The sequence below is a fragment of the Sphingorhabdus sp. Alg231-15 genome (assembly GCF_900149705.1).
Lineage (GTDB): Bacteria > Pseudomonadota > Alphaproteobacteria > Sphingomonadales > Sphingomonadaceae > Parasphingorhabdus.
Genome location: NZ_LT703001.1, coordinates 805131 through 861095, shown reverse-complemented (window position 1 = coordinate 861095; position 55965 = coordinate 805131). Strand labels below are relative to the sequence as shown.

At 52.6% G+C, this 55965-nt stretch carries 60 protein-coding genes (2 of these 60 running past the window's edge); 35 read left to right on the top strand and 25 right to left on the bottom strand.

Annotation, left to right across the window (positions count from 1 at the left end; translation table 11 throughout):
* On the top strand, positions 1-177 hold the 3' portion of the coding sequence (gene moaD / locus DG177_RS04130) for a molybdopterin converting factor subunit 1 (RefSeq protein WP_108810341.1). 87 nt of this gene lie to the left of the window's left edge; only the last 177 of its 264 coding nucleotides appear in the window; its start codon lies beyond the left edge, outside the window; its stop codon occupies positions 175-177.
* A complete protein-coding gene (locus tag DG177_RS04125; RefSeq protein WP_108810340.1) occupies positions 174-617 on the top strand; it encodes a molybdenum cofactor biosynthesis protein MoaE in 444 nt (147 codons plus the stop codon). The genes moaD and DG177_RS04125 overlap by 4 nt, the downstream gene beginning before the upstream one ends.
* Here the strand turns inward: DG177_RS04125 and DG177_RS04120 are convergent.
* Entirely contained in the window at positions 614-1537 is a 924-nt protein-coding gene (locus DG177_RS04120; protein WP_108812758.1) for a LysR substrate-binding domain-containing protein, read from the bottom strand. The genes DG177_RS04125 and DG177_RS04120 overlap by 4 nt on opposite strands.
* A gap of 152 nt (positions 1538-1689) precedes the next feature.
* Between DG177_RS04120 and epsC the strand changes: the two genes are divergently transcribed.
* The 3 genes from epsC to DG177_RS04105 all read left to right on the top strand — a co-directional run bounded on the left by epsC (position 1690) and on the right by DG177_RS04105 (position 4239).
* Entirely contained in the window at positions 1690-2394 is a 705-nt protein-coding gene (gene epsC, locus DG177_RS04115) for a serine O-acetyltransferase EpsC (protein WP_108810339.1), read from the top strand.
* A complete protein-coding gene (locus tag DG177_RS04110; RefSeq protein ID WP_108810338.1) occupies positions 2394-2750 on the top strand; it encodes a DUF2794 domain-containing protein in 357 nt (118 codons plus the stop codon). Before epsC ends, DG177_RS04110 begins: the two co-directional genes overlap by 1 nt.
* Before the next feature lie 133 nt (positions 2751-2883).
* Complete coding sequence (locus tag DG177_RS04105; RefSeq protein ID WP_108810337.1) at positions 2884-4239, top strand: porin; 1356 nt, start codon at positions 2884-2886, stop codon at positions 4237-4239.
* 68 nt (positions 4240-4307) lie between these two features.
* On the opposite strand, the gene phoB is transcribed toward DG177_RS04105, so the two are convergent.
* The 7 genes from phoB to DG177_RS04070 all read right to left on the bottom strand — a co-directional run bounded on the left by phoB (position 4308) and on the right by DG177_RS04070 (position 11768).
* Positions 4308-5003, bottom strand: a complete 696-nt coding sequence (gene phoB / locus DG177_RS04100; protein ID WP_108810336.1) for a phosphate regulon transcriptional regulator PhoB — start codon at positions 5001-5003, stop codon at positions 4308-4310.
* Positions 5003-5731 carry a phosphate signaling complex protein PhoU gene (gene phoU, locus DG177_RS04095; RefSeq protein ID WP_108810335.1) on the bottom strand — a complete coding sequence of 243 codons (729 nt, stop codon included), beginning with the start codon at positions 5729-5731 and terminating at the stop codon, positions 5003-5005. The genes phoB and phoU overlap by 1 nt, the downstream gene beginning before the upstream one ends.
* Before the next feature lie 29 nt (positions 5732-5760).
* Positions 5761-6558, bottom strand: a complete 798-nt coding sequence (pstB, locus tag DG177_RS04090) for a phosphate ABC transporter ATP-binding protein PstB (protein WP_108810334.1) — start codon at positions 6556-6558, stop codon at positions 5761-5763.
* 53 nt (positions 6559-6611) lie between these two features.
* On the bottom strand, positions 6612-7880 hold the full coding sequence (gene pstA / locus DG177_RS04085; RefSeq protein ID WP_337658491.1) for a phosphate ABC transporter permease PstA: 1269 nt from the start codon (positions 7878-7880) through the stop codon (positions 6612-6614).
* Positions 7873-9255: a phosphate ABC transporter permease subunit PstC gene (gene pstC, locus DG177_RS04080; RefSeq protein ID WP_108810333.1), complete on the bottom strand. Its 1383-nt coding sequence runs from the start codon at positions 9253-9255 to the stop codon at positions 7873-7875. Before pstC ends, pstA begins: the two co-directional genes overlap by 8 nt.
* Positions 9256-9337: 82 nt before the next feature.
* The gene (locus tag DG177_RS04075) at positions 9338-10381 is read right to left on the bottom strand and encodes a substrate-binding domain-containing protein (RefSeq protein WP_108810332.1); all 1044 of its coding nucleotides are present in this window, start codon (positions 10379-10381) and stop codon (positions 9338-9340) included.
* Positions 10382-10493: 112 nt separating this feature from the next.
* The gene (locus DG177_RS04070) at positions 10494-11768 is read right to left on the bottom strand and encodes an ATP-binding protein (RefSeq protein ID WP_108810331.1); all 1275 of its coding nucleotides are present in this window, start codon (positions 11766-11768) and stop codon (positions 10494-10496) included.
* 326 nt (positions 11769-12094) lie between these two features.
* On the opposite strand from DG177_RS04070, the gene DG177_RS04065 reads away from it, so the two are divergent.
* The 4 genes from DG177_RS04065 (at position 12095) to DG177_RS04050 (ending at position 14704) form a co-directional block, all read left to right on the top strand.
* The gene (locus tag DG177_RS04065; RefSeq protein WP_254054454.1) at positions 12095-12433 is read left to right on the top strand and encodes a hypothetical protein; all 339 of its coding nucleotides are present in this window, start codon (positions 12095-12097) and stop codon (positions 12431-12433) included.
* Between the two features lie 101 nt (positions 12434-12534).
* A complete protein-coding gene (locus DG177_RS04060) occupies positions 12535-12813 on the top strand; it encodes an HPr-rel-A system PqqD family peptide chaperone (RefSeq protein WP_108810329.1) in 279 nt (92 codons plus the stop codon).
* Positions 12814-12827: 14 nt separating this feature from the next.
* A complete protein-coding gene (locus DG177_RS04055) occupies positions 12828-13688 on the top strand; it encodes an HprK-related kinase A (protein ID WP_108810328.1) in 861 nt (286 codons plus the stop codon).
* Positions 13688-14704, top strand: coding sequence for a nucleotidyltransferase family protein (locus tag DG177_RS04050; RefSeq protein ID WP_108812756.1), 1017 nt, complete (start codon positions 13688-13690; stop codon positions 14702-14704). The genes DG177_RS04055 and DG177_RS04050 overlap by 1 nt, the downstream gene beginning before the upstream one ends.
* Before the next feature lie 3 nt (positions 14705-14707).
* Here DG177_RS04050 and DG177_RS04045 read toward each other — a convergent pair whose 3' ends face one another.
* Positions 14708-15394 carry an HAD hydrolase-like protein gene (locus tag DG177_RS04045; RefSeq protein WP_108810327.1) on the bottom strand — a complete coding sequence of 229 codons (687 nt, stop codon included), beginning with the start codon at positions 15392-15394 and terminating at the stop codon, positions 14708-14710.
* 97 nt (positions 15395-15491) lie between these two features.
* Between DG177_RS04045 and glmU the strand changes: the two genes are divergently transcribed.
* From glmU to DG177_RS04010, 7 genes are read left to right on the top strand one after another with little or no spacing between them, the layout of a single operon-like run.
* A complete protein-coding gene (gene glmU, locus DG177_RS04040) occupies positions 15492-16841 on the top strand; it encodes a bifunctional UDP-N-acetylglucosamine diphosphorylase/glucosamine-1-phosphate N-acetyltransferase GlmU (RefSeq protein WP_108810326.1) in 1350 nt (449 codons plus the stop codon).
* Entirely contained in the window at positions 16838-17401 is a 564-nt protein-coding gene (locus DG177_RS04035; protein ID WP_108810325.1) for a hypothetical protein, read from the top strand. Before glmU ends, DG177_RS04035 begins: the two co-directional genes overlap by 4 nt.
* A gap of 34 nt (positions 17402-17435) precedes the next feature.
* Complete coding sequence (locus tag DG177_RS04030; protein ID WP_108810324.1) at positions 17436-17768, top strand: CopG family transcriptional regulator; 333 nt, start codon at positions 17436-17438, stop codon at positions 17766-17768.
* Entirely contained in the window at positions 17765-18133 is a 369-nt protein-coding gene (locus DG177_RS04025; protein ID WP_108810323.1) for a PIN domain-containing protein, read from the top strand. The genes DG177_RS04030 and DG177_RS04025 overlap by 4 nt, the downstream gene beginning before the upstream one ends.
* Before the next feature lie 18 nt (positions 18134-18151).
* The gene (gene glmS, locus DG177_RS04020) at positions 18152-19975 is read left to right on the top strand and encodes a glutamine--fructose-6-phosphate transaminase (isomerizing) (protein WP_108810322.1); all 1824 of its coding nucleotides are present in this window, start codon (positions 18152-18154) and stop codon (positions 19973-19975) included.
* Between the two features lie 3 nt (positions 19976-19978).
* Complete coding sequence (locus DG177_RS04015) at positions 19979-20419, top strand: OsmC family protein (RefSeq protein WP_108810321.1); 441 nt, start codon at positions 19979-19981, stop codon at positions 20417-20419.
* Complete coding sequence (locus DG177_RS04010) at positions 20416-20784, top strand: GFA family protein (RefSeq protein WP_337658490.1); 369 nt, start codon at positions 20416-20418, stop codon at positions 20782-20784. The genes DG177_RS04015 and DG177_RS04010 overlap by 4 nt, the downstream gene beginning before the upstream one ends.
* A gap of 62 nt (positions 20785-20846) precedes the next feature.
* Here the strand turns inward: DG177_RS04010 and katG are convergent, their stop codons facing one another.
* Positions 20847-23045: a catalase/peroxidase HPI gene (katG, locus tag DG177_RS04005; protein ID WP_108810320.1), complete on the bottom strand. Its 2199-nt coding sequence runs from the start codon at positions 23043-23045 to the stop codon at positions 20847-20849.
* A gap of 266 nt (positions 23046-23311) precedes the next feature.
* Between katG and DG177_RS04000 the strand changes: the two genes are divergently transcribed.
* The 6 genes from DG177_RS04000 to queE all read left to right on the top strand — a co-directional run bounded on the left by DG177_RS04000 (position 23312) and on the right by queE (position 28438).
* Positions 23312-24496 carry an acetylornithine transaminase gene (locus DG177_RS04000; protein ID WP_108812754.1) on the top strand — a complete coding sequence of 395 codons (1185 nt, stop codon included), beginning with the start codon at positions 23312-23314 and terminating at the stop codon, positions 24494-24496.
* Complete coding sequence (gene argF / locus DG177_RS03995; protein ID WP_108810319.1) at positions 24493-25419, top strand: ornithine carbamoyltransferase; 927 nt, start codon at positions 24493-24495, stop codon at positions 25417-25419. The genes DG177_RS04000 and argF overlap by 4 nt, the downstream gene beginning before the upstream one ends.
* Positions 25419-26333, top strand: coding sequence for an Hsp33 family molecular chaperone HslO (hslO, locus tag DG177_RS03990; protein ID WP_108810318.1), 915 nt, complete (start codon positions 25419-25421; stop codon positions 26331-26333). The genes argF and hslO overlap by 1 nt, the downstream gene beginning before the upstream one ends.
* A gap of 151 nt (positions 26334-26484) precedes the next feature.
* Complete coding sequence (locus DG177_RS03985) at positions 26485-26892, top strand: hypothetical protein (RefSeq protein WP_108810317.1); 408 nt, start codon at positions 26485-26487, stop codon at positions 26890-26892.
* Between the two features lie 215 nt (positions 26893-27107).
* Complete coding sequence (gene queC / locus DG177_RS03980) at positions 27108-27797, top strand: 7-cyano-7-deazaguanine synthase QueC (RefSeq protein ID WP_108810316.1); 690 nt, start codon at positions 27108-27110, stop codon at positions 27795-27797.
* Positions 27794-28438 (top strand): 7-carboxy-7-deazaguanine synthase, encoded by a 645-nt coding sequence (gene queE, locus DG177_RS03975; protein ID WP_108810315.1) that lies wholly within the window; start codon positions 27794-27796, stop codon positions 28436-28438. The genes queC and queE overlap by 4 nt, the downstream gene beginning before the upstream one ends.
* A gap of 4 nt (positions 28439-28442) precedes the next feature.
* Here queE and DG177_RS03970 read toward each other — a convergent pair whose 3' ends face one another.
* Complete coding sequence (locus tag DG177_RS03970) at positions 28443-28697, bottom strand: hypothetical protein (RefSeq protein WP_108810314.1); 255 nt, start codon at positions 28695-28697, stop codon at positions 28443-28445.
* A 44-nt stretch (positions 28698-28741) separates the two neighbouring features.
* Positions 28742-29389 (bottom strand): lipoyl(octanoyl) transferase LipB, encoded by a 648-nt coding sequence (gene lipB / locus DG177_RS03965; RefSeq protein WP_108810313.1) that lies wholly within the window; start codon positions 29387-29389, stop codon positions 28742-28744.
* 74 nt (positions 29390-29463) lie between these two features.
* Between lipB and DG177_RS03960 the strand changes: the two genes are divergently transcribed.
* On the top strand, positions 29464-30216 hold the full coding sequence (locus DG177_RS03960; RefSeq protein WP_108810312.1) for a glycerophosphoryl diester phosphodiesterase membrane domain-containing protein: 753 nt from the start codon (positions 29464-29466) through the stop codon (positions 30214-30216).
* On the opposite strand, the gene DG177_RS03955 is transcribed toward DG177_RS03960, so the two are convergent.
* From DG177_RS03955 to DG177_RS03945, 3 genes are read right to left on the bottom strand one after another with little or no spacing between them, the layout of a single operon-like run.
* Positions 30209-30787, bottom strand: a complete 579-nt coding sequence (locus tag DG177_RS03955; RefSeq protein WP_108810311.1) for a GNAT family N-acetyltransferase — start codon at positions 30785-30787, stop codon at positions 30209-30211. The genes DG177_RS03960 and DG177_RS03955 overlap by 8 nt on opposite strands.
* Positions 30788-30791: 4 nt before the next feature.
* On the bottom strand, positions 30792-31676 hold the full coding sequence (gene hemF, locus DG177_RS03950; RefSeq protein WP_108810310.1) for an oxygen-dependent coproporphyrinogen oxidase: 885 nt from the start codon (positions 31674-31676) through the stop codon (positions 30792-30794).
* The gene (locus tag DG177_RS03945) at positions 31673-32131 is read right to left on the bottom strand and encodes a TrmH family RNA methyltransferase (protein ID WP_108810309.1); all 459 of its coding nucleotides are present in this window, start codon (positions 32129-32131) and stop codon (positions 31673-31675) included. Before DG177_RS03945 ends, hemF begins: the two co-directional genes overlap by 4 nt.
* A gap of 172 nt (positions 32132-32303) precedes the next feature.
* On the opposite strand from DG177_RS03945, the gene petA reads away from it, so the two are divergent.
* The 3 genes from petA to DG177_RS03930 are packed head-to-tail and all read left to right on the top strand — an operon-like array spanning position 32304 to position 35042.
* Complete coding sequence (petA, locus tag DG177_RS03940; protein ID WP_108810308.1) at positions 32304-32885, top strand: ubiquinol-cytochrome c reductase iron-sulfur subunit; 582 nt, start codon at positions 32304-32306, stop codon at positions 32883-32885.
* An 11-nt stretch (positions 32886-32896) separates the two neighbouring features.
* Positions 32897-34168, top strand: coding sequence for a cytochrome b N-terminal domain-containing protein (locus DG177_RS03935; protein WP_108810307.1), 1272 nt, complete (start codon positions 32897-32899; stop codon positions 34166-34168).
* Between the two features lie 19 nt (positions 34169-34187).
* Positions 34188-35042 carry a cytochrome c1 gene (locus tag DG177_RS03930; RefSeq protein WP_108810306.1) on the top strand — a complete coding sequence of 285 codons (855 nt, stop codon included), beginning with the start codon at positions 34188-34190 and terminating at the stop codon, positions 35040-35042.
* A 101-nt stretch (positions 35043-35143) separates the two neighbouring features.
* Here the strand turns inward: DG177_RS03930 and DG177_RS03925 are convergent, their stop codons facing one another.
* Positions 35144-35338 carry a hypothetical protein gene (locus DG177_RS03925; protein ID WP_108810305.1) on the bottom strand — a complete coding sequence of 65 codons (195 nt, stop codon included), beginning with the start codon at positions 35336-35338 and terminating at the stop codon, positions 35144-35146.
* 269 nt (positions 35339-35607) lie between these two features.
* On the opposite strand from DG177_RS03925, the gene DG177_RS03920 reads away from it, so the two are divergent.
* Positions 35608-36021 carry a hypothetical protein gene (locus tag DG177_RS03920; protein WP_108810304.1) on the top strand — a complete coding sequence of 138 codons (414 nt, stop codon included), beginning with the start codon at positions 35608-35610 and terminating at the stop codon, positions 36019-36021.
* 9 nt (positions 36022-36030) lie between these two features.
* Here the strand turns inward: DG177_RS03920 and glpK are convergent, their stop codons facing one another.
* Together glpK and DG177_RS03910 are read right to left on the bottom strand one after the other, a co-directional pair.
* Positions 36031-37503, bottom strand: coding sequence for a glycerol kinase GlpK (gene glpK / locus DG177_RS03915; RefSeq protein WP_108810303.1), 1473 nt, complete (start codon positions 37501-37503; stop codon positions 36031-36033).
* Between the two features lie 103 nt (positions 37504-37606).
* Positions 37607-38194 (bottom strand): DUF4126 family protein, encoded by a 588-nt coding sequence (locus DG177_RS03910; protein WP_108810302.1) that lies wholly within the window; start codon positions 38192-38194, stop codon positions 37607-37609.
* A gap of 105 nt (positions 38195-38299) precedes the next feature.
* Here DG177_RS03910 and DG177_RS03905 point away from each other — a divergent pair, with 105 nt between their 5' ends.
* Both DG177_RS03905 and DG177_RS03900 read left to right on the top strand, forming a co-directional pair.
* Complete coding sequence (locus tag DG177_RS03905; protein ID WP_337658489.1) at positions 38300-39115, top strand: NUDIX hydrolase; 816 nt, start codon at positions 38300-38302, stop codon at positions 39113-39115.
* Between the two features lie 316 nt (positions 39116-39431).
* Complete coding sequence (locus DG177_RS03900; protein ID WP_337658488.1) at positions 39432-40499, top strand: DUF3089 domain-containing protein; 1068 nt, start codon at positions 39432-39434, stop codon at positions 40497-40499.
* A gap of 65 nt (positions 40500-40564) precedes the next feature.
* On the opposite strand, the gene DG177_RS03895 is transcribed toward DG177_RS03900, so the two are convergent.
* Positions 40565-41785: a hypothetical protein gene (locus DG177_RS03895; protein ID WP_108810300.1), complete on the bottom strand. Its 1221-nt coding sequence runs from the start codon at positions 41783-41785 to the stop codon at positions 40565-40567.
* A gap of 158 nt (positions 41786-41943) precedes the next feature.
* Positions 41944-42426 carry a DUF4262 domain-containing protein gene (locus tag DG177_RS03890; RefSeq protein WP_108810299.1) on the bottom strand — a complete coding sequence of 161 codons (483 nt, stop codon included), beginning with the start codon at positions 42424-42426 and terminating at the stop codon, positions 41944-41946.
* A gap of 183 nt (positions 42427-42609) precedes the next feature.
* On the opposite strand from DG177_RS03890, the gene DG177_RS03885 reads away from it, so the two are divergent.
* Positions 42610-43068: a hypothetical protein gene (locus DG177_RS03885; protein ID WP_108810298.1), complete on the top strand. Its 459-nt coding sequence runs from the start codon at positions 42610-42612 to the stop codon at positions 43066-43068.
* A 175-nt stretch (positions 43069-43243) separates the two neighbouring features.
* Here the strand turns inward: DG177_RS03885 and DG177_RS03880 are convergent, their stop codons facing one another.
* The 3 genes from DG177_RS03880 to DG177_RS03870 all read right to left on the bottom strand — a co-directional run bounded on the left by DG177_RS03880 (position 43244) and on the right by DG177_RS03870 (position 46654).
* Entirely contained in the window at positions 43244-44794 is a 1551-nt protein-coding gene (locus DG177_RS03880; RefSeq protein ID WP_108810297.1) for an FAD-dependent oxidoreductase, read from the bottom strand.
* Between the two features lie 10 nt (positions 44795-44804).
* Entirely contained in the window at positions 44805-45713 is a 909-nt protein-coding gene (locus tag DG177_RS03875; RefSeq protein WP_108810296.1) for an MBL fold metallo-hydrolase, read from the bottom strand.
* A gap of 308 nt (positions 45714-46021) precedes the next feature.
* On the bottom strand, positions 46022-46654 hold the full coding sequence (locus tag DG177_RS03870) for a tyrosine-type recombinase/integrase (protein WP_108810295.1): 633 nt from the start codon (positions 46652-46654) through the stop codon (positions 46022-46024).
* Positions 46655-46830: 176 nt separating this feature from the next.
* Between DG177_RS03870 and DG177_RS03865 the strand changes: the two genes are divergently transcribed.
* Complete coding sequence (locus tag DG177_RS03865) at positions 46831-47202, top strand: limonene-1,2-epoxide hydrolase family protein (protein ID WP_108810294.1); 372 nt, start codon at positions 46831-46833, stop codon at positions 47200-47202.
* A gap of 10 nt (positions 47203-47212) precedes the next feature.
* Here DG177_RS03865 and DG177_RS03860 read toward each other — a convergent pair whose 3' ends face one another.
* Entirely contained in the window at positions 47213-47839 is a 627-nt protein-coding gene (locus DG177_RS03860; RefSeq protein WP_337658487.1) for a GNAT family N-acetyltransferase, read from the bottom strand.
* A gap of 168 nt (positions 47840-48007) precedes the next feature.
* On the opposite strand from DG177_RS03860, the gene DG177_RS03855 reads away from it, so the two are divergent.
* Together DG177_RS03855 and DG177_RS03850 are read left to right on the top strand one after the other, a co-directional pair.
* Entirely contained in the window at positions 48008-49243 is a 1236-nt protein-coding gene (locus DG177_RS03855; protein WP_108810292.1) for a hypothetical protein, read from the top strand.
* Positions 49243-50433: an NnrS family protein gene (locus DG177_RS03850; RefSeq protein WP_108810291.1), complete on the top strand. Its 1191-nt coding sequence runs from the start codon at positions 49243-49245 to the stop codon at positions 50431-50433. The genes DG177_RS03855 and DG177_RS03850 overlap by 1 nt, the downstream gene beginning before the upstream one ends.
* On the opposite strand, the gene DG177_RS03845 is transcribed toward DG177_RS03850, so the two are convergent.
* On the bottom strand, positions 50430-51143 hold the full coding sequence (locus DG177_RS03845; RefSeq protein ID WP_108812752.1) for a cyclic nucleotide-binding domain-containing protein: 714 nt from the start codon (positions 51141-51143) through the stop codon (positions 50430-50432). The genes DG177_RS03850 and DG177_RS03845 overlap by 4 nt on opposite strands.
* A 290-nt stretch (positions 51144-51433) precedes the next feature.
* Between DG177_RS03845 and DG177_RS03840 the strand changes: the two genes are divergently transcribed.
* Together DG177_RS03840 and DG177_RS03835 are read left to right on the top strand one after the other, a co-directional pair.
* Positions 51434-54127: a NarK family nitrate/nitrite MFS transporter gene (locus tag DG177_RS03840; RefSeq protein WP_108810290.1), complete on the top strand. Its 2694-nt coding sequence runs from the start codon at positions 51434-51436 to the stop codon at positions 54125-54127.
* A gap of 15 nt (positions 54128-54142) precedes the next feature.
* Positions 54143-55965 carry the start of a nitrate reductase subunit alpha gene (locus DG177_RS03835; RefSeq protein WP_108810289.1) on the top strand. The gene runs 1930 nt beyond the window's last position, so only the first 1823 of its 3753 coding nucleotides appear in the window; its start codon is at positions 54143-54145; its stop codon lies off the right edge, out of view.

Genomic DNA, 55965 nt, shown 5'->3' with positions numbered 1-55965 from the left:
ATTGGTACCATTGGCGAACTTCTCGAATATCTGAAAGACCAGGAAGCTGTCTATCGGGATGTTTTTTCCGATACGGAGAGGCTTCGGTTTGCCCTTGATCAGGATTTTGTCAGGCTGGATGCCACTTTTCGTGAAGCAAAGGAGCTGGCGATATTTCCGCCGGTAACAGGCGGATGATCAAGATCCGGATATTGAAGGAGGATTTTGATGCTGGATCGGAAATTTCTCAATTATCTGGTCTTGGTGGTGGTGCTGTAGCCAGTTTTGTCGGGCAAGTTCGGTGTGATGGCTCGCTATCAGCATTGGAACTGGAACATTATCCGGCGATGACCGAGAAGGCCTTGCGCAAAATCGCTGATGCGGCTGATCAGAAATGGGATCTGCATGGAATCACCGTGATTCACAGGGTCGGACGACTGCAGCTGGGTGAACAAATTGTACTGGCCTGCACGTGCTCGGATCATCGACAGGCAGCGATCGAGGCATGTTCTTACATCATGGATCAGCTGAAGACGGTGGCGCCGTTCTGGAAAAAAGAGATAATGCAAGATGGTACCGAAAACTGGGTGGAGGAACGCCAATCAGATATTGATGCCGCATCAAGCTGGGATCATTAAGCCGATTTATCGGTAACCCAGCTTTGGCCTTGGCGCATAATTTCCGCCAGAAGGCGAAACTCATCTTTCCGCGGGCTGTTTTTCCGCCAGACCAGGGCGATATCGCGAAAGGCACGATCGGATTTGATCGGGCGCGCGAGTATTTCGGTATCAGCCAATATACCGCTATCAATAGCCATCTTCGGCAACAGGGTTAGCCCTAGTCCGTTGTCGACCATCTGTACCAAAGTATGAAGCGACGTACCCATCATCCGTGCCGAAGCACGAAGTTCCGGCCGATTACAAGCAGCCAGAGCATGGTCCTTCAAGCAATGTCCGTCTTCCAATAGCAAAAGTCGGTTTTCGTCAATAAGCGCCGGATCGACCAGTTTGGGCGGGTCGCGTGGATCATCCTTCGGGAAGGCTATGAGAATTTCGTCATTGAACAACAGTTCTGAATCTACGTCACCGCAAGCGAAAGGCTGGGCCAGCAAAACACAATCGACCTGACCATGGCTGAGGGAATCACAGGCAGCCTGGCTGGTTTCTTCTTTAAGATATAATTTGAGCTCCGGTCGCTCTGTGCGCAAGCGCTTGAGAAGCTTCGGCAGAAGAAAGGGGGCGATTGTCGGGATGACACTCATCCGAATGTCACCAACCAGCGGCTGGCCAGCGGAACGGGCCATGTCAGTCAATTCTTCGGCTTCACGCAATATGCGGTGCGACTTTTCCACCATTTTTTTGCCAAGTTCCGTAAAGCGGACCACGCGACGGGTGCGTTCCACCAACATGATGTCGAGCAGCGTTTCCAGTTCTTTGATGCCGGCGGACAATGTGGATTGCGTAACATAGCAGGCTTCCGCCGCTCGCCCGAAATGGCCATGTTCTTCGAGTGATACCAGATATTGCAGCTGTTTGAGTGTTGGTAGGTAGTTAGAAATCATTCATTCCTTCGATGAGTTTTTGAATAATAATTCAATTTAGTGATAAATGCGAGAGGAAAAATGGTCTTTCCAAATAGGTTGCAAGAAAGGACTGGAAATATAATGGTCGGGCCACTAACTTAGGACGTGTAAAATCGCCGGAGAAAAACATGTTTCGCGATCTGGGTGAATATTTGGATTCAATAAAAGCGCGGGACCCTGCTCCTCGCTCCCGTTGGGAAGTGCTGCTCTATCCCGGCGTACTGGCTGTAGGGTTACATCGGGTTGCCCATTGGTTGTTCAAGGGAGAACTCTATTTCTTTGCACGCTTTGTGAATCATATTTCGCGTCTGTTCACCGCGATTGATATTCATCCCGGAGCAAAGATCGGACGTCATCTGTTCATTGATCACGGCTTTTCGGTGATCGGTGAGACCGCAGAAATTGGCGACAATGTAACCATATATCAATGTGTCACGCTAGGTGGGACCAATCCGACCAATGGCGTGGGCGGCAAACGTCATCCGACGATTGAAGATGATACGATTCTGGGATCCGGCGCGCAGATATTGGGGCCGATAATCGTCGGCAAAAGGTCGCGCATAGGTGCCAATGCCGTGGTTACGCAGGACGTACCGGAAGGTGCGACAATGGTCGGTGTACGCGCACGTCCTACACTGGTCCAGGTTGAGCAATATCAGGAAGAATTTACCCCGTACGGAACTCCGTGCAGCGAGGTTTTTGACCCTTCAACGCAGAAGCTCGAAATTCTGCAATGTGAGATGGAGCAGCTGCAAAAGAGAATTGCTGCCTATGCAGAGGGACGTGACAACGCGGATGGTGACGAATCAGAAAGTAAACGAGACAGCGCCTGATGCGTTCCGACAGTTCCAACGTTTCATCTTTTCCCAATAAAACCGATACACCTGTTCAGGTGGGATTTGAACGCAAAGAGATGGAACGCATTTTCAATCTCTATGGACGGATGGTCGCCGCTGGCCACTGGCGAGATTATGCTATGGATATGGGGAAGGACGCCGCCATTTTTGCGGCCTTTCGCCGGACCTCGGAAAGACCCCAGATGCGGATTGAAAAGCGCCCGGCCAATCGCAACAAACAAGGTATATGGACGCTGCATGGTGAGCATGGCCAGATATTGAAGCGCGGCCATGAACTTGCCGGAGTGCTAGCCCCCATGGAGCGCCGATTGATGAAACTGGTCGCGGAATAAGCCAGTCTCGTCAGAATTTCTTGCTTCAGAAATCTTCGTAAAAAAACTGAAACAAAAAAGACGTTTTTTCGAAACGTAACCATCATAGAGCCGACATCAATCATTCATGATATGGTCTGGGAACTCTAAAAAGATGAAAATCAAATCTACACTCGCAGCAGGCGCAGCAATTCTGGCATTGCTGCCCAGTCAGGCTTTTGCAGCCCAAATTTCTAGTGAACAGGCAGCGGCGCTTCTGGAACGATTGAACCAGTTGGAGCAGGAAGTTGTTAGTCTGCGCGCGCAGCTCGGCAATGTCGAAACTGTGCAGCAAGAGCAAAGAAAACAAGTCGCCGAGGTCGAGAAAGTGGCGCAGGCCAAAGAAAAGACCAGCATCAAGTTTAAAGGTGCTCCTGAGATCAAAACTGACGACGGTTGGAGTTTCAAACCACGCGGTCGTATTCTCTATGACTTCAACAATCTCTCATCCGTGCCTTCGACAATTGATATTCCAGGCGAAGGCTTTTCCAATGAAGCGCGCCGCGTTCGTTTGGGCGTCCAGGGCAAGATCCCAGGCGGTTTCGGCTACAAGCTTGAAGCCGATCTGCTGGATGGCGTCGAACTGACTGATGCTTATCTGGATTATAAAGATGGCGGTCTGACGATAACAGTTGGTCAGCATAATAACTTCCAGTCCCTGGAAGAACTATCGAGCAGTAACGACACCAGTTTTATCGAGCGATCAGCCTTTACCGATGCTTTCGGGTTCCAGCGGCAGGTTGGTGTGTCTGCAGCCTACAAAACGGGTGATCTCCTGCTACAAGGTGGTGTTTTTACTGACAATATCGATGACTTGAGCGATGGCAATGACAGCATCGGTCTGGACGGACGTGTTGTCTTTGCGCCGAAACTGGGTGATGCACAGCTTCATCTTGGTGGTTCTGTCCACTGGAAGGACCTAGGCGATGAAATTGATTCGCTGCGCTATCGTCAACGTCCTCTCATCCACAGCGTGGATACACGTTTCATCAATACCGGAAGTATCGACGCCGAAGAACAGCTCACCTATGGCCTTGAAGCTGCGGTTATCTCTGGCCGCTTTCACGCCGCCGCTGAAACCCACTGGGCAAAGGTCAGCCGGCCTGGATTGGCCAATCCGACCTTCTTTGGCGGTTCGGTGGAAGCTGGTTTGTTCCTGACAGACGACAAACGGGAATATCGAGGCGGTGTTTTCAAAGGCGTGAAGGTAAAAAATCCGGTTGGTTCTGGCGGTTCTGGCGCCTGGCAAGTGAATGTGCGCTATGACCGGCTCGATCTGACAGATGCGGGTGTTATCGGCGGTACCCAGGATGGCTACATGGCTTCATTGATCTGGACGCCAGTCAACTATGTCCGCTTTCTGGTGAACTATGGCCACTTGTCTTATGGTAATGCGCTGGGCATCGTGACCGGTGCGCCAGAGGATTACTCGGTCGATGTCATTGGAGCACGAGCGCAAATTGCGTTCTAGTGATCGCAGACAGAACAAATAAAAGGCCGGTTTGACCGGCCTTTTTTATGTCCAACAATCTCAAAGGCTCAAGCCGCTTCGGTATCCAGTGCATAGCCGGCAGAACGCACAGTTCGAATGATATCCGGACGTTGGTTTGCATTCAAAGCTTTGCGGAGACGGCGGATGTGCACATCAACGGTCCGCAATTCTATATCGCTATCCTGACCCCAGACGCTGTCGAGCAAACGCTCGCGGGAGAATACCCAGTTGGGATGTTCCAGAAAATGGCGCAATAGACGGAACTCTGTTGGGCCAAGCGGTATGGTATCGCCACTGCGTTTCACCTTATGACCGACGGTGTCCATTTCCAGGTCGCCAAAGGCCAGTTTCTCGCCCGCCAGGGCAGGGCGAACGCGCCGCAACACCGCTTTAACCCGTGCGATCAGTTCCCGTGGGCTAAATGGCTTTGTGATGTAGTCATCTGCCCCGGTTTCCAAGCCGCGAATCTTGTCCTCTTCCTCACCACGTGCAGTGAGCATGATAATAGGGATATTGGCTGTTTCCGGTGAACGGCGCAGACGTCGGCATACTTCAATGCCGGAAAGGTTCTCGATCATCCAGTCGAGCAAAATGACATCTGGGCGGTTTTCTTTGACCAACAGAAGGGCTTCCTCACCGTCTGCCGTGTGAATGACATCATATTCTTCTTTTTTGAAATTCCATGATAGCAGCTCCGCCAGTGCAGCATCGTCTTCAACCAGTAAAAGCTTTGCGTTGGACATTATTCGCTATCTCCGCTTGGTTCCTCCAAAAGATCAGTTGGATTTTCGCCGCGATCCCGTTCCGGCATCGGTTCGCCTTTAGCAGCGAAATAGACCATTTCCGCGACATTGGTGGCGTGATCGCCTATTCTTTCCAAGTTCTTGGCGATGAAAAGCAGATGGGCGGCTTCCCCGATGTCCTTCGGGTTTTCGATCATATAGGTGATCACAGACCGAAAGATGCTGGTGTAGAAGTCATCGACGATTTGATCCCGTTCACTGACTTCCAGGGCAAGATCCGCATCGCGCCGCGCAAAAGCCTCAAGAGAATCGCGTACCAGTTGTGAAGCAATATTCGACATGGACGGCAGCAGGGATGCTGGGCCCAGTTTATGTGTACTGGCGATTACGGGAACACGTTTTGCGATATTTTTCGCATAATCGCCTATCCGTTCGACAACTCCCGATATTTTGAAGGTCGCAATCAACTCGCGCAAATCATCAGCCATCGGTGCCCGCAAGGCGATAGTCTGGAAAGTCAGATCATCAATGCGTTTTTCCAGATCATCGATCAACTTGTCTTCAGCGACAACTTCTTCGGCCAGCTTCAGGTCATGCTTTTCCAATGCGCGCATCGCCTTGGAAATGGCCTGCTCGCTACGACCGCCGATTTCCGCGACCATGCCGCGCAATTCGTTAATGTCGGTGTCAAAGGCTTTAACGGTATGTTCTGCGCCGCTATTTGGCATCTGTCGGGTTCCTTCCCCTATTTGGGCTGCTATCCGTAGCGTCCGGTAATATAGTCTCTCGTTTTTTCTTCCGTGGGATTGGTGAATATGTCTGATGTTACGCCATATTCAACCAGTGTTCCCAAATGGAAAAAGGCGGTTCGTTGCGACACACGGGCAGCTTGCTGCATATTGTGCGTCACGATAACGATAGCATATTTCCCGCGGAGCTCATGAATCAGCTCTTCAATCTTGGCCGTGGCGATGGGGTCAAGCGCAGAGCAGGGCTCATCCATCAGAATGACTTCGGGATCGACTGCAATTGCGCGCGCAATGCATAGTCTTTGCTGTTGACCACCAGACAATGCGGTTCCGCTATCCTGCAACCGGTCCTGTACCTCGCCCAACAAACCGGCGCGCTGGAGTGACGTTTCGACGATATTGTCCAGTTCATCTTTGCTACTGGCAAGCCCGTGAATGCGTGGGCCATAGGCGATATTGTCATAGATGGACTTGGGAAAAGGATTTGGTTTTTGAAAGACCATGCCAACCCGCGCACGCAGCTGCACAACATCCATTTGAGGCGCGTAAATGTCCTCGCCTTCGAGGGTGATATCACCGGTGACTTTAGCGATCGGTATCGTGTCATTCATCCGGTTCAAACAACGCAGGAAGGTCGACTTCCCGCAGCCAGAAGGACCGATGAAAGCCGTGACATTATCCATGGTCACATCAATCGAAACATCTTTAATGGCCTGTTTCTCGCCATAGAAAACATCCACATTGCGGGTGGTCATTTTCAGAGGCCCGTCGCCGGCAGAGATGGCGGATGCAGCGGATTCGGTCATAGTCGGACTTTCACTGGAACTGGTGCTATCGAGTAACTCGGTCATATTATCATCTACCAGCGGGTTTCAAAACGATTGCGCAAATAAATGGCAAGAGCGTTCATTGTGAGAAGGAACAGAAGCAAGACGATTATCGCTGCAGAGGTTTTCTCTACGAATCCGCGATTCACTTCATCGGACCAGAGAAAAATCTGCACCGGAAGAACGGTAGCGGGCTCAACAATGCCGCCCGGCGGCGTTGCGATAAAGGCGCGCATACCGATCATCAACAGTGGCGCAGTTTCACCTAGCGCACGAGCCATACCGATTATTGTACCGGTCAGGATGCCGGGCAGGGCGAGCGGCAAGACATGATGGAACACAACCTGCATTTGACTGGCACCGATCCCCAAAGCGGCCTCGCGAATGGATGGTGGAACGGCTTTGACAGCATTGCGCCCTGATATAACAATCACCGGCATGGTCATAAGAGCCAAAGTCAGACCACCAACCAATGCGGCGGATCGCGGCAAGCCAAAGAGATTGAGGAACACGGCCAAGCCAAGCAAACCAAAGATTATCGATGGAACCGCAGCGAGGTTATTGATCGAAACTTCAATCAGGTCCGTAAAGCGATTCTTCGGCGCATATTCTTCTAGATAGAGCGCTGAAAGCACGCCGATCGGGAAGGCGATCAACAAAGTAATGAACATGGTGATCAGCGAGCCCTTAAGTGCTCCCCATATCCCCACTTGCATGGGATCTGTTGCGTCGGAATTGCTCAGAAAATTCCAGTTGAACCCTGTGCTCAACTGGTCGTTCAGTTCAGTGACTTTTGCCTCGGCCGACGCACTGCCATCGCCCTTATAGGCAACATCAATTTCTGAATCCGCTGGAAGATAGAAAGTGGTCTTTGTCTCAACCAAATCAGGATCGCTCAGTATCGCTGCGCTGACGGCTTGCCACCCACCCGCAGAGAAAATCGCGCTGCCTTCCTCGCCATATTGAATCTCGACACTGGTGTTCACAATATCCCGGACTCCTAATGTCCGAAGATTGGCTTCTCCATTGGCACCTTCAAACTGACTTGCCGAGGCACCGCCGGTCATCGCTGGGAAATCTATCTCGACCGGTAGCTCGGTTTGGGTGAAGCCGCGAAGTCCATTGCCGACCATCACGATCAGGAGAAAGGCAAGGAACCCTGCTGACAGAATTATCGCGCCCAGGCCCAGTGCTTTAAACCGTCGCTCGGCAGCATAGCGCTTGCGAATGCGGGTTTGCATGGCATTGCTGTGCCAATCGGTCGGATTGCGTTCTTCTACCAAGGCGGTCGTGCTATTCATAAGCTTCCCGATATTTCTTCACCACTCTCAATGCGATGAGGTTGAGCAGCAAGGTCACGATAAACAGCACCAGCCCAAGCGCAAAAGCCGCTAGCGTTTTGGGACTGTCAAACTCCTGGTCACCCGTCAGCAACTGCACAATCTGGGTGGTCACCGTCGTAACGCTCGAAAACGGGTTGGCCGTCATATTTGCAGCTAAGCCTGCGGCCATCACCACGATCATCGTTTCTCCGATGGCCCGACTAACCGCCAGCAATACACCGCCCACAACGCCCGGCAAAGCTGCGGGGATCAGAACTTTCTTAATGGTTTCACTGTTCGTCGCACCCATGGCCAAAGAACCATCGCGCATGGCGCTGGGTACCGCAGCAATGCTGTCGTCGGCCATCGAAGAGACGAACGGGATGATCATGATCCCCATAACCACACCAGCCGCTAAAGCAGATTCTGAAGAGGCTCCGGAAATCCCGATGGAAACGGCAAAGTCGCGTAAGGCGGGTGCAACCGTCAAGGCAGCGAAATAACCATAGACCACCGTCGGAACCCCGGCGAGAACTTCTAATATGGGTTTCATCCAGGCGCGGAACCTGGCTGGAGCATATTGAGTGAGATAGATCGCACTCATCAAACCTAGCGGAATAGCAACTATCATTGCGATGATAGCGCCAATGAACACGGTGCCCCAGAATAAGGGGATGGCGCCGAATCCGGTTTCTCCGCGAGGACCCGCTACCGCTTTCGGGTTCCATTCTGTGCCAAAGAGAAAGTCGATAGGCGAGACCATCGAAAAGAAGCGCGCTGATTCAAAAATCAACGAAGCAAATATACCCACTGTTGTAATTGTTGCGATGAGCGATGCGAGGAGCAGGGTCATCATCGTAATCCGCTCTATCTTGGTTCGTGCCCTTAACTCCGGCTTCAATCGCAGCCAGGAATAAGCACCGCCCGCAAATACCAGCAATAGCGCTGCAATTGCGCCTATAGTCTGGTAATAGATGATAGCGGTCTTGTAGGGCTCGACCATCGACTGGGAAAGCGGGTTAAACGCTTTGACTTGTTGGCCAGACGCGATTGAACGTGCTTCCGCCAATATCGATCCACGTGCAAATGCGTCTTGCGGCAACTGTTCGGCAGCCGGACTGGCCAGCGCCGCATCAGTTATCAGCGCTGGGCTAGTAATATTCCAGACGAGCAAAAAAAGCAGGGCAGGGCCGATGGCCCAAAGTGCGACATACCAGCCATGGTAGTTGGGAAGCGAATGGACCTCTCCCCTTTTTGTGCTGTCCTTTAAAAAGCGATTCGCTTTAACACGGCCAAAAAACCATGCCATGCCTCCAAGGACGATGATCAGTAAAAAGAGAATGGAGCCTGTCACGGTAGAAAACTGATCCTTGATTCGGAATATGCAGAAGCGCAGTGCGAGGCACCGTCCTAGTACCCCGCACCACGATTAACAATTACTTCAGTTCAGCGCCGGTCAAAGTTGGTAGATTTTTTGCAGTATCAGCCATTTGTGTACGAATATCATCCGGCGAAGCAATCAGGCCGGCCTCAATCAGATAGCCATCTGATCCACCTGCGTTGACAAATTCCGTAAGATATTCCTGAAGACCAGGGATTACGCCAACATGTTGTTTCTTGGCGTAAATATAAAGCGGGCGAGCACCTGGATATTCGCCTGATGCGATTGCTTCATAAGCAGGCTCGACATCGGACACCGCAACGCCGCGAACGGAGTCGGTGTTTTCCTCAAGGAAGCTATATCCAAAGATTCCGAGACTATTTGGATTGGCTTTCAGTTTTTGAACGATCAGATTGTCGTTTTCGCCGGCATCAATATAAGCACCATCGGCCCGGACATCGTGGCAGATAGCGTCATATTCGTCTTCATTTGTGTCTTTCAGCGCCTTGGTCGTGGCGTCGGTTTTACAACCCACTTCCATGATCAATTCGGTCAACGCATCTCGCGTGCCTGACGTCGATGGGGGGCCATAGACACTGATTGTGATATTGGGGAGCGAAGGATCGATATCCGACCAGTTCTTCGTCTCATTCTTTTTGCCAAATGGGCGTTCGGCAATGGCTTCGTAAATCTGCGTTGGCGTCAGCTTGATCGCTGGACCTTCGTTGGCTTGGGCAATCGCGATACCATCAATGCCGATCTGAACCTCAACAACGTCGGTAACGCCATTTTCTGCGCACATTTCGAATTCGGAAGCCTTCATCCGCCTGGATGCATTGGCAATGTCGGGTGTGTTGGCGCCTACGCCTGCACAGAATAGCTTCATTCCGCCGCCAGTTCCGGTTGATTCCAGAATTGGTGAGGTATTTGCACCACCCGCGCTAAATTGTTCAGCAACCGCTTTGGCAAATGGGAAAACAGTTGATGAACCGACAATCCGAACTTCACTGCGTGTACCACCTTGTCCGCCGGAAGCTTGATCCTGACATGCTGCCAAGGCGAGTGTTGATACCGCTAATAGAGCGATTTTCTTAAACATTATGCTGTCCCCGTTTTCTTTGGAGTGTTGATATATTTGGTCAAGAATCGGTTGTGATTTCTGACCGGATGGGCACCGTTTAAAAGTGGGCAGTGTCCTATTGGTTACAGATTTATGACAGATATGTTACGGATGCGGCATCGGGATCGTTGGATGATTTGATCACCGGCAGAAAAATCGTGACCGTCGTGCCGATTCCTTGCTCGCTGGCTACTTCCATCCTGCCGCCATGGCGCTCTGTTATATGTTTGACAATCGCTAGGCCCAATCCGGTCCCACCTATTGATTTGCTGCGCCCCTTATCAACCCGGTAGAAGCGTTCGGTAAGCCGGGGAATATGTTCTGCTGCGATGCCGTCCCCCTGATCGGTGACTGAAAGTCGCAGCATGGAACCGGTGCGATTGGGTTTGACCGAAACCGTTACGATCCCGCCACGCCGTCCATACTTATAAGCGTTGCTCACCAGATTGTGGAGCAGCTGAGACAATTGTGCATGATCGCCCTGAACCATCGGCAAGTTGTCGGGCGCTGACACAACAAAATTATCATCCTTTTTATTGCGACCGTTGAGGAAAACGGATTTTACCTCTGCCACCAGTTCCGTCAGATCAACCGGTTCCGAGGGCAGTTGGTATTTTTCCGCTTCGATGCGCGACAAAGACATCAGGTCTTCGACCAGGCGCTGCATGCGATCGGCTTCCTGATACATGATGGTCAGAAAACGGGCGCGTGTGTCCTCGTCTTTGCCAGCTTCCGGGTTTTCCAGGGTTTCAATAAAGCCCTTTATCGCCGCCAGCGGTGTACGTAATTCATGGCTTGCATTGGCAACAAAATCAGTGCGCATGCGTTCTGCGGCGTAGCGACTGCTTTGGTCGGAAAGCTGGACCAGTTTCAAACCATCACCCAAGGCGTGAATGCGCAATTCCCAACGTTGATCCGCGCTGCCGACGCCGACCAGCAAAATTGGTTCGCCGCTATGCTCGGCATTGGGGTTCGCTAACCGATCCGCGGCTGCCGGATGACGGATGGCAACCCGAACGTCTTCACCGATAATATGATCGCCGAGAAAATTTCGTGCCGCCGGATTGGCCACCGCCACTTTCGCATTGCGGATGAGCAGTATCGGATCCGTGATCGGATCTATCACATCCTGGTAAGCTTCGGCTCTGCCTTGATATAATATCCGCTTTTTCTGGCGCTCCAACGCACTGAGGTCCGGCTGCGCCGGTGCGTGGTCTTCCAGCGCTATAATCGCCAGAGAAACAACGCCAAAGGCCGACATGATGATAATTTTCATCAACGCTGCCGATGTTTGTGCAGCAAGAACCGCTCCTCCAATGATCAGAAGAATCGCAAAAATCAGGCGAAAGGGAGAAATTGTGTTCATATTGGCCGTTGCGATGAAATTCGGTGGCTATGTTTAGGCGGGTTTTCGCAAAAACAGCAATGGCAATGTCTGTTTTGTACCCGATTATATCGTTTTGATCAGTTCACCGTCTTTGTGCCGTTAAGAAATTTGGCCGGTTTGTCCCGATTATGGACGACAGTCTGCACGCGCGACTGTTTACTCGCAATTAAACGATTTTCGCTCTAAGGGCGACATTCAGAGGAAATTATTACGTTATGACAGACAGTCTAAATCAGAATGGTAGATCATCAGCACCAACTGATGATTCTGAGAATGCTGCGATTGTCACCCGCCGCCGTGCGCTGATGATGGGGGCTGTGACGGCTTCTGCGGTCGTCAGCATCAAGCCTGCTTTGGCGCAGACCGCTGGTTCGGTGCTAAACTGCGAAATTCCGGTTCCCGGAAATCACGCTGCTGGCGGATATATTGGTCCGGACGGAAAAATTGTATCTCCCGACACGCCTGGAGCTTTTCCGCCTGCAGGCCGGAATTTTACCGGGGAAGAAGTGAAGCGGGCGATGAATGGCCGGTCTCTTCCCGGCACATCTTACGATCAGTCCAAAGCCTATGTGAACTATATTCGGCGTCTCCAGTCCGGGCAAAGCGGCTTTACCTGCTACGCATCTCTGCAGATGCCGCGATAGTTTTGCGCTGATTTTTGGCTTCAAAGCCAATGCTTATTAACATATTCATGCTAATGGCTTTTTCGAACGAATTGCCGTGATCAGGGATAGTGTAACCGCCAATGAGCCAGCTTTATCGCGCCGCAGCCTCTGAAGGGCTGATCCAGCATCCGCTGGACAGTATGACGCTGGTTTTTCAGAAATCGTCAGGGATCACTCATATCGTAGCTGATCCCGTGCCGGCGATATTAGCCGTTATGGGAGAACATTCCCTGACGGCCGTCGATATCGCAGGCAGACTGTCCGATAGCTATGATCTGGAGGATAGTGGTGACACCGCTGATATCGTGCTGGCAAGGCTTGTCGAACTGTGTTCGCTTGGTCTTGTGGACAAGGTTTAGGCTCGGTGGCGCGCATGCATCAGCTTTATCTGACTGTCGGGCCGACACGATATCGGCTGGTCTCGAGCTGGCGGCGGCCGCTCGATCAGTTGGCAGCTCTCTATCAGGACTACCCAGCTTCGCAGGACGGTTACGCAGATTTCACCGTGCGGTTGGAGCCTGAAAAGCCCTGGCGGCGCTATTTCCGACCTTCGGTTCATATTTCCGGCGATTTTTGGCTCCCTGATGCTGCTCCCTTGCCACTTGATCAAAGTCTGCTGGCTGCGGAAATGGGCATGAACTTGCAAATGGCACTGGGCTGGCGACGGCATCTTTTGCTGCATGCCAGCAGTGTCGAGAAGGATGGTAGGGCATTGCTGATGACTGGCCTGTCCGGTTCGGGAAAGTCTACACTTTCTGCCATGCTGGCGGAAAAAGGCTGGCGATTCATGGGGGATGAATTTGCGTTGCTTAATCCGGACACCGGCATGGTGCATAGCTTTCCGCGACTGATCAGCCTCAAAAACGAGGCAATTGCCACCATGCAAGCGGTTGTGCCGGACAATCGCTTCGGCCCCCTGATGAAAGGGACGCCGAAAGGGGATATCCGTCACATTATCCCACCGCTGGATGCGGTGAAGCGGACGGCGGACACGGCCAAACCTGCTTTGCTTCTGTTTCCGCGCTTTGGACATGATCCTGCTCTGCGCGATATGGGTAAGAGCGAAATATTTGTGCGGTTAACCCAGGCATCAACCAACTATGTCGCTCTCGGAGAAACAGGCTTTCAGGCGCTGACCCACTTTGTTGATACCGTTCCAACCAAGGCCATGGATTATCAATCGAGTGACCAAGCCGAAGAACTCATCGATAGTCTGTGGAGCAAGCTCCCATGATGCGCAATGCCCAGCCATTGGTTGACGCCTTGCGCGAGCCGGAGACGGTTCTCTCGCTTGACGGTGCTGGATGGACGGATCTGATTAGCATTGCCCGCGCAGAGTCGTTGATCGGCAGTCTGGCCCATCGTCTGGCGAGTATCGCAGTGCCGGAGCAAGTCAGGCCCATTCTGAAAGATGCGATTCAAGCCACTGATCTCGCGAGACAACAAGCGCTTTGGGAGGCGGATTGCGCGCGCCGGGCTCTTGCGCCGTTAAGCGGCAAAGCCGTGCTGATGAAAGGCACCGCCTATGTTGCTGCGGATCTTGATGCGGGGATTGGTCGAAGCATCGGTGATCTTGATATCATGGTCGCGCGGGATGCGCTGCCCGCTGTTGAAGCAGAATTGCTGGACGCGGGATGGGAGTGGGTTAAGCCGGACCCTTATGATGACCAATATTATCGTGAGCATATGCATGAGCTGCCACCGTTGATTCACCGCGACCGCGACCGGATGATCGATGTCCATCACACGACCTTGCCTCTGACCGCGAACCCGACGCCGAATCCTCAAGCAATGCTCGATGCAGCGATCGAGCTGGAATCCGGGCTTTATGTGATGGCTCCTGCGGACATACTGTTGCACAGTGTCGCTCATCTATTTGCAGATGGTGATCTGGCCGGGGGATTACGTAATCTTTGGGATATCGACAGGCTCATCCGGCAATTTGCCGATGCGGATGAGGAATTCTGGACCGAGCTAGGCGTGCGTGCGAGATTGCATCAGCTGGAGCCGCATCTGGCGCGGGCGTTGCGCCTGGCTGTTCGTCTTTATGACACGCCAGCCCAAGAATATCGTGCGGGCCAAAAGAAATTCACCGATTATCTGTATGTCCGGCGCCTATTGGCGCGCGATGGTTGGGGGCGGGAAACCCGAAAGCTCACACGGCAAGCTTTCTATATCCGGTCCCATTGGCTGCGCATGCCACCGTTGATGCTGGCCCGCCATTTGTGGACCAAGTGGCGCAAGGGCTGACCGTTAACGGCTGAGTGCGGCCAAGGTTGGAACCAGCTCGTCATAATGATCGATAATTGCGTCAGCGCCTAACTCTTCAACCGGTTGATTCAAAAAGCCGAAACTGACCGCGACATTCGCGATGCCCGCATTTTGCGCGGCTTTAATGTCGAAAATACTGTCGCCGATAAAAGCTGCTGGTGTTTGCTCGACTATCCCGCCGCAGCGCCGGATCATCTCGTCAATCGGGTCCCGCTTAGGCTTGCTGCGGCCTTTGCCCATCGTATCGCCGCCAATGACGGTGACGAAGCGATCTATCATGCCGACATTGGTCAGTAGCTTCACCGCGAGGCTTTCGAATTTATTCGTCACCACCGCCAGTTTAACATCCTGATCCTGCAGCACATCCATCGCATCAATCAATCCGGCAAAAGCGGGCGCATTATTGCCCAGATTAGCCTCATAATGATCGATCAGGACAGGCATCAGGCTTTTGACCAGATCTTTGTCGCTGCCGCCTGATTGCTCCAGCGCCATTTCCAGCATGTGACGCGCGCCCATGCCGACCAGCGAGCGGATGGATTGTTCGTCCACTTGTGGCCGGTTCGCGCTGTCGAGAGCGTGATTGAGCGAAGCCGCGAGTTCCATGCTGGTATCCAGCAAGGTACCATCCAGATCAAAGCCAATGATATCGAAAGAAATTTCTGTCATAGTCCCTGCATAGAACCGATCTTGCTGGCATAAGCAACCGCATCATGGCATGGGGCGGAAATTCAGCGTTTGGAACAGGATATTCGGAGTTTTTGGCATGAGTGACCGTCCTTTAGCAGCCATTATATTAGCGGCCGGACAAGGCACACGGATGAAATCGGAAACGCACAAGGTGCTGCATCCGATTGCCGGCAAGCCGATGCTCCATCATTTGCTCGATACGGTCGATTCGATAGGCGTGGAGCGTACCGTTGTCGTGGTCGGTGCGCGGCGTGAGCAGATTGAAGCAAGCGTCGAGGGGCGTAATGTCGCGATCGCGGTTCAGGAAGACCAGCTTGGTACAGGCCATGCCGTGGCGCAGGCGCATGAGGCGCTGAAAGGTTTCGCTGGCGATGTGTTGATACTCTACGGCGATGTACCGATGGTCAGCGCTGACACGATGCAGGCGATGATCGCGCGGCTGAACGACGGCACCGATCCACGCGCGGTAGTGCTGGGTTTTCGTCCAGATGACGCCGGTGCTTATGGCCGGATCATTGCCAGCGACCAGGGCGAAATCGAAAAAATGGTCGAATTTAAGGATGCTGACGAGGCTGAGCGCGCGGTCAACCTGTGCAATAGCGGATTGATGGCCGCGCGGGCGACTGACCTGTTCATCCTGCTCGACCAGATCGGCAATGACAATGCGGCGGGTGAATATTATCTGCCGGATATTGTGATGCTGTCGGGCCAGGCCAGTGCCGTCATTGAAGTGGATGATCCAGCCGAGGTTGCGGGCGTAAATAGCCGCGCGGAACTGGCCTCGGTCGAAGGCGAGTGGCAGCAGCGTCGGCGGGCGCAGGCGATGGCGGATGGAGTGAGTCTGATAGCGCCAGAAACCGTTTGGTTTGCGCATGATACGAATCTTTCCTCAGATGTAGTGATAGAACCAAATGTGATTTTTGGTCCGGGCGTATCCGTAGCCATCGGCGCGCGAATCTATGGCCATAGCCATATCGAGGGCGCATCCATTGGCGCACACACCAATGTCGGGCCGTTTGCGAGACTACGCCCCGGAGCGGTGCTCGAGGAAGGTTCAAAAATTGGCAATTTCGTCGAGATGAAAAAGGCAGTTCTGGGTAAGGGCGCCAAGGCCAATCACTTGACGTATCTGGGTGACGCCGAAGTGGGTGAGGGCGCCAATATCGGCGCTGGCACGATCACCTGCAATTATGACGGCTATTTCAAATATAAGACCAAGATCGGCAAGGGCGCGTTCATTGGGTCAAACAGCGCACTGGTTGCGCCCGTGACCATTGGCGATGGCGCAATAGTCGGCGCAGGAGCGGCTCTGACCAAGGATGTAGATGCTGGCGATCTTGCGCTGGTCCGGGCCGAGCAAACCGCGAAAAAAGGCTGGGCGGACCGGTTCAATGCGGTGAGCGCGAAGAAGAAGGCGGGGAAGTGACTCAACGCGAGGGCATTGATGGGAAAAACGCCGCACGTTATCTCACTAAGCTGTCTGACGATCTGTCGCAGATTGCTTCACTGGAAAGATTGGAGTTTAGGTTCAAGTTCACAGAGTTGAATGTTAATGATTTCGATCCTATTTCCAAAAAGTTCAAAGATGACCTATCGAAAAATTTTCAGTCCATTTACTCATTCCATCTGGATTCAATGGATGGTCGCGAGAAGTTTCTGGACGCAATAGATCACGCTAAAGAAACCAAGTTAGATGGACTGGCATATCCCAGAAGAAACAAGTTGAATTCAGACAGTCCCAGCGATTGCTTCTATGTTGGTACGTCTCGAAATACTTTTGAGCGACTCAAAGGGCATCTCGGATTCGGTGCCAAGAGTACATATTCATTACACTTGAAGTGTTGGGCAAGTCGCTTGACGGGAGGGTTCGAAATCGTTGTACATAAATTTGATCTGGACGACGAACAGTTGCATTTGCTCACCTATATTGAGGATGATTTAGCCCGAGAAGTACAACCAATGCTAGGCCGGCGTGGCAATTTATAATTGACATGATATCATGATATGATATCACCATATCATGACTCGCATACTTGCTGATCTATCCGAAGAAGATGTCCAGTGGCTCGACGCCCAGGCGGCGGCACAGGGCACGTCGCGGGCGCAATTGTTGCGTGATGCGGTGGCGGCGTTTCGGGCGGATGCGTCGAAGCAGGGGATTGAGAAATATTTCGGCATGTGGCGTGAACGCCGGGAGGTTGGCGATCCGGTGGCGTGGCAGCGGCGCGAGCGAGCGTCATGGACCCGGCCTTGGGATCCCGATTACTGGGATGTGCGTAAGGAATTTCCCGATCTGTTTGATGCCGATGACGATCGTGAGGCCGAGCGCTATCGCAAGAAGGACGCCTCGTGAACGAAGCGGTTTTTGATAGCAACATCTTGTTTGATGCGCTGAATGATGTTGGCCGGGCCAATGTCGAGCTGAAACGCTATGACCGGCGTTATATCAGCCGCCTGACCTGGGTCGAGATATTGACCCGCGCGCTGCCGGATGACGGCGACCGGGCGGAAGACTTTCTGTCCTTTTTCAACATTATCGAGGTGAATGAGGAAATCGGTCGGCGGGCAGCACTGCTGCGCAGTGACCGGCGACGGCTGAAAGCCATGGATGCCGTCATTCTCGCATCGGCCCAGCTCACCGGGCGCATCTTGATCACACGTAATACTCGCGACTTTCCGGCGGAAATGCCGGGTATTCGCGTTCCCTATACTCTCTAAGAAGAAAGCCTCAGATATATGTGCGGAATTATCGGAATTGTTGGCAAGGATGCCGTCTCGGATCGCCTGGTCGATGGTCTCAAGCGGATGGAATATCGCGGCTATGACAGCGCCGGTGTGTGTACGGTCGACAACGGCCGGCTCATTCGCCGCCGCGCTGAAGGGAAGCTGATCAATCTGGTTGAGGTGCTGAAGAAGGACGATGCACCGGGAATGATCGGCATTGCCCATACCCGCTGGGCCACTCATGGTGCACCGACGACGAGTAATGCGCATCCGCACGCCACCGGCGAAGTGGCGCTGGTCCACAATGGCATTATCGAGAATTTCAAACCGCTGCGAGAAGAACTGTCGGCGAGGGGACGCAGTTTTGAAAGCGAAACCGATACCGAAGTGGTTGCGCATTTGGTCAGTGAGCAAGTCGAGGCAGGTAAATCTCCACAGGAAGCAGTGCAGGCGGTATTGCCGCAGCTGCGCGGAGCTTTTGCGCTGGCCATTGCTTTCAAGTCGAATCCGGATCTGCTGATCGGTGCGCGACTCGGTTCGCCGCTGGTGGTCGGATATGGTGAGGGCGAGACCTATTTGGGATCGGACGCGCTGGCTTTGGCACCACTGACCCAGAAAATCGCTTATCTTGAGGAAGGCGACTGGGTTGTCATCAACAAAGAAGGCGCACAGATTTTTGACAGCGCCAACAATCCGGTGGAGCGCGAAGTGACGACCTCTGGCGTCTCGGCAGCGACCATCGAAAAGGGACAATATCGCCACTATATGCAGAAAGAGATTTTCGAGCAGCCAACGGTGGTGGCGCAAACTCTGCAAAGCTACATCCGGCCACTCGAACAGCAAGTCGCGCTGCCGCAGATGGATTTTGATCTCAAGGATATCAAACGGATTACCATAGTCGCTTGCGGCACAAGTTATTATGCCGGGATGGTTGCCAAATATTGGTTCGAAACCTTTGCGCGGGTTCCTGTGGACCTCGATGTGGCATCGGAATTTCGTTACCGCGATCCGGTGCTGGAGCCGGGCGGACTGGCATTGTTCATCTCACAATCTGGCGAGACTGCAGATACGCTTGCCGCGCTGCGCCATAGCAAGGAGCAGGGCCAGAAAATCGCGGTTGTGGTCAATGTTCCGACCAGTTCCATGGCACGCGAGGCAGATCTGTTGCTGCCAACCCATGCGGGCCCTGAGATCGGCGTGGCTTCGACCAAGGCGTTTTCCTGCCAGTTGGCCGTTCTGGCCGCGCTCGCTGCGCATCTCGCTGTAGTGAAGGGCAAAATGTCGCGTGATGAAGAGCATGAAGTTGTTGAGCATCTCACGGAAGCTCCGGCTGCGCTGAATGCCGCTCTGGCCCATGATGAAGACATATCCGATATGGCCCATCTTATCGCGCCGGCACGAGACGTGCTCTATCTGGGGCGTGGCCCGGATTATCCGCTGGCACTGGAGGGCGCACTGAAACTCAAAGAAATAAGCTATATTCATGCTGAGGGCTATGCGTCAGGCGAGATGAAGCATGGCCCCATTGCGCTTATTGACGAAGCGGTGCCAGTCATCGTGCTGGCGCCATCTGGGCCGCTGTTCGAAAAGACGGTCAGCAACATGCAGGAAGTGATGGCGCGTGGCGGCAAGGTGGTATTGATTTCCGATGCAGCCGGTTTGGCCGAAGCCGGCGAGGGCTGTATGGCGACTATCGAAATGCCGAAGGTTCATCCGCTTATCGCACCGCTGGTTTATGCTGTGCCGGTCCAATTGCTTGCCTATCATGTGGCGGTGGCAAAAGGTACGGATGTTGATCAACCTCGCAATCTCGCGAAATCGGTAACTGTGGAGTAAAATATGGCTACCAATCCATCCCTCGTTACCGTCGAAACGGCGAGCGGTAAATTTCAGCAGACCGTCCGTGTTGGCAAACATGTTTTTCTTGCGGACGAGCCCGTTTTTTTCGGTGGAGAGGATAGTGGGCCATCGCCCTATGACCTGCTGCTCGCCGCGTTGGGGACCTGCACGTCCATGACCATGAAAATGTATGCAGATCGGAAAGGCATTCCGCTCGAAGGCGTGCATATTGAGCTGGAGCACAGCCGTGAACATGTCGATGATTGCACCACCTGCAGCAATGATGACAACCGGATTGATGTGATCGACCGCGCTATAACCATCACAGGAGATTTATCGGAAGAGCAGCGCCAGAAGTTGCTTGAAATTGCTGATAAATGCCCGGTTCACCGGACGCTGGAAAACCGGATTGATATTCATTCCACCGAGGTAAGGTCGTGATCGAAGTTGCGGGCGGATGTCATTGCGGGGCGGTTCGATTCACTGCCAAGGCCGATCCGGAGCCGGAGATGCTGGATTGCAATTGCTCGATATGCGCGCGCACAGGTTATCTGCACCTTTTCATACCGCATGATCAATTCAATTTGCTGAAAGGCGAGGATGACCTGACCAGTTATAAATTTGGCAGCGGTCAGGCCGATCATTTATTCTGTAGCCATTGCGGGATAAAGAGCTTCTACCAACCGCGTTCCCACCCTGAAAGCTATAGCGTCAATTATAACTGCCTGGATGCAGGGCATGATTTACAGCCGAATATCGCAAAATTTGACGGACAGAATTGGGAAGCTTCAAAGGCCAAGCTTTGATAGCAAAACGGCCCGCCGGTTTCCCAGCGAGCCGTCTTTTCATTCTTAGATTCTAGATCTGTTTACGCGATATCAAAACGATCTGCGTTCATGACCTTGGTCCAGGCCGCGACGAAGTCTTGAACAAACTTCTCTTCATGACCGCTTTCTGCATATACTTCGGCAAGAGCGCGCAGCTGGGAGTTTGATCCGAAGACGAGGTCAGCGCGGGTTCCGGTCCAGCGTTGTTCACCGCTGCTCCGATCCTTGCCGACAAACTCTTCTTCGTTACTGCCATCCACAGCTTCCCAAACGGTGTTCATGTCGAGCATGTTGACGAAAAAGTCATTGGTCAATTGACCAGGACGATCCGTCAAGACACCGTGCGTGCTGTTGCCGCTATTGGCACCAAGCGCCCGCAGGCCGCCAACCAATACGGTCATTTCCGGCGCACTGAGGTTCAGCAGAGACGCACGGTCCAGCATCAACTCTTCTGTCGGAACGCTATGTTTGGCAGAGAGATAATTACGGAATGCATCTGCTTTGGGCTCAAGCGGGTCAAAGCTCTCGCCATCGGTCATTTCGTCCGTGGCATCGCCGCGTCCGCTTGCAAACGGCACGTCGACATTGAAGCCAGCATCCTTCGCTGCTTTCTCAACTGCAGCAGTTCCGCCCAGAACGATCAGGTCGGCAATGCTGATATTGCTATCGCCTTTAATCTCTTCCAGTTTGGAAATCACCTTGCCAAGCTCAGCCGGATCATTGGCTGCCCAGTCTTTTTGCGGAGCCAGACGAACGCGGGCACCATTGGCACCACCGCGATGGTCTGAGCCACGATAGGTGGATGCCGAAGCCCAGGCCGCTTTGACCAGTTCGCTAACCGTCAGACCGCTGTCCAATATAGCTGTTTTCAAGCCCGCAACATCGCTGTCGCTGATGCTCTGGCCAGCTGGAATGGGGTCTTGCCAGATCAAATCTTCGGCAGGGACTTCCGGACCGTGATAGCGAGCTTTTGGACCCATGTCGCGGTGGCACAGTTTGAACCAAGCGCGTGCAAAGGCGTCATCCAATGCCGCCTGATCATTGCGGAAACGTTCCGAAACCTTGCGATATTCTGGATCGACCTTGAGCGCCATGTCGGCAGTGGTCATCATGGTTGGAACCTTCTTGGAAGGATCGGCGGCATGTGGCGCCATATCTTCTTCCTTCTGGTCGATCGGCTGCCATTGCTGGGCACCAGCTGGGCTCTTCACCAACTCATATTCATAGTCGAGCAGCAAACGGAAATAATTGCCATTCCACTGGGTTGGGGTGGAGGACCAGCTACCTTCCAGACCGGACGTGATGGCATCGCCGCCTACGCCACTTCCATGAGTGCTGAGCCAGCCAAAGCCCTGAGCCGTGATATCGCCGCCTTCTGGTTCAACACCAACAAGGCCGGCATCACCAGCGCCATGCGCTTTACCGAACGCGTGGCCGCCGGCGGTCAATGCGACGGTTTCTTCGTCGTTCATCGCCATACGGGCAAAGGTTTCACGCATATCGCGAGCAGACAGAGCAGGATCGGAAACTCCGCCCGGGCCTTCTGGATTCACATAGATCAGTCCCATTTGAATCGCCGCAAGTGGATTTTCCAGAAGCAGGTCTTGGTCGGGATCAATGCGGGTTTGAACGCCTTCATTGACCATCTTGTCTTCGTTGCCCCAGTAAATGTCGCGCTGAGGCTCGAAAGTGTCAGCACGGCCGCCGCCAAATCCGAAGACCGGGCCGCCCATTGATTCGATGGCCACATTGCCAGCGAGGATGAACAAGTCAGCCCAGCTGATTTTCTCGCCATATTTCTGCTTGACCGGCCAAAGCAAACGACGTGCTTTGTCGAGATTGCCGTTATCGGGCCAGGAATTGAGCGGCGCAAAACGCTGCTGTCCTTCGCCTGCACCGCCACGGCCGTCAGCCGTACGATAGGTGCCAGCAGCATGCCATGCCATCCGGATGAAGAAGGGACCATAATGTCCATAGTCTGCCGGCCACCAGGACTGGCTATCGGTCATCAGTGCGGTCAGATCATTTTTCAGGCCCTGATAATCAATCGACTTGAATGCTTCGGCATAGTTGAAGTCTTTGCCCATCGGGTCAGGGGAGGTGCCGCCCTGGGTCAAGATATCGACCGGTATCTGATTGGGCCACCAGTCACGATTTTGTCGACCGAGTAGCTCACGCACCCCGCCATCAAAGCCCATCGGGCAGCCTTCTATTTTGGCTCCGGGTGTTTTCATATCCATTGGGATCTCTCCTTGTAAAATTTTTGGGGTTTAATTCATTAGATTCTGACCTGCTTATAATACAGATTGGCCATCGCGCTAAATCAATTAAAGCACTATGTTTGATTGCTTCAATCGATTAATCAAAAGGGGCGGCGATCGCATCTGGTATTTTGCAATGATTGACCGTTATCCTGTTCATGCATATAAGAGGCTTGCTTAAAGAAGGCGGCCAATCGGGTCGCCTTTTCTATTTTATCTATGGCGCAAAAATAAAGGAAATAATGATGACGATTACCCCGCTCATGCCCGTCTATCCTCGGTGTGGTTTTCGTCCTGTGCGAGGCGAAGGCGCTTGGCTGATTTCCGAAGATGGCAGCCGTGCTCTTGATTTTGCTACGGGCATCGCCGTGAACCTTTTGGGCCATGGCCATCCGCATCTGACCAAGGCGATACAGGAACAGGCGGCGACACTCATGCATGTGTCAAACCTCTATGGTAGCCCGCAGGGTGAAAAGCTTGCTCAACGGCTGGTCGATACAACTTTTGCCGACACGGTATTCTTCACTAACAGCGGCGCGGAAGCGGTGGAATGTGCGATCAAGACAGCGCGAGTCTATCACCAATCTCAGGGCAGCGACCGGTTTGAGATTATCACCTTCAAAAATGCGTTTCACGGTCGGACGATGGCGACCATCTCCGCATCCAATCAAGAGAAGATGCATCATGGTTTTTCTCCCCTGCTTGCCGGCTTCAAATATGTGGACTTTGATGATCTGGAAGGCGCCGAAGCGGCGATAGGTCCGAAGACCGCGGCATTTCTGGTCGAACCGATTCAAGGCGAGGGCGGCATTCGTCCGGCATCCGAAGCCTTCATGAAGGGTCTTCGTGCCTTGGCGGACCAACATGGCATATTGTTGCTTCTCGATGAAGTGCAGTGCGGCGTTGCGCGGACGGGCGCGCTATATGCGCATGAGCTTTACGACATAAAGCCTGACATCATGGCCAGCGCCAAAGGTATTGGCGGCGGTTTTCCATTCGGCGCCTGTCTGGCAATAGAAGAAGCCGCGCGCGGCATGGTTCCCGGCACCCATGGCTCAACCTATGGAGGCAATCCGTTGGCAATGGCTGCGGGCAATGCAGTCTGGGATGTAGTCGCGAATGACGAGTTTCTTGAACATGTGCGAGACATTGGTGGAAAGCTGCGCGCGGCGATCGAACAGTTTATCGGGAACTATCCCGCTCTGTTCACGGGTGTACGGGGACATGGTCTGATGCTCGGTATCACGATGACCCAAGAATCCCGACCTCTTGTGGCTCATTTGCGCGACAATCATGGTTTGCTGACGGTCGCAGCGGGCGACAATACATTGCGGATATTGCCACCGCTCAACATTGACGAGAGCCATATCGCGACTTTCATTGAAAAACTTTCAGCTGGCGCGGCTGACTATCAGGCAGCGGACTCATGACGCGGCATTTTCTGAACCTGTCCGATGCGGGCGGTGATGCCATTGCGGCTATGCTGAGCGATGCGCTGGATCGAAAGAATGCACGTAAAGGCTGGCCCAAGGGCAAGACAGACGCAGATGCGCCGCTTGCGGATCACGTCCTGGCCATGATTTTTGAGAAGAGTAGCACCAGGACTCGGGTATCCTTTGATATTGCGATCCGCCAATTGGGTGGCACGAGTATTGTTATGGACAGCGGCTCGATGCAGTTGGGGCGCGGTGAGACGGTTGCCGATACCGCTAAGGTCCTGTCACGCATGTGTGACGCCGTGATGATCCGGACTGACGATCATGCCAAGATTGAAGAACTGGCGGGCAATGCTAGCGTGCCAGTGATAAATGGTCTGACCGATCTGTCTCATCCCTGCCAGATCGTCGCTGATCTACTCACGCTGATCGAGCACGGGAAGCCATTGCCCGGGCTTGAGGTTGCATGGCTCGGCGACGGCAATAATGTCCTCAATAGTATCGTCGAAGCGGCCGGCTTGATGAAGTTTAACGTGCGCATTGGCTGTCCCGAAGGCTATGATCCCGATCATGACTTCATTGCCGAAGCGCAAGCGGCTGGAGCGAAAGTTACGATCTACCGCGACGCCTTGGAAGCTGTTGCCGGTGCTGACGTCATTGTTGCTGACACCTGGGTATCCATGGGACAAGCGCATGCCGATGCGAAAATGGATGCGATGATGCCGTTTCAGGTCAATGATGTGATTATGGAGCAGGCAAAGTCCGATGCCGTATTCCTGCACTGCCTTCCCGCTCATCGCGGAGAAGAGGTTATGCCATCCGTTATTGATGGCCCCCAGTCACTGGTCTGGGATGAGGCGGAAAATCGTATCCATGCCCAAAAATCAGTTCTGCGCTGGGCCTTTGGACAAATCTGATGGTTGAAAGTCCAAATTTGCCGACATTGATCGACAAGAACCTTTCATTCTCCATCCCCGCGAAACATTGTCGAGGGAGGGCCGTGAGACTGGGGCCTGTGCTCGACGATATATTGTCCGCACATGACTATCCGCCGCAGATGCGATCCTTGCTGGCTGAAGCCATGTGTTTGACAGCGTTGCTGGGCGCTCTTCTGAAAGAAGAGGAAGCGCAATTGACGTTACAGGCCCAGACCGAAAGCGGCGTGATCAGCCTGCTGGCCTGCGATTATAAGGATGGTGATATACGGGGCTATATTCAGTTTGATGCCGAGCGTCTTGCCAGCCAGCCGTTGGAACCCAGCTTGATGGCCTTATTTGGCAAAGGCTATCTGGCGATCACCTTTGATCACCCCGAACCGCGCGGACGATCACAGGGGATTGTGCCGCTCGAGGGAGGCAGTCTTGCCGAAGCGGTGCAGAACTACTTCATGCAGTCTGAGCAGATTCCCACCGTGATTCGTGTTGCGCTGGACATCGAGGATGATCGTACGGTGGTTGGTGGATTGCTGGTACAGCATCTGCCTGATGGCGAGGAAGGTAAGGAACGCTTGCATGTTCGGATGAACCATCCGGAGTGGGAGCATGTGGCCGTGATGGGTAGTAGCGTGCAGCCAGAAGAGCTTGTTGATCCCGATTTACCCCTGGAAGATTTGCTGTGGCGCCTGTTTAGCGAGAGCGACGAAGTGAGGGTTTTGAGCGGTAAACCGCTCGTTAAGGGTTGCCGGTGTAATGAAGACCATATCAGGGATGTGATCGCACGATTCCCGAAAGAAGATAAGGAGGATATGGTCGACGCGGACGGTACAATTTCGATAGATTGTGCATTTTGTAGTAAGAAATTCACAATTTCGAGTGCTAGTTTAAACAATTGAACTTGAACGCGTATTTCTGGTTTTTTTCCAAAAACTGTCCGAATCATACAATTAATCGCCGCAATTGGGCGCGATATTCGCCATATTCTTAAGCCAACTACACAATGAAGCGGATGCGCCGCTTATCATTGGAAACTAAAGGGATCAGGGAATGAACAGCACGACACTGGTAAAGTCTATCAGCGCAACCGCTGCCGCATTTCTGGCTTTCTCTGTTTCAGCACCGGCACAGGCACCGGAACTGGCTCTTCTTGACGGTTTGCAAAAAGGGGAGTGGACGCTCAAAGCCCGTGGTTCGGTTGAACCTGGAAAGAAAGTCTGTCTCGGCGATCCAGGAATATTGCTGCAAATTCAACATCGTGAAACGGATTGTTCGCGCTATGTCATTCAAGATACACCTAATAGTGTCCGCGTCAGCTACAAATGTGGCAGCTCGGACCATGGGGTGACGACAATTAAACGCGAATCCAGCGGACTGGTGCAAATCCAGTCTCAAGGGATCGAAGGCAATGCGCCATTTTCGTTCAGTGTCGAAGGTCGCAGGACCGGTGCTTGCTAAATCCAGCCTATTTGGCGCGGACGTTAACCAAATATTTACCATGTTTCTGCTAAACCAAAACAATCATGCTTCTGGCATGACTTCCTCCCTTTTGGCTTGAACTAGAGCCTAACTGGGCCGCGCTTCGATGAAGCTGCGGCCCTATTTTTTTTAATTTTGCCCCTGGTGCCTTCAAATACTTGCTTGTCGCGGCGAAGAGGATTAGCGGGGCGGGCATGTCACAAAATCAAAAAAAGGCTATTGTCCTGCTGTCCGGCGGGCTCGACTCTATGGTATCCGCCGCAATAGCGCGCGAGCAGGGCTATGATATTGTCGCGCTGACTATCGATTATAATCAGCGGCACAAAATCGAACTGCAGTCGGCGGTTCAGATTGCAGCCAAACTGGAGGTTAGCGAGCATATCATCCTGCCGCTTGATCTGAGTCGTTTTGGTGGTTCTGCTTTGACCGACGATATTGATGTTCCAAAATCCGGTGTCACCAATGATATTCCGGTAACGTACGTCCCTGCGCGCAACTTAATATTTCTGTCGCTGACTCTTGGTCTGGCGGAAGCTCGCGATGCCCGGGATATCTTCATTGGTGTCAACGCGCTGGATTACTCCGGATATCCGGATTGTCGCCCTGAGTTTATCGAGGGCTTCGAGAGACTGGCCGACCTTGCCACAAAGGCTGGTGATCAGGGCAGTGGTTTCACGATCCAAACCCCGCTGCAATATATGACCAAAGCGGATATCGCCAAGGAAGCCCGGCGACTGGATATCGATCCCGCGTTGAGCTGGTCTTGCTATGATCCGGCAGAGGCCAATCTGCACTGCGGCTTTTGTGATAGCTGCCGCCTGCGCCAGAAGGGTTTTGAGGAAGCGGGCATCGCCGATCCAACCCGCTATGCACTGGTGCCATGAGTTACGCGGTCAAGGAAATGTTCCTGACCCTGCAAGGCGAGGGTGTACATAGCGGGCGTCGCGCTGTGTTTACGCGCTTTACAGGATGCAATTTATGGTCCGGTCTGGAACGAGACCGCAGTGATGCCGTCTGCCAGTTTTGCGATACTGACTTTGTCGGCATGGACGGCGATGGTGGCGGTCGCTTTGACGATGCAGCAGCGTTGGCTGCCGCAGTAACCGACGTCTGGGGTGAGGGCGATGATGCCCGCTTCATCGTGTTGACCGGCGGCGAGCCGATGTTGCAGGTGGATGAGGCCGTGATTGATGCGCTTCACGCTGCTCAATTTGAAATCGCCATTGAGTCCAATGGCACGCTTCCAGTGCCGCGTTCGATCGACTGGATTTGTATCAGCCCGAAAGCGGGTAGCGAAACAGTGCAGCGTTCCGGTGACGAGTTGAAACTGGTCTGGCCGCAACCGGACAGCGACTGGCAAGCGATGCAGGATTGGGATTTTGCCAATTACCTGTTGCAGCCCATGGACGCGCGTCTGGACGAAGAGGCCAATGCTGCCAATTTGCAGGAAGCGATTGCCTTTGTGCAGGCTCATCCCAAATGGCGACTATCCCTGCAAACCCATAAGATATTGGGCCTGGCTTAACTGATCATTCTTCCGAGTCTTCCTCGGAGTCATTATCAGATGTCTCGGTGGACTCATCGGAGTCTTCGGCTAGTTCTTCACCCGTGGGCTGTGCATCGACATCCACCATATCATCGCTGATAGTGCCATCGATGACATCGACTTCGTCCATGCGGGTTTCTGTGACGGTTTCGGCCTCTGGCGCTTCCGGATCGCCGGAACATGCTGAAACCGACAGCGCGGCTAGCAATAGGGTGGAGGTTGTGATCATTTTTTTCATGGTGTTTCCCAGTCTGTATAGCGTGTGAGCATATTGTTTTGTGTCTATTTGGCAATCGCTGATAAAAATTGCGGCGCAGTTTTTTTCAAAGCCTCGTCAAAGTCATGCAGTGTTGCCGCAATGCCCAACTGTTTCAAACTGGTCACGGGATACTCGCTGATACCGCAAGGAACGATGCCGCCAAAATGACTGAGATCCGGATCAATATTGACTGAAAAACCGTGCATCGTAACCCATTTGCGGATGCGTATGCCGATCGCTCCGATCTTGGCTTCTTCGCCTTCCGGCGTATCACACCATATGCCCACCCGGCCGTCGACCGCTCGAGCATCGATACCAAATTCGGCAAGGGCGGCGATCACCCAGGCCTCCAGAGCGTGAACGAAATTGCGCACATCCGCTTGCCGCTTTTTCAGATTGAGCATGACATAGCCTACACGTTGACCAGGGCCGTGATAAGTATGCCGCCCGCCGCGTCCGGTTTCAAAAACCGGAAACTCCTGGCTTAGCAATTCGGACGGATCAGAGCTTGTGCCTGCGGTATAAAGGGGAGGGTGCTCCAGAAACCAGATCAGTTCCCGCGCCTCTCCAGCATGAATATCAGCATTGCGGCGTTCCATTTCAGCCACAGCATCCGGATAGGCGATTTTACTGTCGCTGGTGCGCCACTCGATGTCGGACAAGATCGTCATAGAATTTCCGTGCACAATTGGCGCGCTGGTGGCAAGAGTGCGAACAATGAAATTCAATCCTGAGGGTTAAGGCGATGAAGCTCAACTATATGGAATGCTGGAACGGTGCGATCGCAATATTGCGCGGTCACAAGGAAGCGGTACTTGCAATATCAGGGGTTTTTGTATTTTTGCCAACATTGTTGATGGCGCAGTTTGTTGGGCAACCTGTTTTGGAAGGCATCGAAGATTTGGGCGGGATGACCGCAGCTTACTCATCATTTTTCAGTGAGAATGCGATAGCGGTTATATTGTCCAATCTGCTCATCAGCTTTGGTGGCTTTGTTATTTTCCTGACTATCGCACCTTCTCATAGCGGCACCGTTGCAGATGATCTGGGCAAGGCATTGCGCCTTTTTCCGTTTTTTCTGCTTGCCAATATCTTGACCGGACTTGTTACCTTTGCCGGCATGCTGCTCTTCATCGTCCCAGGGCTCTACGTTGCTTGTCGCCTGATTCTGGTGCCGATAACCATCGCTGATACCGGAACAAGAAATCCAATCGAAGCGCTGAAAATGAGCTGGGAAAGCACCGATAAAAATGGCTTCTCGATCTTGCTGCTGGTTTTGATAATTGCGATTATCGGAGCGATTACGGTGGGTGTACTACAAATGATCATAGGTGTCGTAACAGGGCTGGCAACGAGCGGCGCAGGATGGCCGTTGATCAACAATCTTGTTTCTGCGCTCGGTGGTACTGCCTTGCAGGTTCTGTTCGCCGGCGTGATTGCATCAATCTACATGCAATTGACCGGCAAGGGATCAGATGTGAGCGAAGTGTTCAGCTGATAACAGGAACATGAGGCCCGGCCTCCATCGGCAGATGGCCGGACAGGCGTGGGTCGTCATGCATGTCAACTTCGCGCTTGTAGGCAGTAAAGCCAGCCCGCTCGTAAAAGCTTGGTGCGCGCTGAGAATCGTTGGTGCAGGTGTGTAGCCAAACCCGTTTGATATTGTTTTTCCATGCACGCTTGAGGGTTTCGGTCATCAGAGAATGGCCATAACCTTTGCCGTTCATTTCCGGGACGAGTCCGAAATAAACGATTTCGCACGCACCGGGATCACTAAAATCAAGCTCAACAAACCCCACGATTTCTTCACCATGTTGAATTTTCGCAATCTCAATTTTGTCATTATCGAGAATCGAGCGCAGTTCCTCGTCGGACATCAATAGTCGTCCAAACCACAGCCATTCATCTCCGATTTTTCGAAATAGCTTTCTATATTCATCCAGATCCGGACGATCCCAGACCGAAAAAATGAGATCAGACGGCTCTTCTGCATCCGACGGCCTTTGTTGCATCTCGAAATAGGTAACGATCACAGCCAATTTATCGTTGGGAATTGCAATCGTGGTCACGTGATCAGCTCCATTTCGCTTCGGGCGGCAGGCTCATCAAAATAGCATCTACATTGCCGCCGGTTTTCAGACCGAAGGTTGTACCGCGATCATATACCAGATTGAACTCGGCATAACGACCACGCCAGACCAGTTGTTCTTCTTTCTCGTCCTCGGTCCACGGCATGCCCATGCGTCGCCGCACCAGTTTCGGGAAGATATCCACAAACGCGCGACCAACGTCCTGCGTGAATGCGAAATGCCGGTCGAAATCATCGTCCGATTCGAGTTCCAGATGATCGTAGAATATTCCGCCAACACCGCGATGCACTTGCCGGTGCGGGATATAGAAATAGTCATCCGCCCATTTTTTATATTTGGCATGATAGTCCGGATCATGGGCATCACAGGCCTCCTTCAACCGGCTGTGAAAGTCAGAGGTATCTTCGTCATAGGGAATAGGGGGGTTAAGGTCCGCGCCACCGCCGAACCAGCGCTTGGTTGTGCACAGGAAGCGTGTGTTCATATGGACCGCCGGAACATGCGGATTTGCCATATGGGCCACAAGGCTGATGCCGGTTGCGAAGAAATGGGGGTTGTCGGCTGCGCCGTGGATGGACTTAGCGAACTCCTCGCTGAACGTGCCGTCAACGGTCGATATATTGACACCCGCTTTCTCAAAAACCTTGCCTTTGATGACACCGCGGACGCCACCACCACCAGGGCTGCCGTCGGGATTTTTGCGATCCCACGGCAGATAGTCAAAATGCGCATCGCTGCCGGCTTCGGATTCGATGGCTTCAAATTCGGCGCAGATACTGTTGCGTAACTCGGCAAACCAGGTCTGTGCCCGCAACTGCTGTTCATCCAGCGGGTTGTCATTTTGGCGAATTGGGGGCTGTTCTGTCATTTGGAAAACTGTCCTGTTTGTTTGAGCGCTTCGCCAAGCGCCATGCCTGCAGAAACGGCAAGGTTCAATGAGCGCATGCCATTTTTCATCTTTATGGTGATTCGTTCGTCAGCACGTTGATTCACATCAACGGGAACGCCGGCACTTTCTGATCCGAATAATAATATGTCATCCGGTCGGAATGTGAATTTGTGATATGCGGTTTCGGCCTTGCTGGTAAGCAGGATGATACGCGTCGATCGTGAATCAACAAAAGCGAGAAAGGCATCCCAATCCACGTGCCGGGTAAAATCAACATGATCAAAATAGTCCATTCCTGCCCGTTTCAGGCTGCGATCGCTGAACGGAAAACCACAAGGTTCGATGATATCAACCGATACATCGAGACAGGCGCATGTTCTTAAAATTGTTCCTAAATTTCCGGCAATATCGGGTTGGTACAGGGCTACTCTCATAAGGCGTTCAGCATGGGGTTGTTCATTATGTTTGGTCAATCAAAAATTGACTGTTGGCAAACCATGGTCTTCGCGGCTATCAGGCGCGCCAATAGCTGCCAAATGAAACATATTGAGGGTTCGGCCTCGATCTGGCAGACAGGGAACATAACAAACGTAAGGGCATGTTTGCATGGCTAGTGTTGATACCGCGGTTGAACCCAGTGATTCGGCTGTCTCGGAAACTGAAATTGGCGGTGTTAGGCGTCGTGATTTCATCAATATCGCAGCGGTGAGTTTTGGAGGCGTTGGCGTTGTGGCAACCGTCTTCCCGCTAGTGAATCAGATGAATCCCAGTGCAGACGTATTGGCGCTATCATCGATTGAAGTGGATATCTCGGCAATTGAAGAAGGGCAGGCGATCAAGACCAGCTGGCGCAAGCAGCCCATTTTTATTCGCAACCTGACCGCTTCAGAGATTGAAGCCGCTAATGCAGTTGACCTTTCAGGCCTTCGCGATCCGGAATCTCTGGCAGACCGTACACAGCCCGGAAAAGAAAACTGGCTGATCACGCTCGGCGTTTGCACTCATTTGGGGTGTGTCCCGCTTGGTGCTGCACAAGGTGAAGTCAAAGGTGAATATGACGGTTATTTCTGTCCGTGCCATGGCTCGCACTATGATACTGCTGGTCGGACCCGCAAAGGGCCTGCACCGACCAATTTGGAAGTACCGGAATATAGTTTCCTAACAGATACCGTCGTGAAAATCGGCTAGGGGCAAGAATAATGAGTTTTCCTTGGGCACAGCAATATAAACCAACCACCGAATTCGGTCAGTGGATGGATGACAGACTGCCAATTGGCCGTTTGATCTATAACAGCCTCGGCGCGGGTTATCCGACGCCGCGCAATCTGAACTATATGTGGAACTTCGGTTCACTCGCCGGCGTGTTTCTGGTGGTACAGATTGTTACGGGTATTATATTGGCGATGCACTATGCCGCCAATGCGGACATCGCTTTTGACTCGGTCGAGCACATCATGCGCGACGTCAACAGCGGTTGGATGATCCGCTATGCCCATGCCAATGGCGCGAGCTTCTTCTTCATCGCGATCTATCTCCATATTGGCCGCGGTCTCTACTACGGATCCTACAAGGCTCCGCGCGAGATGATCTGGCTGCTTGGCGTTGTTATCTATCTGCTCGCAATGGCGACCGCTTTCATGGGTTATGTTCTGCCATGGGGACAGATGAGCTTCTGGGGCGCGAAAGTGATTACCGGGCTGTTTGAGGCCATACCGCTGGTGGGCAAGCCGATTCAGGAACTGCTATTGGGCGGTTTTGCACCGGATAATGCGGCTCTGAACAGGTTCTTCTCGCTGCACTATCTGCTGCCATTTGTGATTGCTGGTGTTATTATCATGCATATCTGGGCGCTGCATATCCCGGGATCGAACAACCCGACCGGCGTAAATGTAAAGGGACCACAGGACACAGTTCCCTTCCATCCCTTCTATACGGCAAAAGATGGCTGGTTCCTTGGCCTGGCGTTGATTTTCTTCACCGGAATGATGTTCTTCATGCCGAACGCTTTGGGCCATGCGGATAACTACATTCCTGCTAACCCGCTTTCGACACCGGCGCATATTGTTCCGGAATGGTATTTCTGGCCATGGTACGCAATTTTGCGGGCCTTTACCTTCGACTTCCTGTTCGTTCCAGCGAAACTGCTCGGCGTGCTGGCGATGTTCTCTGCCATATTGGTCTGGTTCTTCCTGCCATGGCTGGACAAGTCACCTGTGCGGTCCGGCGACTATCGCCCCCGGTTCAAGAAGTTCTTCTGGTTCGGACTCATCCCCTGCATCGTCGTACTCGGCATTTGTGGCGGTGCGCCGGCTGAAGAGCCTTACGTGATGCTGAGCCAACTCGCGAGTGCCTATTATTTTGCGCACTTCCTGATCATATTGCCGCTGCTTTCTCGCATCGAGAAACCAGAGCCACTGCCAAATTCGATAACCGAAGCAGTGACCGGCAAGCCACTAGAACAAGCCAGCTAAGAAACAGGGATCTGAAGTAATGGTAAGATTTTTCGGGATATTGATCGGTTTGTTCTTTGCTGGAATGCTGATCTATTCATTTGGGCGCGGCGCGGTTGAGTATTTCTCCAATCCACCTGTCAAAGCTGTGGAATATCAGTTTCACGAAGGACCAAAGGACGTGTCCTTTGCAAGTGACGGCCCCTTTGGCAAATTCGATCAGCAGCAGCTGCAGCGCGGTTTCCAGGTGTATAAAGAGGTCTGCGCTGCGTGCCATGGCATTCGTCTGGTCGCTTTCCGTAATCTGGCTGAACTTGGCTATACCGAAGACGAGGTGAAGGCGATTGCGGCAAACTGGCCCATTGAAACACCAGCTATTGATCCGGATACCGGCGAGGCATCTACCCGCCCGTCTATTCCGGCGGACAAGTTTCCGAAGCCATTTTCTAATGATGTTGCGGCTGCTGCGGCCAATAACAACGCCATTCCACCTGATCTTTCACTGATCACCAAGGCACGCAATGGCGGCGCTCCTTATGTTTATTCTTTGCTGACTGGCTATTCAGATCCACCAGCAGAGCTTCCTGAAGCCAATCGCCCCGGAACTGGACTGCACTACAACGCCTATTTTGCGAATCTGAATATTGCGATGGCACCGCCGATTACCGGTGATGGTCAGGTCACCTATTCAGATGAAACAGAGGCGACCGTTTCTCAGATGTCAGAAGATGTCTCAGCCTTCCTGATCTGGACTGCGGAACCATCGCTGATCAAGCAGAAGCAGACCGGTTGGGCTGTCATTGCCTTCCTGTTGATCGCTACGATACTTGGGTTCTTGTCGTACAAGACGATCTGGGCTGATGTGAAAGCCGAGAAAAAGAAAAAAGACGCTTAGTCACTGAGTTAACGCTTCAAACAAAAAGGGCTCGCCATGATTGGCGGGCCCTTTTTGTATCTGGTGCAATTCTTTTCAACACGCAGTTTCATGCGTCGTCGTCAGTCTTTCATGGGCTCACGGTTCATGTCGGCTGTCGGAGCATTTTTGTTGGCAGACGGAGCCGTCGACTGAGCCTGCTTCGCCGTCTGTGTGGCTGCAGCATACCATAAGCTCGCCCAAATAGCTGCGATCAACGCAACCACCAGCGCAATTTTTCCAAGCTGGCCGAAGCCATCCCTAATCAAATCACCCACTTCAATTACCCACGTGTGTGAATGTTACCCAGCTCTTTTGATAAGCAAAAATCGGGCGGAGTCCATGGTTTGTCCGAAAAAAGTTTCGCTATGACGCAATTTTAAACTGCCTTTGTAGAATAAAACAATTGTCTCTGAGTGGTTTACGTTACCAAAGGTGAGCATCTTATCAGACCATCTAATTAGCGGGCTGATCCTCGGTTTCGGGCCTTAAGTTTTCAACTCAACAACCGTAAATTCTGTTGAACCCTGAATATCGGACGACAAGGATGATTAACTCGTTAGAAAACCTGAAGGAAGAAAGCGCGCAGACGGTTTTTCGCGAACCGCGGATACGAAAGCTCGTAAAGGTCGAGCTGTTTGCCGATGCCTCAGGGCCGCATGACTCCATCGTCCGTAACCTTTCCACCTATGGTGTTCGTGCGACTTCGCCGATAAAATTGCGGGTGGGGCAGGCTGTGGAGATCAACAAAAGAGGCTTTGGCAAAGTGTCCGGAACGGTGCGGTGGTTCAGTGGCCGAGAGTTCGGGATGCAATTTGATGAACCAATCAATATCGAACAGTTTAACTTTGAAGCAAAAAATGATCAGGGCCATTTTGTGAAAAAGATCGATAACGGCCATGTCTGGAACGGCTTTCAAACCGATACCTGCAACAAACGGCCGGGGTTCAGCCGTAAGTAGGGATAGGGTTTAGTTGCCGAGAACGCTTTCCACCGCATTCTCCCAACCGACCAGACGGGTTTCGCGCTGCGACGGATCGATCGCGGCGTGATAGGTTTCTAGCCCCGATATCATGATCGATGCGTCATTCAGGGAACTATAAATGCCTGCACCCACTGCCGCTAACATTGCTGCGCCAAGTGCGGTGGTTTCAAAAAACTCTGGTCGCTCGACCGGGATATCCAATATATCAGCCAGATCTTGCACCATCCAGTCATTGGCAACCATACCGCCATCAATCCGCAGGCTTTGCCAGTCCGTGCCATCTGCTGAAAAAGCGGTTTTCAAGTCGTAACACTGATAAGCCATGGCTTCGAGAGCCGCACGCACGATATGGGCCTTTGTCGCAGCGAAACTGAGACCGGAAATCGTTGCGCTGGCATCGGCTTTCCAGTGCGGTGCGCCCAGACCGGAGAGGGCAGGGACAAGGTAGACACCGCCATTGTCGGCAACCGACCGCGCCAATTCTTCGCTCTCACCGGCATATTGAATCAATCCCACATCATCACGCAGCCATTGCATCAGGCTGCCAGCGACAAAAACCGAGCCCTCTAGTGCATAGGTCCGTTTACCATCCATTTGGAACAGCACAGTCGACAAGAGGCGGTTATCTGACTTGGGTGGTTTACTGCCACAATTGGTAAGGATGAAAGCACCCGTCCCAAAGGTAGCTTTGGTTTGACCAACATCCAGGCAGGCCTGGCCAATGGTTGCGGCCTGTTGATCTCCGGCGGACCCACATATCGCAATGGGTGCTCCGAACAGATGGGATGATGTCTTGCCCAGGTCACCAGCGCAGTCGACAATCTTGGGTAGCGCCTTTCTGGGTATATCAAATAACGCCAGAAGATCATCGTCCCAGTCGTGACTGTCCAGAGCCATCAACATGGTCCGACTGGCATTGCTGGCATCGGTAATATGATCCCCGCCGGTCAACCGGAAAATAAGATAGGATTCGATGGTGCCAAATGCCAGATTATCCCCGGCGTCAGAAATATCGGGCCAGTTCTTGAGCATCCAACCAATTTTGCTACCGGAAAAATAGGGATCCAGCAGCAAACCGGTTTTTGCCTGAATCATCGGCTCGAGATCCTTGGCTCTCAGGGCATCACATGTTTCCGCCGTGCGGCGATCTTGCCAGACAATCGCCTTGCTGAGCGGCTCGCCTGTACGTTTGTCCCACGCAACAATGGTTTCGCGCTGGTTGGTGATTCCGATGGCGGCTATTTTTTCCGCTCCACCCGCCTGTTCGATCATTTTCTGGCAACAGCGCAGAGTCTTGTTCCAGATTTCAGCGGCATCATGTTCCACCAGACCGGCGGCGGGATAATATTGCTGTAACTCTTCCTGCTGAGATCCGTGCAATTTGCCATCGACACCAAAGAGCATCGCGCGCGTCGAAGTCGTGCCTTCGTCAATTACCAGAATCTGTTGCACTGCCATTTAAACCCGCTCCCTTGTGGCGGGCCACGCTAATTTATCGTCTTCAAAAGGCAAGCAAAACTGAGAGAGAAGGCGATGTGATCATAAAGGACCTTCCTCGGCGTCAATTGCCACTGGACACAATCTTTCGCCAAAGCCGATATCCTTTGTAGACCAGAAAAATACAAAAGATCAGAAGCAGTGATGCAATTGCAAAAGCCGCGACAGGATTGGCAAAGGCAAGGATCAACAAACCGCCGGTGGCGACATCTTCGCCAGTGGATACGACAGCGTTGCTAACCGGTTCAGGGCTAGTGTTTACGATCGCGCGGGCACCGGCCTTGGCACCGTGGCTCATCAATGCCGCGCCGCCGCCGAGTAGGAAGATGACTACCTGCCATGCCGGATCACCAGAATCGACAACCGCCAATGCCAGCAGAGCGCCGCCCAGTGGGCGGATCACCGTGTGGATCGTATCCCAGATACTGTCGAGCCATAATATCTTGTCGGCAAAAAATTCGGCCAGCGCACCAAGCGCACTGATCGCCAGCACCCACGGATTGGCCAACGCGTCGAGCATCTGCAGATTCTCCGGCAGACTGATCCATTGCAGTCGCATGGCGAGGCCAGTGACAAAGACCGTGAGATATAATCGCCAGCCCGACAAAAGGCTTACACTGCCTGCCAGACCCAGTATTTCTACAATTCCCATGACCGCATGATTGCCACGATCCGTCCGGCTTGGCAAATCGGGGGAGTGTTTGTTGATGTGCGCTATAGCTTTACATTGGTTGAGCCATGCTGTTCATAGGTTGTCATGACAAATAATAATGATGTGCCCGCGATTGATGCCCTGACCGGAAAACCGATGCCGAAACCGATACCGGCCTCTACATTGGTTATTTTTCGAGACCAGCCCGGAGCCAGCGCGCCGGAACTGTTGATGGTCGAACGGTCGGCGAAAATGGCCTTTGCAGCAGGCGCGGCGGTTTTTCCAGGTGGCAGGGTTGATGATGCCGACTATGATTTTGCCAGGACATTGGGCCATGATGATTTTGAGGAATATGGCGCACGGATCGCGGCTATCCGGGAATCGATAGAAGAGACTGGCATCGCAGTGGCTGTCGATGGCGATCTTGCGCCGCACCGGGTGATCGATGCGCGCGCCGCGCTGCACGAAGGGACGATATTGTCGGAAATATGCAACCAGTTTGATTGGCAGTTGCATCTCGACAAGCTGGTGCCCTTTACCCGCTGGTGCCCACCCTTTGCTGAAAAGCGAGTGTTCGACACCCGCTTCTACATGATTTCCCACGACGATCATGCCGCCGAGGCGACAGTTGATGAAACCGAAAATTACAATCTTTTTTGGAGCAGCGCGCAAGGCGTCTTGCAAAAAGCCGATGCCGGAGATGTGAAGATCATCTTCCCAACCAAACGCAATCTTGAGCGGCTAGCGCAATTCGGATCCTTCGCCGAGGCAGCAGACCATAGCAACCGTCATCCAGTGACGATGGTGTCGCCAACCATTGAGAAACGCGATGACGGCGCGTATTTGTGTATTCCGGAAGGCATTGGTTATCCGGTGACCTCAGAACCCATGGACGCCGTCCAGCGCGGCTTTAAAAAATAGCAAAAGAAGAATGGTGCGCCCGACAAGAGTCGAATCTGTAGCCTCAAGTTTTATCTTTCTTCCACGCTATGATCAATGACCCGCGGGCAGTCCTTCAGCAAATATAGAAACCGCTTTCGTACCCCATGCGGAAACTAACTCCGTCGCTGCTTTATCCCGAAAGCCGACTTTAGCTTAATTTTGTCATGGCTAAAGGCTTGATCGGAACCATTCTCGGATGAACCCTCTCAAGTTGAACTAGACTGTCTGCCATTGTTGCAATTTTATATGCACCCACTTAGCCTCGTATTTTTGTAGAATGTTCGAGGAGGCATATATGTTGAAATGGGGCGTCCGAATTGGGTTGGTTCTTCTGCTAGTGCTTGGCGCGTCCTATTTGTTTCGCGAACAAATTATATTTGCAGTGATGAAATCACAAATGGAACCAGCGAACGCATTTGATGTAGCACAAGTTCCCGCTGGGTTAGATTATGCTGACGAAGACGCGTGGGCTGCATTACCCAGTAAAAAGGATGGCGCAGATTTCATTCCTGATCAACTCAACCGACAACCGCAACCTTCTGATGTCGCGGTATTTTTCCTGCACCCAACGACCTACCTATCGGACGCGGGCTGGAATGCGCCGACAGATGACCCGGAATCGAGCGAATTCCGCGATGACCTAGTGATGCGCGCTCAGGCAAGCGCATTCAACGGTTGCTGCGAGGTTTACGCACCTAAATATCGCCAGGCAACGCTTTGGTCATTCATGGATGAAACCGGCTCTGGCGATAAAGCGCGGGCATTTGCCTTTGCGGATGTTGAGCGAGCCTTTGATGAATTTCTCAAACGTATTGATGATCGGCCTTTCATTGTTGCTGGGCATAGCCAGGGCGCGGATCATGTGGTTCGGCTGCTGAAGGCCAAAATTACCGGAACATCGTTGAAGGATCGCATGGTCGCTGCATATCCGATTGGGTTCGGCATCAATCCTTCTGATATGAAAGAGGCTGTGGCTGACATTCCTGTTTGTGATACGCCTGAGCAGACGGCATGCTATGTCACTTGGAATTCGCTGGGTCCAAATGCGAAGCCCTTTCCCGATTATATCGGCGCTGTTTGCGTCAATCCGCTTAGCTGGACCACCGACGGAAGGTCCGTAGCTGCAGAACAGAATACCGGCTCCCTCTCAGTCGGGGATAAGGTTCGTTACGAGGCTGGCGTAACCGGTGCTCAATGCCAAAGTGATCGGCTTCTTGTTGGTGATTTCCAATCCGATATGTTCGATGATTTGCCAGTAAACATGGGAGAGGATAACTATCACCTGATAGATTTTTCACTGTTCTACGGCAGCATTAGGAAAAATGCACAGGACAGAGTCAATGCGTTTCTCTCCGCAGGTTGATCGGCAGCCTGTCCGCAATATCCCGAAAGCGGACACTAGAGCAGATCATTCCTAATGATAAAAATTCAGGTGGGTAACTGTGAAATAAATTCAGTTTCATCACCCGGGGCATGACCAAAACAATCGCATAGCTTTGTCCAAGCTTCCCAAAAACTAGTCTTACTCGCTTGATAGTCGGTAGTGACGAACTCAAAGTCGAAAAACTCTTCCGTCGCCCTGCCTCCCGGCCGGCCCAGAGGTGTCAGCCACGTTTTCCCTTGAAGATCGATCATCCCCATTTTGATCCGGTAGGGACCTTTGCCACCTACTGAATCGATCATGGTTAAGTGTCTTTGAACGAATTCTGCGCAGGAAGTGATATAGCTATATCCGTCACAATACAGTGTACTCTCGCTCTTTGGGTAGACATCACTATCGAAACTCCAAATCTCACCGTTTGAAGAAAACCACATTGCACACGTTGAAAAAGCATTGCCGAAATCGCGACCCGCAATATTGACCCTGTTGTAAGTTAAGAGGCCTCCTTTCACCTTGCCGTTATCTAGCCCCGACCAATGGCCGATTGGATAAGTGTGTTGGAGCTTGGACGTAGCCATGTTCTTTGGCCACGAAGCGGGTAATATTCGACAAAAAGATTGAGCGGGATAGAGCTGGATCCAGTTTTCGGTTTTACGAGAATCTGAAATCAACCATTGCTCTTTTTGATCGGTCCAACTGGCGGGCCCATGTCCATGATCGTCACACCACTGATTTGCAAAGCTTTGTGAAGGGTCATCCTGCGGCCAATTAATTTTGATCGCTTCGTATAATTCGTTCACCAGTTTTGATCTTACTTTGGTGCGATCAGCTTTTGAGCACTCCGTCGACAAGTTATATCCTATCGGGCCAGTTCGGTGACGCAAATCAAACGGTAACTCCTCCGGTTGCGTTCCCGCATAAGACCGATTCCAAACAAGTATAATCTGTTCGAAAGTTAAATTTTTTACAGCATACCCTAGTTCGAAAAGTACGTTGGGATTGGCAGAATACTTCCCGTTTTTTGATACTGTTATTGGCGTCAAATCTGCAACAAAAATTTTGCAGTCGTCAATTTTTTCAAGTATCGAATCTGCGATAGCCGCCAAACCTCGCCGATTTTTTGTCCCGTGGTCAATTTCAGGCCGCTCTTCGAGATTGAGTTCTAATGCGAACTTTTCGGCTGCTTCCTCTAAGCATTTTTTTATAAAATGCCTGTTTTGATTTTGGTCTAGGTCGCTCTGCCATGCCCAGAATATGTTATTCGACATATTAGATTGCCCACCATTATCGCTCGTTTCTTTTTACACTGCGCAATATCTATTGGAAGCTACAATTATCAATTCGCTCGGGCATGCTTATCATAGTGTCCGCTTTTGCGCCCATAGCGGACACTAGCGTTATGTCTGCAACATCCCGAAAGCGGACATTAGTTTTTCTCGCTCGAAACCCAAAGTTGAGGTTGCGATTCTATGACAAAGGCATCGCAATCGCTTTCCCATGGAAATAGACCTTGCTGTGCTCCGGGCCAAACAATTTGATAAACAGTGGGGTGCCCAGTTTCGCCTAAATGATGCCAAAACCAATTTGCTGAAACAGCATATTCTTCAAATAGCTGGTGATGCTTGGCTTTGCGAAGAATGCAATCAAACCCATCAAGAAGTCCCTGCAAACGCATCCCGTCTGCAGGTTGCAAACCACCTTCAATTTGACGGAATACTTCCCAAATCATGCTATTCATTAGGCCTTTATCGAGGCCAAATACGATGAACTCCGGTGCATTGAGTGTTTGGGTGAACCCAATCGAATAACCAAAATCCGGATTTTTCCCATCGGGATCGAACACGAAAGTGAATTGCCAGCCATGTTGGTCTATGTTGCCCAGAAGTTTAGAATCATAGTCAGATAGCATAACAATACGCTAACCAACGGTTGATCAATAGCAACCAATAATGCTCACTTTCCTCCAGAAATACAGTCTTGTCTGCTATATCCCGAAAGCGGACATTAGGAAATCATCGTAACTAAGGTTTGCATTTATCTTATCCGGCATACAAAAGCTGACATTCCCAATTGGCTATGAAATTACTGTTTTATGGAAAGCGGACAAAGCCCAAGCACCAAAAGTTTTTGGCGAAGCGTTTTGACCGGCGCTTATGTCGGCGTTGCTTTGCAAATGCTGCTCATGTCTTGGAATGAACCATTGGACGTATCCGAACTATGGGCAATACCCGTGCTTTTGATTGTTTATGGCTCAATCGCCATTCCATTTGTTGCGGCAGGTTTAGCCATATTTGGACTACCCTTCACACGCCTGCTTGTTCGAAAAGCGCACAGCTGGTGGGTTGGCGTAGTGGCGGTTCTTTGGGGAGCTACAGCGGGTAAGTTACTATTTTACATCATCGACCATCTGTTGTTCACAGGCTCTTATGAAATTGAAAAATTTCAACTACTCGATATGGGCATAATTTATGGTATACCAACTGGTATCGCTTGGTGGTTATTTTGTCTTCGAGAAATCATCACCCGTCAGCATCAAACGTTACAGGACTGAAAGTAGGGGATTTGTGAATCCCGCTAGAGTCCGCTTTTGCGCCCATAGCGGACACTAGCATTCTGTCTGCTTTATCCCGAAAGCGGACACTAGCTTAGGACGTTTCTGACGACTGCAAATGGGCCGATTACGGACCGTCGACTTTGAGTTCGAAGTGGGGGGCAGTCGGACTCCGCTACCGGAATGCCTTGAACACCTTCGGATCGACGCTGGCCGCGCTGAGCACTCCGCCCCATAACGCACCGGGCACGCCCGGGCTCATGACATCCTGACCAGACAGAAAGAGGCCTGGGATGGGTGTCTTCGCCCGCAGGCCATCGCACATAACACGCTGTGGAGTCACATCAAGACCATAGAATGCCCCTTCGTGATGCCCAGTAAAGGTCACAGTGGAAAGCGGTGTGGCCAATTCGCGGTACACGACCATTTTGGCGAGGTCAGGAAAGCGTTGTTCGAATTGCCGCATAAGTGTTTCTTCAACTCTGCGTCTGAAGTCCGCGTAGTCTTCTCCTCGCTCTCCGGCTAGCTTGATTGCCCATTGTGCAACAGGCCCCCAGTCCGCCCAACTTATAATTTGACCGGTGTGCTTTTGGCGCGGGCCGGGTTCATGGGTCGGGTCTTTGAGTGAGCCAAAGCCGACTACCACGAAAGGTGGATCTCCGTCCGGTGCGGTCGTCCAGAGCACATCGACATCTCCGCTAGGATAGAACCAGTGGTTTGCCTTTGTGGCGCCAGCGGTTTCGATATCGCCTTCGAAACCCAGGAAGAGCGTGTAGTGCGCAATACTTGAAGGGAGATCGCGGATCTCTTCGAACCATGAGGCATTCCCAAAATCTTCCGGCAAAAGATACTCGATGGTCTCGCGCGCGCCAATGTTGGAAATTACAGCTTTCGCTCGAATTTGCTCGCCATCGCCCGTCTGGACACCGACAACCTTGCCGCCGTCATGAAGCAATTCTTCAACGCGCACACCCGTTCGAGCCTCTCCGCCGGCCTTAGTAATTGTCGGGATGATATGTTCGGCAAACGCAGCGCCACCGCCGACGGGATACCACGATCCCGACTTGAGATAGGATGCAGCGATCAACGCATGCATTGCGAAGCTTGCCTTGCTTGGCCTTCCGCCGTGGTCCCCCCATTGTGCAGCCATCACGGCGGCTAGCTCCGGATTGTCGGTGAGGCCATCGATAACATCCTTGGTCGTCCGAGCGCACCACTTCTCGATCTCGTGGCGGTTCCACCAGTCGAGCATGTCACCCGCGAGCTCGGGCATTGCCCGAGTCGGGGCAATCTTGAGCATGGCTTCGCGGCCTTCGCGAAGCGCCTGAATCCAGGCTTCGATTGCCCCGGCTTCCTTTGGAAAGCGGTCCTTTAGATCCCTTTCCTGCGCCTCATAGGGACGTGACAGAGCCAGTGGCTCGGAAGAGCCGATGTGCAGAACATCATAGATCGAGCCCAATGACACGAGTTCAATCGGCGTGTCGCACAGCCAATCGAGCAGGGTGCGCTCACGTTCTCCCGGTGCCATATAGCTCAGGTAATGAATGCCAACGTCCCAGGTGAAGCCTTCGCGGGTGAAGCTGTGGGTCAGTCCACCCAGCGTCCAATGCTGCTCGAGAAGGAGCACCTTATGCCCGACCCGGCTCAATGCCGCGCCAGCGGCCATGCCCCCTATTCCGGAGCCAATGACGATTACGTCCCAATCATCTGTTTCTGCATTTGTCATTGTTTCATCCTCAACGATTTGTGACGAGTTGCGTACTGCGCGAAATCGCCTCCCCAGCAGCGAAATCATGCGATGGCACAATCTTTAGATCAGGTAGAAACCGCTGCAGCCGGCGAACCTTGGCGAAGGTGGCGAGAAGCGTTTTTTTGTCGCCCGTGCCGGGAACAATATCTTGTTCGAATGAAGCAGTTTCGTATGTCATGTCCCCCACAAGCAGTATCGGATCCCATCCTTCCTGGCGGATCAGCAGGGACATCGAACCAGGTGTATGTCCCGGCGTCGGCAAAAGGATCATCGAGCCATCACCTGCGACGTCGTAAATCCCGTCAAACTCTCCGAAAAGCGGGTCGTCAGTCGGAGCAAACGAAATTTGCTGCCACTTCGCGGATGGGATCTCGATATGCTCTCGGAGAATCCATTCATGTTCTGGATGCGGGCTGGACAGGATTTTCCATTCATGCTCGCTGACCAGCAGATCGGCCTGTGGTATCTGAGCGATGCCTCCGGCATGATCAAAATGGAGATGCGAGATAACCGCTTTGCGAATATCACTGGCAGCGATGCCTGCCTTCGCCAGAACATGGTCGATGCGGTCAGTCTCGGCCAGGTGAAACCGGAAAATTCGGGACAACAAAAGGCGCCCGATTGCTTGTTTGATATAGCGTTTGTCGGAAATGATCGCCGGATCGATACCTGTATCGAACAGCACCAATCCATCGCGATGATCAATTAGGAAACATTGCAAGGGCAAAGGTACCCATCTTCTCCCAAAGAAGACCCACCAGAGTTGTGGCAATCTGCTGCCATAGCGATGTTCTTGATGCTGCTCTGCGTGTCCACAGTTCAGCACTCTAACCGAGGCAATAGGATGATTGGAATCTTGGTTCTCGCGAGGTTTAACAGATTGTGTTTCGTTCATACCTAACCCCCGAGAATTCAAGGAACGCTCTTACGAATCGCCAAAAAATCTGCTGCCTGATCAGAGAGGTGATTCCGGTGGCCTTTGCAGAAGTAACAATGAGCATTGATATGCATCAATCACGGCGCATAGATATAGGTATTTTCCCGGAATTAAGTGCCACAACATGTTGAGAACAAGGCGTGTTGCACGGCCTGCTGGCGTCCGCTAACGGGATTTTTACGGCCGATAGAGTTTGTCGGTTACAATGGCTGCAATCCACCCCAATGGTGGACGCCAGCCACAAACTGACCGGCGCCCAGCATCAGTCAAATTTCAGTCTTCTCAGCTAGGGTCAGCGCGTCCTCGATATCAACACCGAGATAACGAACAGTATTCTCTAGCTTGGAGTGGCCGAGCAGGATCTGAATTGCCCTTAGGTTTCCGGTTGCCTTGTAGATGATCGAGGCTTTCGTACGGCGAAGCGAATGGGTCCCGTATTCCTCAGGTCGCAAACCAATTGCTAAAACCCACTCATCGACGAGTCTCGCATATTGACGTGTGCTTAGATGTTTTGAGTGGTCTACACGGCTTGGAAAAACATAGTCTTCTACTGACCCACCTCTGCACTCAAGCCAAGCGAACAGACTTTCACGCGCATCCGAAGCAATTTCAAATTGAACTGGCCGCCCTGTCTTGCGCTGCGTGATCGCCGCGCGCTTTCGTATATCAGGACCATTGACGAGATCACCGATCTTAAGCTCAACCAGATCACAGCCCCTGAGTTTGCTGTTGATCGCCAGATCGAAGAGTGCCCGATCCCTAATACGCTTCTCTCTATCGAGGAAGAACCGGATGGCCCAAATCTGTTTCTGATTGAACGGTCGCTTGGGGCCGATCTTGGCTCCAAAATTCCAAGGCACTCGGTTTTGCGCTGCTGGATCGAATTGTGAGTATGTCATTTACTTTCTCCTTGACCGGAATGGCCAAGAGAAAACTCAGCAGAGTAGCGTTAAGGACTGGGCCGTTAGCAGAATGTCTGGTTCTGACCGCTCTGGGCGGAAAAGCGGACGTTCGACACCGCAAGTCAAATCATCTAGATTGTCGGATCAAAGTAACATTGCCAGCGAGATAAGGCATGCCGTCTAATAAGGAAATCGTCAGAGAGTTTATCGAGGCATGGTCACGGCTGGATGCTGATGCGCTGGTGGAATATTTCACAGTCGACGGTGTCTATCACAATATGCCCGCAGCCCCGGTTTCGGGTCATGACAGCCTGAAGCCGTTTATAGCGGGATTTATCAGCAATTGGACAAGGACCGATTGGGATATTCTTAGTCTGTTGGAGGACGGTGATATCGTCATCGCCGAGCGCCTCGATCGTACAATGATTGGCGATATCGCGGTAGACTTGCCTTGCTGCGGCGTGTTTGAGATGGAGAATGGGAAGATCAAAGTCTGGCGGGATTATTTTGATATGGCGACCTACACAAAGCCGCTTTCCGTATAGGATTGCTTTCTCAATCGCCGTGCTTTCTGCTCCATTGCTCTTTGGAAATTTCCCAGACCAGTGAAGCACGCGTCGTGCCATCGTCGCGTTGGCTCAGCGTTTCGCCCATTCGTTTAAAGCCCAAGCCGTCCAGAAGGCGCGCGGTTCGATGATTGTCCAGCGCGGCTGTTTCGCAGATCAAATCCAGACCCAAAACATCAAACATCCAGTCAAAGCCCAGCTTCGCGCCCTCAATCCCCTTCCTTTTGCCTTGCCGGTCAGGATGGACGGCACCGCCCAATTCTCCGGCGGCCCATTGCGGCCAGATACAAATATCCTGATAACCTCCAATCTCGCCATCTGAGTTGAAGTTCAGAAACAGCATGCCTTCACCCTTGTCCTGTTCCGCCACATGTTTGGCAATAAACTGCTCCACCGCTTCAATGGTCAAGGGGCGTGGCAGCGTATAGATCGGTGCGCTTATTTGAGGATCGTTTAAAAAGGCGTGGAACAAAGACGCATCGTCTGCAACGGCAATACGGGACATCACATTTTCTGTAGGCAGAGATTGCGCGCCGCGGACAGCAGCGCGGATTCGCTCTTCCTTTTCAGCCGAAATCCTGTTTCGCGTATATGGTATCTGTTTTGGAACAGTCATTATCATCCACCCTCGTATCAGAAATTTCATTGTCAGAAAGGACTGACTTTTGTCTGGAGCGCATCTGTGGACGCACAGTGCTCTCTTTTCCTGCTCTTGATATAAATCAATTTCAACAGATCAAACTGTCGCTAGATGGAAATCCCCAATTTCTCCGGGAGCGATAAAATGGTTCAGTTTTTCAAATGTTCGATACTGCCTCTGGCCATGATGGCTATGCCCGTTTTTCCGCAGCCAGCCTTGGCGGAAAAAGGGGAAGACGAAACGCAGGTGGTCGATCAGCTGAAACCCTACGCAGATTTACGATACCGTCTTGAGACCGTCGATCAGGACGGGCTTCCGCGCAATGCAACGGCATCGACAGTGCGGATAAAGGCCGGTCTTGAAACAATCGAATGGCAAGGCCTCAGCGCCAAGCTGGAAATGGAGGCGATTTCCAACGTTGGCGCGGAGAAGTTTAACGATACGCTGAACGGGAAGACACAATTTCCCGTGGTGGCTGATCCCGAGGATGTTGTCTTAAACCAGGCCTATATCCGCTGGCGGCATGCTGGGATTGTCGATGCCAAGGCGGGCCGACAAGCTATTAATCTCGACAACCAGCGATGGGTTGGTTCGGTTGGCTGGCGGCAGAATGACCAGACAATGGATGCGGCATTGGTGACCGTAGCGCCTGCCAAGGGCTTTTCGGCGACCTATGGATATAGCTGGCGGGTGCAGCGAATATTTGGTCCGGACTCACCGCGCGGAACTTTTCGAAACAATGATATTCATCTCATCCGGGCAAGCTACAAGGCACCGATCATCGGTAATGTTACTACCTATGCCTATCTGCTGAAGATCCCGGATGCTCCGGGCGCATCATCGCAAACATATGGCATGCGTCTGGCTGGCAAGCAGGATTTAGGCGGAGCAAAATTGCTCTATACGGCAGAATATGCCCGGCAGTCTGATCATGGACCAAATCCGGCCAATTTTCGGCATGATTATCTGTTGTTGGAACCGGGAGTTGCTGCTGGTCCGGTGACCGTGAAGGTCGGACTGGAAAGGCTGGACGGTGACGGCACCACCGCGCTGCAAACACCGCTCGCAACCCTGCACAAATTTAATGGCTGGGCCGATAAATTTCTCAATACCCCGGCAAATGGCTTGCGTGATCTCTATGGCGACGTGGTCGTCAAACCGGCTGGCCCTGCGTGGCTGAAAGGAACGACCTTCCGCGCGCTGTACCATGATTATAAATCAACCGGCGGTGATCTCGACTATGGCACGGAATGGAATTTCCTGATCGCGCGAAACTTTGGCAAGCATGTCTCTATGTCATTAAAATATGCCGACTATGACAGTGATGGATTCGCGACCGATACACAGAAATTCTGGTTTACGACCCAGCTTAAATTCTGATGGCTGAATTGGAGCAAAACCCGGGTGACAAGCGGCGAGCATATTCTGGACCTGCCTTTTTCAGCCATGGCTTTCGACCCTTTTTCTTTTCCGCCGCCCTGTTTGCCGGGCTGGCCATCCCGCTATGGATGGCAGCCTTCACGCATGGCTATCGGATCGGGGCGGATGGTGATGCACTGGGCTGGCACGCGCATGAGATGATCTTTGGATATGTCGGCGCGGTGGTCACGGGATTTATTATGACTGCAATCCCCAACTGGACCGGTCGATTGCCGGTCATGGACACGCCGCTGGCTTTGCTGTTCGTGCTCTGGCTGGCTGGCCGGGTCGTGATGTTCATTGGCGGCAATGCCGCAGTAATTGCTGTCGTTGATTGCCTTTTCCTGTTTGCGGTTATGGGTTTGGCCTGGCGGGAAGTAATCGCTGGCCAGAACTGGCGAAACATACCCATTTGTGCGCTCATCACCCTTTTTGCGGTCAGCAATCTTATCTGGCATGCGGAACCTGCGCTGAACCTGCCTTACCAGGCCGGGCAGCGATTGGCACTGGCGCTGATCACGATATTGATGATGCTGATCGGTGGCCGCATCATTCCCTCCTTCACAACCAATTGGATGAAGAAGCAAGGCATGTTGCCATTGCCGATATCTTTCAATCTGTTCGATAAAATGACCTTGCTGATTTCCGCTCTGGTCATGACCTGCTGGATCATGGCTCCTACATTCATTGTCACGGGTTGGGGCTTTTTGATTATCGCGGCTCTACATCTGGTTCGTCTTGTCCGATGGTGTGGATGGGCGGTAGCGCGCGACCCGCTCGTGCTGGTTTTGCATATCGCCTATATCTGGATACCGGCCTCTTTTGGCATGATCGGACTCGCCATTTTGCGGCCTGACATTTTAACTGCGGCTCATGCCTTGCATGCCCTGACAACAGGGGCGATCGGTCAGCTCACGATGGCGGTGATGACGAGAGCCAGCTTGGGTCATTGCGGGCGGGAACTGCGCGCCGGGACCGGAACGGTGGTGATTTATCTGTTGATATTCATTGGCGCACTGCTGCGCATCATTTTGCCATTTGGCGATATGGGTTACGCTCTGGCGATGTCGATTGCGGGCATGGTCTGGGCATCGGGCTTCCTGCTTTTCGCAATATTATATGGGCCAATGCTATTCGCGCCGCGGCGTTAGCGCACGCCCAGGCCGATTTCAGGATTGTCGATCAGCGGATTGGGGCACGCAAATTTTTCCAGCGCCTGTTGGTCATCAATATGTACAGTCGCCCCCTGCACCCGAACGCCATGCGTGTTCAATGCCCCAAATGACCGGGACAGGTTTTCAGGGGTCATACTTAACAGGGCGGCAATGGTCCTCTTGTCCGCCGGCAGGGCAAAACTGGAAGCGCCGTCATTCTCATGCGAGAGACGCAGCAGATAATTTGCCAGTCGTTCAAAAGCTGGACGCAACTTAGTTTCCTTGTGCATTTTGACAATCTGGCGATAGGCTTTTGACAGTTCGGATGCGATGGCCACGGCAAAGACCTTATCCTCGGCAAAATGGCGCCGGATATGTTCCGCCGGTATCATAAGTAATCGCGATGCCGTCAGCGTTCTGGCCGACATCAGGCAAACCGCGTCAATCAAAACCGCAGCGAGGATGAACGCCGATATGGGCTTCACGATCGCCATGCTGGTTTCGCGTCCTTCATTGCTCGCGAACAGTTCGGCCGATCCTTCAACCAATATGTACAGAAAATCCGCGCTGTCCCCCTCACGGATCAAATCAACCTGAGCGGGAAAATTCTGAAGAAAGGCAACCGATACCAGGTCTTCGAAATTTTCATCTGCCATGCCGGCAAATATCGGCAGATCGCGAACCGCATCCATGTCCTGTGACCGCATCAAATTCATCCTCTGATTCGCTAGTCCAAAACCTTGCGCATCGAATTGATGTATATCAAGAGATCATTTGAAAGATTCCAAAGCCAATCGCGAATTTGGGCAAATCGCGAAATGATATTTTTCCTAATTTACCCGGTATTTGCAGCATTTGATCCAGATCAAAGCCGCACAAATGGCTGCAATCAAAAGCAATGTTCAATCAGGGACCAGCGGTCCTTTCGCATTGATGGAGACATGCCGTGCAAGATATCGCCAGCGTAACATCGGGACAGCAACATAAGGCGTTGGGGATGAGCACCTTCGCTTTCACCATCTGTTTTGCGGTCTGGACAATATTCTCGATTATCGGAATCCAGATAAAAGAAGATCTGGGTCTGTCTGATACCCAGTTCGGTTTGCTTGTCGGTACACCGATCCTGACCGGATCACTCTCCCGGATTTTTCTGGGCATCTGGACCGACCAATATGGCGGACGGTTGGTATTTTCATTGACCATGCTGGCCGCGGCGCTCGCGACGTTTCTGCTCTCATGGGCGGATAGCTATATCGTGATGCTCATCGCCGCATTGGGCGTTGGCCTCGCTGGTGGCAGTTTTGCAGTCGGTATCGCCTATGTATCCAAATGGTATTCACAGAAAAAGCAGGGAACCGCACTTGGCATTTTCGGTGCTGGTAATGTTGGTGCGGCCGTTACCAAGCTTTTGGCACCTCTGGTGCTGGTCGCTTATGGCTGGACGGCAGTGGCGCAGGTCTGGGCAGTGGTGCTGGCGGCAACGGCGATTTTTTTCTGGTTCACAACCGAAGATGATCCGGAAATAGAGTCCCGCAAACGGAGCGGCGAAAAACCGCGTTCGGCGTTAATGCAGCTTGAGCCGCTGAGGAACCAGCAGGTCTGGCGTTTTGCCCTCTATTATTTCTTTGTCTTCGGTGCCTTTGTTGCCCTGGCACTCTGGCTACCCAATTACTTGATCAGCGTTTACGGGCTGGACATCAAGACGGCCGGTCTGCTTGCGGCTGCTTACTCCATACCGGCCAGCCTGTTTCGCGCCTATGGGGGCTATTTGTCGGATCGCTATGGCGCGCGAAAGGTGATGTACGCGACCTTCGGTGTGTCGTTAATTTGCCTTTTCATGCTGAGCTATCCGGAGACGGACTATATCATTCACGGCATCCAGGGGGAGATTAAATTCTCGACGTCCATGGGGCTGGTTCCCTTTGTCGTAACTATTTTTGTTCTCGGCTTCTTCATGTCGCTGGGCAAGGCGGCAGTCTACAAGCATATTCCGGTCTATTATCCCGAAAATGTCGGTAGCGTCGGCGGTCTTGTTGGCATGATCGGCGGGCTCGGCGGCTTCATTTTGCCTATCGCCTTTGGCGCCATGAATGATCTCACCGGTATCTGGACGAGTTGCTACATGCTGCTCTTCTTGCTGGTGGGTGTTGCGCTTGCGTGGATGCACTTCTCAGTGCGTCAGATGGAACACAGAGCCATTGGTGAACATATATCGGAACTGCCCGAATTCCCCGAAATGGAAAATGTCCAGAGCGCATCCGTGCACAAAAAGACCCACGCCACCGGCAAAGTGCTGGAGGAATGGGAGCCGGAGGACGAAGAGTTCTGGGCGGACAGGGGCGCGAAAATAGCCCAGCGCAACCTGTGGATTTCCATCCCCTGCCTGTTGCTCGCTTTCTCGGTCTGGCTGGTCTGGTCGGTGGTGGTCGCCAAGCTGCCGTCCATTGGTTTCAACTATACGACCGACCAGCTCTTCTGGTTGGCGGCCTTACCGGGTCTTTCCGGCGCAACGCTTCGAATATTCTACAGTTTCATGGTGCCAATATTCGGCGGCAGGCTTTGGACCACGTTCACCACATTGTCATTGATGGTGCCGGCATTTGGCATCGGCTATGCGGTACAAAATCCGGAAACACCCTATTTCATCTTCCTGACACTGGCGCTGCTCTGCGGTCTTGGTGGTGGCAATTTCGCTTCCTCCATGGCCAATATCAGCTTCTTCTTCCCGAAACGGCAGAAGGGGAATGCGCTGGCGCTCAATGCGGGTCTGGGCAATGCGGGTGTATCCGTCATGCAATTTGCGGTGCCGATTGTCATTACTGCTGGCGTCTTTGGTGCCATGGGGGGCGAACCTCAGCTACTGGAAGATGGCAGCCAGCTATGGATGCAAAATGCCGGTTTCATCTGGATCCCATTCATCCTGATCAGCTCGGTACTTGCGTGGTTCGGCATGAACGACATCGCCTCTGCAAAAGCCACTTTCTCCGATCAGGCTGTGATCTTCCAGCGCAAGCATAACTGGATCATGTGCTTCCTCTACACAGGGACATTTGGTTCATTTATCGGCTATTCAGCTGGCTTCCCACTCTTGTCGAAAATTGCATTCCCCGATGTGGATTCATTGCAATATGTATTCCTCGGGCCATTGGTTGGTGCCGCTTCCCGTGCAGCAACCGGCTGGATATCCGACAAATGGGGCGGAGGACGAGTTACGTTCTGGACTTTCCTGCTGATGATCGTGGCGGTTGCTGGCGTGCTCTACTTCCTGGGCATCAAGGAACAGGAAGGCGCATTCTGGGGCTTCTTTGCGATGTTCATGCTGCTGTTCTTTGCAACCGGCGTAGGCAATGCATCCACCTTCCAGATGATACCGATCATCATGCGCAAGGAAGTGGGTCGCTTGATGCCTGAGCTGCCTGCCAATGAGCAGCTTCGCAACGCAGAGAAGGAATCGGCAGCTATCATCGGTTTCACTTCGGCGATCGCGGCCTACGGAGCGTTTTTCATCCCCAAAGCCTATGGCAGCTCGATTGCGATGACTGGCACGCCCAATGCGGCGCTCTGGGGTTTCCTGATCTTCTACGCGGCCTGCGCCTTCGTCACGTGGAATTATTACACCCGGCGGGGAAGCCTGCTTCACGACATCGAGCGGGGCAGAGAAGCCGCCGCACCTATCCCGGCCACGGCCTGAACGAGGATTCGAACAATGAGCCATCTTCTCGACCGATTGAATTTTTTCAGCAAAACCAAAGCGACCTATGCCAATGGTCATGGTGTCACCACCAGTGAGGACCGACGCTGGGAAGATGGCTATCGCAAGCGGTGGCAGCATGACAAAATTGTCCGCTCCACTCATGGCGTCAACTGCACCGGTAGCTGTTCGTGGAAAGTCTATGTGAAAGGCGGGATCGTAACCTGGGAGACGCAGCAGACGGATTATCCGCGTACCCGTCCTGACCTTCCAAACCATGAACCGCGTGGCTGTTCGCGGGGTGCAAGCTATAGCTGGTATATCTACTCTGCTAACCGGGTGAAATATCCGCTGATCCGCTCGCGCCTGATGCGACTGTGGCGCGAAGCACGCAAAACAATGGAACCGGTGGCGGCCTGGGCTTCCATTGTGCAGGATAAGGCGAAACGCAACAGTTATACCAAAATTCGCGGCCATGGCGGCTTCATCCGAGCCAAATGGGATGAGGTAACGGAAATCATCGCGGCGGCCAATGCTTATACCGCCAAGAAATATGGCCCGGATCGGGTGATTGGCTTCTCACCGATCCCGGCTATGTCGATGGTCTCCTATGCGGCCGGTTCGCGCTACATGTCGCTGCTCGGCGGCACATGCATGTCCTTTTACGATTGGTATTGTGATCTGCCTCCCGCCTCTCCCATGACCTGGGGTGAACAGACTGATGTGCCGGAAAGCGCTGACTGGTATAATAGCGGCTTCCTGATGCTCTGGGGCTCGAACGTTCCACAGACGCGCACGCCAGACGCGCATTTCTATACGGAAGCACGTTACAAGGGCACAAAATCGGTTGTCGTTTCACCCGACTATTCGGAAGCGGCAAAATTTTCCGATATATGGCTGCACCCGAAACAGGGCACTGATGCCGCTCTGGCAATGGCTATGGGGCATGTCATATTGCGCGAATATCATCTCGACCGACAGGCCGAATATTTTGAGGAATATGCCCGCAGATATTCCGACATGCCGATGCTGGTCCGGTTGGTTGAAAAGGATGGTCATTTCATTCCCGAGCGTTTGCTGCGTGCGTCGGAGTTCAAGGATGCGCTGGGCGAGACAGAAAATGCCGAGTGGAAAACCGTTGCCCATGACGAACTGAGCGGAAAAATTGTTGTGCCCAACGGCACTGTCGGTTCGCGCTGGAGCGAAAAAGGCAAATGGAATCTTGAGGAGAAGGAAAGCGGCGGCAAGGAGACCAAGCTGAAGCTCACCAATATTCTCGAGGGTGATCATGACACGGTTGTTGATGTAGCCTTCCCCTATTTCGGCAACCGTGATCATGATTATTTTAAGGGGACCGATCATCCCGACAAGCTGATCCGGCGCATTCCGGTAAAGCGTGTCGAATTAGTTGAAGGCGATACATTGGTAGCCTCTGTCTATGATCTGTTCATGGCCAATTACGGGCTGGATCGCGGACTGGGCGGAGAGAATATCGCGAAAGATTTCTCCGAGAACGAGCCTTATACTCCTGCCTGGGCCGAAGAAATTACCGGTGTCCCGGCAGACAATATCATCACCGTCGCCCGTGAATTTGCAACCAATGCGGAAAAGACCCGCGGCAAGTCGATGGTCATTCTCGGCGCTGGTCTCAACCACTGGTATCATATGGACATGAACTATCGGGGGATTATCAATCTCCTGGTCATGTGCGGCTGTATCGGGCAATCCGGTGGCGGTTGGTCGCATTATGTGGGGCAGGAAAAATTGCGACCGCAAACCGGCTGGCAACCGCTTGCCTTCGCGCTCGATTGGGCACGGCCGCCACGGCACCAGAATTC

Excerpts from the sequence above, each read along its gene's own strand:
- DG177_RS03960 (WP_108810312.1), top strand. The coding sequence starts at position 29,464 with ATGAAGCTCAACTATATGGAATGCTGGAACGGTGCGATCGCAATATTG.
- pstB (WP_108810334.1), bottom strand. The coding sequence starts at position 6,558 with ATGACCGAATCCGCTGCATCCGCCATCTCTGCCGGCGACGGGCCTCTG.
- DG177_RS03860 (WP_337658487.1), bottom strand. The coding sequence starts at position 47,839 with ATGACTGTTCCAAAACAGATACCATATACGCGAAACAGGATTTCGGCT.
- pstA (WP_337658491.1), bottom strand. The coding sequence starts at position 7,880 with ATGAATAGCACGACCGCCTTGGTAGAAGAACGCAATCCGACCGATTGG.
- DG177_RS04125 (WP_108810340.1), top strand. The coding sequence starts at position 174 with ATGATCAAGATCCGGATATTGAAGGAGGATTTTGATGCTGGATCGGAA.
- DG177_RS04015 (WP_108810321.1), top strand. The coding sequence starts at position 19,979 with ATGGCTACCAATCCATCCCTCGTTACCGTCGAAACGGCGAGCGGTAAA.
- DG177_RS03880 (WP_108810297.1), bottom strand. The coding sequence starts at position 44,794 with ATGACAAATGCAGAAACAGATGATTGGGACGTAATCGTCATTGGCTCC.
- DG177_RS04070 (WP_108810331.1), bottom strand. The coding sequence starts at position 11,768 with ATGAACACAATTTCTCCCTTTCGCCTGATTTTTGCGATTCTTCTGATC.
- DG177_RS04030 (WP_108810324.1), top strand. The coding sequence starts at position 17,436 with ATGACTCGCATACTTGCTGATCTATCCGAAGAAGATGTCCAGTGGCTC.
- katG (WP_108810320.1), bottom strand. The coding sequence starts at position 23,045 with ATGGATATGAAAACACCCGGAGCCAAAATAGAAGGCTGCCCGATGGGC.
- DG177_RS04045 (WP_108810327.1), bottom strand. The coding sequence starts at position 15,394 with ATGACAGAAATTTCTTTCGATATCATTGGCTTTGATCTGGATGGTACC.
- queC (WP_108810316.1), top strand. The coding sequence starts at position 27,108 with ATGTCACAAAATCAAAAAAAGGCTATTGTCCTGCTGTCCGGCGGGCTC.
- DG177_RS03890 (WP_108810299.1), bottom strand. The coding sequence starts at position 42,426 with ATGCTATCTGACTATGATTCTAAACTTCTGGGCAACATAGACCAACAT.
- DG177_RS03910 (WP_108810302.1), bottom strand. The coding sequence starts at position 38,194 with ATGGGAATTGTAGAAATACTGGGTCTGGCAGGCAGTGTAAGCCTTTTG.
- DG177_RS04000 (WP_108812754.1), top strand. The coding sequence starts at position 23,312 with ATGACGATTACCCCGCTCATGCCCGTCTATCCTCGGTGTGGTTTTCGT.
- DG177_RS04065 (WP_254054454.1), top strand. The coding sequence starts at position 12,095 with ATGATGGGGGCTGTGACGGCTTCTGCGGTCGTCAGCATCAAGCCTGCT.
- DG177_RS03885 (WP_108810298.1), top strand. The coding sequence starts at position 42,610 with ATGGAAAGCGGACAAAGCCCAAGCACCAAAAGTTTTTGGCGAAGCGTT.
- DG177_RS03970 (WP_108810314.1), bottom strand. The coding sequence starts at position 28,697 with ATGAAAAAAATGATCACAACCTCCACCCTATTGCTAGCCGCGCTGTCG.
- DG177_RS03930 (WP_108810306.1), top strand. The coding sequence starts at position 34,188 with ATGGTAAGATTTTTCGGGATATTGATCGGTTTGTTCTTTGCTGGAATG.
- hslO (WP_108810318.1), top strand. The coding sequence starts at position 25,419 with ATGGTTGAAAGTCCAAATTTGCCGACATTGATCGACAAGAACCTTTCA.
- DG177_RS03870 (WP_108810295.1), bottom strand. The coding sequence starts at position 46,654 with ATGACATACTCACAATTCGATCCAGCAGCGCAAAACCGAGTGCCTTGG.
- epsC (WP_108810339.1), top strand. The coding sequence starts at position 1,690 with ATGTTTCGCGATCTGGGTGAATATTTGGATTCAATAAAAGCGCGGGAC.
- glpK (WP_108810303.1), bottom strand. The coding sequence starts at position 37,503 with ATGGCAGTGCAACAGATTCTGGTAATTGACGAAGGCACGACTTCGACG.
- DG177_RS03920 (WP_108810304.1), top strand. The coding sequence starts at position 35,608 with ATGATTAACTCGTTAGAAAACCTGAAGGAAGAAAGCGCGCAGACGGTT.
- DG177_RS04055 (WP_108810328.1), top strand. The coding sequence starts at position 12,828 with ATGCATCAGCTTTATCTGACTGTCGGGCCGACACGATATCGGCTGGTC.
- petA (WP_108810308.1), top strand. The coding sequence starts at position 32,304 with ATGGCTAGTGTTGATACCGCGGTTGAACCCAGTGATTCGGCTGTCTCG.
- glmS (WP_108810322.1), top strand. The coding sequence starts at position 18,152 with ATGTGCGGAATTATCGGAATTGTTGGCAAGGATGCCGTCTCGGATCGC.
- DG177_RS03985 (WP_108810317.1), top strand. The coding sequence starts at position 26,485 with ATGAACAGCACGACACTGGTAAAGTCTATCAGCGCAACCGCTGCCGCA.
- argF (WP_108810319.1), top strand. The coding sequence starts at position 24,493 with ATGACGCGGCATTTTCTGAACCTGTCCGATGCGGGCGGTGATGCCATT.
- DG177_RS04050 (WP_108812756.1), top strand. The coding sequence starts at position 13,688 with ATGCGCAATGCCCAGCCATTGGTTGACGCCTTGCGCGAGCCGGAGACG.
- hemF (WP_108810310.1), bottom strand. The coding sequence starts at position 31,676 with ATGACAGAACAGCCCCCAATTCGCCAAAATGACAACCCGCTGGATGAA.
- DG177_RS03900 (WP_337658488.1), top strand. The coding sequence starts at position 39,432 with ATGTTGAAATGGGGCGTCCGAATTGGGTTGGTTCTTCTGCTAGTGCTT.
- DG177_RS03905 (WP_337658489.1), top strand. The coding sequence starts at position 38,300 with ATGACAAATAATAATGATGTGCCCGCGATTGATGCCCTGACCGGAAAA.
- DG177_RS03895 (WP_108810300.1), bottom strand. The coding sequence starts at position 41,785 with ATGTCGAATAACATATTCTGGGCATGGCAGAGCGACCTAGACCAAAAT.
- DG177_RS03945 (WP_108810309.1), bottom strand. The coding sequence starts at position 32,131 with ATGAGAGTAGCCCTGTACCAACCCGATATTGCCGGAAATTTAGGAACA.
- DG177_RS03855 (WP_108810292.1), top strand. The coding sequence starts at position 48,008 with ATGGTTCAGTTTTTCAAATGTTCGATACTGCCTCTGGCCATGATGGCT.
- phoU (WP_108810335.1), bottom strand. The coding sequence starts at position 5,731 with ATGCCAAATAGCGGCGCAGAACATACCGTTAAAGCCTTTGACACCGAC.
- DG177_RS03935 (WP_108810307.1), top strand. The coding sequence starts at position 32,897 with ATGAGTTTTCCTTGGGCACAGCAATATAAACCAACCACCGAATTCGGT.
- DG177_RS03875 (WP_108810296.1), bottom strand. The coding sequence starts at position 45,713 with ATGAACGAAACACAATCTGTTAAACCTCGCGAGAACCAAGATTCCAAT.
- queE (WP_108810315.1), top strand. The coding sequence starts at position 27,794 with ATGAGTTACGCGGTCAAGGAAATGTTCCTGACCCTGCAAGGCGAGGGT.
- lipB (WP_108810313.1), bottom strand. The coding sequence starts at position 29,389 with ATGACGATCTTGTCCGACATCGAGTGGCGCACCAGCGACAGTAAAATC.
- phoB (WP_108810336.1), bottom strand. The coding sequence starts at position 5,003 with ATGTCCAACGCAAAGCTTTTACTGGTTGAAGACGATGCTGCACTGGCG.
- DG177_RS03850 (WP_108810291.1), top strand. The coding sequence starts at position 49,243 with ATGGCTGAATTGGAGCAAAACCCGGGTGACAAGCGGCGAGCATATTCT.
- DG177_RS03845 (WP_108812752.1), bottom strand. The coding sequence starts at position 51,143 with ATGCGGTCACAGGACATGGATGCGGTTCGCGATCTGCCGATATTTGCC.
- DG177_RS04060 (WP_108810329.1), top strand. The coding sequence starts at position 12,535 with ATGAGCCAGCTTTATCGCGCCGCAGCCTCTGAAGGGCTGATCCAGCAT.
- DG177_RS03840 (WP_108810290.1), top strand. The coding sequence starts at position 51,434 with ATGAGCACCTTCGCTTTCACCATCTGTTTTGCGGTCTGGACAATATTC.
- DG177_RS03865 (WP_108810294.1), top strand. The coding sequence starts at position 46,831 with ATGCCGTCTAATAAGGAAATCGTCAGAGAGTTTATCGAGGCATGGTCA.
- DG177_RS04105 (WP_108810337.1), top strand. The coding sequence starts at position 2,884 with ATGAAAATCAAATCTACACTCGCAGCAGGCGCAGCAATTCTGGCATTG.
- DG177_RS04110 (WP_108810338.1), top strand. The coding sequence starts at position 2,394 with ATGCGTTCCGACAGTTCCAACGTTTCATCTTTTCCCAATAAAACCGAT.
- glmU (WP_108810326.1), top strand. The coding sequence starts at position 15,492 with ATGAGTGACCGTCCTTTAGCAGCCATTATATTAGCGGCCGGACAAGGC.
- DG177_RS04075 (WP_108810332.1), bottom strand. The coding sequence starts at position 10,381 with ATGTTTAAGAAAATCGCTCTATTAGCGGTATCAACACTCGCCTTGGCA.